Origin of the sequence: Streptococcus sp. HF-100, assembly GCF_015594635.1 — a bacterium.
Lineage (GTDB): Bacteria > Bacillota > Bacilli > Lactobacillales > Streptococcaceae > Streptococcus > Streptococcus vaginalis.
The window spans coordinates 1-56220 of sequence record NZ_JADNQV010000009.1 but is presented as its reverse complement, the minus strand read 5'-3'; the positions used below and the strand labels follow the sequence as shown (position 1 = coordinate 56220).

Below are 56220 nucleotides of genomic sequence, written 5' to 3'. Positions count from 1 at the left end.
GGAGAAATCAATCCCTGCAAAACATGGTACAAACCATGGTATTCTTGAATATTTTCCATAGCAGATACATCTCGGCTATCTTCTACAACCAAAATAGTAGATTGATCCCGTGTCTCATCGGTGCAGATAGCACAAGGATTATCATCCGTTAGATTACCACAAATAGAACAATAGGTCAGCTCACGTTTCGCTGCAAGCAAATTTTTAGCAAATTCATTGACATCATCATCACTCATACCAATGGTATAAAACGCCAAACGCGTTGCTGTTTTTATGCCAATTCCTGGTAATTTTGAAAAGCTATCAATCAATTTTGCAATCGGTGTTGGATAAAGCATAGTATCCTTTCTAATTCATTGGATGCTGTTGATGATACAAGTTAATAATATCACGAGTTATACTATGGCTAACGGTTGACGATAAGTTTGTATTGTGCGGGAACACAACTGCCACTGCAATCTGCGGGTTGTTACTTGGCGCATAAGCCACTACATTCGTATTAATGGCTTCCTTTCCACCTGCAAAGGTTTCTGCCGTCCCTGTTTTGGCGCTAATCGGCACTGCTTCACCTTGTGACAAAGTACGCCCTGTAGTAAATCCGCTTGTACCATGAACTACCTGATAAAAACCTTGTCGAATCAAATCCATATTCTCTTTTGAAATATCAACTTTATTCAGCTCTTTGGTTGACTTGGATTCAATCAGCTTTCCAAGCCCGCCCGTCTCATTGTTGTCATAAATTCCTTCTACTAAGTGTGGTGCAATACGAGTACCGCCATTAGCTACCGTTGCAGCATATTGCGCCAACTGCATTGGAGTATAGTTATCAAACTGCCCAAAAGCATTGGTTAAGTAGTTCGCAAACGTATAATTCTTAGGTGTGTAGCCTTCTGATTCACTTGGCAAATCAATTCCTGTAGATGCTCCCAAGCCATATTGAGCAAAAGCTTTACGCAATTTGTCCATAGAGGAGTTCAAATTCGTCAAATCAATTGCCATATTGGGCGTATAAGGCGTTCCCATCATATTTAAAGCTAGCTGAACCATATAAGTATTGGATGAATATTCTAGTGCCTCTAAAGCCGTAATTTGGCGAGCCCCATATTGTGTGAACCAAGAAGTGATGGCAGAGGAGCCTCCAAAAGAAATCGGTTGATCTGTCAGAACTTGGTTACCTGTGATAGCTCCAGATTCCCAGCCAGCTGTTAAAGTAGCTCCTTTCACCACAGAACCCGGCACAAAGTTGTTCATAATCGTTCCAAGAGAGTCTGTTGTTAGTTCTCCTGTATTGGTATCGTGCTTCAGACCAGCCATGGCTAAAATAGCTCCCGTTTTAGGATTCATCGCAACAGCATATACGCCTTCAGAATATGTCGCATTTCCGCTCGCTAATTCCGCACTAAAATACTTTCTCAAAATATCTTCTACACCGTTCTGAAAAGCTAAATCTGTTGTTAATTTTAGATTATTTCCCTTACTACCATTGAAAATATTTTTCACGCTTTCCATATTTCCATTTTTATCAAGATTGATTTCTTTGACTGCGCGTTTTCCTTGAAGTGTAGACTCATATTGTTTTTCCAAATAACTCGTCCCAACACGATCATTAAGAGAATAGCCTTTTTTCAAATAAGCATTCACTTCTTCTGCGGGTAGCCCTGCCTTTTCACTTGAAACGCTTCCGATGATAGAAGCCAAAGAAGTATCCAACACTTTCCTGTCCCAGCTGGTGGTAATACTGATACCAGACAGTTCTTTCGAGCTAGAGGCGATTGTCGCAATCTGATCAGCTGATAAATTATCCGTACGAATATTTCCCGTTTCAAAATTAGAAATAGCATTCATCTGACTAAACAAATAAATAGCTTTTTTATCTTCATCTGAGTAGTTTAACTTTGCTACATCAACATTCTTAACGGCATTATTATAAATCTGAGACTCTGCCAAACGATTTCCATCTGTACCATATTTTTTATTTTTAGGTAGCTGATTAACGACCTTCTTATAAACCTCGCTGTCTGCCAAATAATAATCTACTTGTTGACGCTCAGTAACATCTGCGCTGGAAATAGAAACCAATGGAAGCAATTTTTGAGCAATTTCTTTAATCTCTGCAGCCGTCATTTTGTTGCTACGTGTGAAAGAGACAACTTGTTTGGTTGTATTTTCCACCAAAGGTTTCCCACTCGCATCATAAATCTGACCCCGAACCGAACTGGTTGTCACTTTAGTCTTGCTAGCTGTCGCTAATTTTTTTGTATAAAAATCTCTATGGACAACCTGCATATAGCCCAAACGCACAATTAAACTCATAAACAGTAAAATCACAATTCCAAATAATAAATTCAAGCGTCGTGGGATTGAATGGCTATTAAATGTTCTTTTTTTCTTAGACATGGTATCTCTCATTCTAGTCAAAATGCTATCTTTTATTGTACCATAAATCCACCTAAATGAAGTCGTGGAAAATGGAAAACATTGATAAAAAACACAGCTAAAAAATGAAAGCTTTGCATGATATTAAAAAGCCCTGCTTACGCAGAGCCTCTTAATATTATATTGGACTTATTTCCCAAGATAGTATTCTTTCACTAGATTCAATTTTTCATCAAATTCAAATACAAGTGGTGGGAAGTTAGGAATTTCCACATTCATGATTTCGTCATCTGACAATTTTTTGATGTGTTTTACAAGGGCACGAATAGAATTACCATGTGCACCTACGAATACATTTTTACCGTCTTTCAAAGCTGGAGCGATTTTATCTTCCCAGAATGGAAGAGCGCGTTCCAAGGTTACTTTCAAGTTTTCTGCATCTGGAATAACTGAGTCATCAAGATTTGCATAACGACGATCAGTGTGTGCTGAATATTGATCATCTTTTGCCATAGCTGGTGGCAATACATCATAAGAACGACGCCAAATATGAACTTGTTCGTCACCCCATTTTTCAGCTGCTTCAGCTTTGTTTTGACCTGTCAAACCACCATAGTGACGTTCATTCAAACGCCATGACTTTTCAACTGGCACCCAAAGTTGACCTGCCGCTTCAAGGGCAAGATTTGTTGTTTTGATAGCGCGTGTCAAAACAGATGTGTAAGCTTGGTCAAACTCAATACCAGCTTCTTTAATCAATTTACCAGCATCAATAGCTTGTTGCGTCCCTTTTTCAGACAAATCAACATCAGCCCAACCTGTAAAGAGGTTTGCTTTGTTCCATTCAGACTCACCGTGGCGAGCAAAAACTAATTTTACCATTAGAAATTCTCCTTTGATTTTTGAAAACTGTCTCACAGTCACTACTATATTTTACAAAATTTTTTCAAAAAAATCCAGTATCAATAGGAGAATATTTGATTTTTGATAATTTACTTTATTCAAGCAATGTACATCAATTCCTTAACTATTTTTCGAGCACTCAGGGCAAATTCCGTACATCAAAACTTGTGTCTTTGTAATTTTATAACCTGTTTGTTCTTCAGCTTCGCGCTTCAAATCAGGAATATCCACATCTTCAAAGTCTGCAATTCGACCACATTTCTCACAGACAACATTCAGATGTTCATGCCCCATAAAATCAAAATAGGTTGTCTTATCATGGCTAATTTTAATTTCTTCTACAAAGCCCTCTTCCACCAAAACTTTGAGATTGTTATAAACTGTTGCCAAACTCATATTAGGAAAGTCTGGAAGTAAATCATGATAAATTGCTTCCGCACTTGGATGTTCATGCGTCCGAATCATATAGGCAATGACTGCCTTTCTAGTCTCTGTAATACGCACTCCTTTTGTTTTTAAGCGTTGAATAACGTTTTCATAATCACCTTGAACTGTGGTTTCTAAATAAGGATGTGAGTTCATTTCCTACCTGCTCATGATTTTTTCCTTTATTATATCACGAAAATAGGAAAATGCGTATTTAGAATGATTGCAAATAAACGCAAATGATAAAGTTAGTCTCCTTGTCTGCCCTTTTACAAGAAAAAACCTATTGCTCAACGCCGAAACGTTGAAACAATAGGTTTTTTAAAATTGCATTATTTAACAGCGTCTTTAAGAGCTTTACCTGCTTTAAATGCTGGTACTTTAGAAGCTGCAATTGTGATTTCTGCACCAGTTTGTGGGTTGCGGCCTTTACGAGCTGCACGTTCACGAACTTCAAAGTTACCAAAACCAATCAATTGAACTTTTTCACCAGCTGCAAGGTATTCAGTTACTGCTGCAAATACCGCATCAACTGCTGCTGCTGAATCTTTCTTAGTCAATTCTGTAGCTTCTGCTACTTTTGCAATCAAATCTTGTTTGTTAGCCATTTAACAAATCCTCCAAAAAATTTTATGAGTTAGTAGTCACTAACTCTAACAAGTATTATCATATCTAAAAAATGTTATTAGGTCAAGCACAAAACGAACTTTTTTCAATTTTTCCAAAGATATCAAACTTATTCATAGCGAACGAGGATTGCCCACGCATTTTCACCTGTATGTGTTTGAATAATAGAACCAGTCTCCAAAACAGAAATCGTTTTTTCCACACACGGTTGCAAAATCTGTTTCATTTCGTTCGCCAATTCGGCAGTTCCTGCATACGAAATTCCAATCTCTGCTACTTTTTTATCTTTTAAGCTTTCAACTAAATCATTAACCCATTTTTTGAAGGTTTTTACACCACGCCCCTTAACAATCGGTTGTAATTCATGGTTTTTCATTTGCATAACTACTCGAATATTAAGCAACGAACTGAGAAGCCCAGTCACACGACCAATACGACCACCTTTTACAAGATTTTCAAGCGTTGACACACCGATATACAATTCTGTTTTTTCACGTACTTCTTCGATTCTTGCTAAAATAGCATCAAAGTCTGCACCTTCTTTTGCTAGTTTTGCAGCTTCAACCACTTGAAACTTCAAAGCTTGATCCGTAAAAGAGCTATCAATCACTGTTACATCTACATTTGCCAAGGTTGCCCCTTGTCGTGCAGCTTCGACCGTTCCAGACAAAGCATGCGACATATGGATAGAAATGATTTTATCGGCAGTTTCTCCGAGTGTTTCAAAGATTTCTGCAAAAACACCAACTGGTGGTTGACTGGTTTTCGGTAGATTTTTGCTTGACTGCATCAAACGAAGAAACTCTCCTTCTTTTAAGTCAGCGTCTGAATAAACAACACCGTCTACCATTACAGACAAAGGGACGATTGTAATCTCTAAATCCTCTACAACTTGCGGTTCAATCGTAATAGATGAATCCGTTACAATTTTGATTTTTGTCATGGTTTTCCTACTTTTATAAATTTTATCTATTTAATTTATTATATCAAAAAAATAACTTTTTGTGGAATAATTTTTCTGGATAAAATGTGTAAAAGGTGTGTAGAGCTTTCTATTTTTCTAAATAAACAGAATTATTAAATTTTCAGAAAATAATTGACACTCTTTTATTTTTTTGTTAGCCTAGTGATGTATCTTATTGAAGCTGTTGCTTTGAAGAAAGGGTTGATAAATGAAACAGACAAAATTTTTAGGAATTCTTTGTCTCGCTCTGGTTATGATTTCAATTACAGTTGATTCTAGTCACTTTTCGTGGTGGCAGCTGCTACATGGAGATAAGCAGACCGGGCTGCTATTTTGGGAGTCACGCTTGCCAAGGACAATTAGCATTCTCCTAGCAGGGTCTAGTATGAGTATTGCCGGACTTCTTATGCAGACTATTACACAAAATCATTTTGCTGCTCCTAGTACAGTTGGAACGGTCGAGGCTGCGAAATTTGGTATGTTGCTTAGTTTATTTTTCTTTCCGTCAGCCACATTAGCGCAAAAAATGCTATTTGCTTTTGTATCTGCTATTTTTTTTACGATTATTTTTATTAGATTTATCAGAAAATTCTCATTTAAAGAAAAATGGTTGTTACCGCTTGTCGGAATTATTTATAGTGGGGTAATTAGTGCAGCCGGAGAAATCATTGCTTATCGTTTTGATCTTGTCCAAAGCATGACTTCATGGACACAAGGCTCTTTTTCCATGATTCAGAAACATCAATATGAATGGTTATTTTTAGGTTTGATTATCTTGATTGCAGTATGGAAGCTATCAGCCACGTTTACCATTATGAATCTAGGGGAAGACGCCAGTCATAATCTAGGCATTTCCTTTTACCAAATGGAGGGAATGACGTTGTTTCTCATTGCATTGACGACAAGTGTGACGATGATTACAGTCGGCTCTCTTCCATTTATCGGAATCATTGTTCCAAACATCATTCGGAAATTTTATGGTGACCATATCACGCGCATTAAGGGACTGACCGCATTAACTGGTGCCTGTCTCATCTTGGTCTGTGATATTGTAGCTCGTCTAGTCATTCGCCCTTACGAAGTTTCCGTCAGCTTGATTTTAGGAATTTTAGGTAGTTTGGCTTTCGTATATCTTTTATGGCGAGGTGCTGCTCATGAATAAAATGAAGAGTCAAACAAGAAATCGCTTACTTTTATTGCTTTTGGTAGCTAGCTTGAGTGGCTTGTTATATCTCATGCCAATGGACTATCCTTTACCAGGTTTTATTATGAAATTGCGCTCGCAAAAGTTACTAGCCTATCTCTTAGTCGCCATAGCTGGAGGTCTTGCTACAATCAGCTTTCAAACAATCACAGAGAATCGTTTTTTAACACCAAGCATTCTTGGAATGGAATCTCTCTATGTCTTTATGCAGACGATTTATCTTTTCTTTGCTAGCAAATTCATCGGCAATACTGGTCATCCTTTGCTTGAGTTTATCTTAGTCTTACTCATACAGTGTGGCTTCTTTTTCTGCCTGCAACCTGCATTAAAAAAGTTACTTCAGCAAGGATTTGTATTTATTTTATTGATTTGCATGGCACTAGGGACGCTCTTTAGAAGCGCCAGTACATTCTTGCAGGTACTAATGGATCCTAATGAATATGATAAACTGCAAACAAAACTATTTCCTTCCTTTCAACGAATAAATATGGATATTCTATCTGTCGCTGCAATTATCATTGGACTAGCAGGTTTGTATTTGTTAAAGAAGAACGCTATTTTGAATGTCTTTCATTTGGATAAAAAGACAACAACTATTTTAGGTGTAGAAGTTGAAAAAGAGCAAAAAAAGATACTATGGGCAATTGTTTTGCTGACTTCAACGACAACTGCTCTCGTTGGACCTATGATGTTCTTCGGCTTTATGATGTCCAATTTAGCCTATCTGTTAATCAAAGAATACCAACACAAATGGTTATTCTCAGTAGCAATTTTACTCGGTTTTCTTTCTCTAACTACTGGGCAAATGCTGGTAGAGCGTGTCTTTCAGCTCCAAATCAATGTCAGCATGGTCATTGAGCTTGTCGGAGGGTTATTCTTCTTTTATCTTTTAGCTAAGGAGGCAAAACGCTAGAATGCAATTAAAAAACGTTGGCAAATCATTTGGAAATCAAGCAATTTTAGAAGATATTCAACTGAATATTTCACCGAGCAAATTCACCGCCTTTATTGGACCAAATGGTGCTGGAAAATCAACGCTGCTTTCCATTATGAGCCGTTTGCTCAAGAAAGATCACGGTTTTCTCAGTATCAAGGGAAAAGAAATTGAAGCTTGGAACTCAAAAGAGCTCGCCAAAGAATTAACCATTTTAAAACAGAAAATCAATTATCAATCTAAATTAACGGTTGAAGAATTGGTTTCCTTCGGTCGCTTTCCTTATAGTCAGGATCGTTTGACAAAAGAAGATTTCAAAAAAGTAGAGCAAGCACTTGAATATCTGGACATTCTTGATTTAAGAAACCGTTTTATTGATACACTCTCCGGAGGTCAATTGCAGCGCGTTTTTATCGCTATGGTGCTCACTCAAGACACTGATTTTATCCTTTTGGACGAGCCACTAAACAATCTAGATATTAAGCAAAGTATTTCTATGATGAAAATCTTGCGTTCTCTCGTTGATGACTTAGGAAAAACGATTATCATTGTCATTCATGACATCAATATTGCCAGTCAGTATGTTGATGAAATTGTCGCCTTTAAAGACGGAAAAGTCTTTTATCAAGGTACAACCAATCAGGTCATGAGAAAAGAAATTTTAGATCCATTGTATGAAATGGACATTACCCTTGGGGAAATCAATGGTAAAAAAGTTTGTATTTACCTATAAATATTAATTTTGGAGGAATTTTAATGAAAAAGAATACAAAAACACTACTTCTATCTCTCTTCGCAGCTGTTGCAGTTGTGCTACTCGCTGCTTGCAGCGACAATAAACAGTCCAATTCAAAAACGACAAACTCTTCATCTGCTTCTAGTGAAGTCACTATCAAAACAGCAAATGGAGATGTGAAAGTCCCTACCAACCCTAAAAAAATTGTAACACTGGATTTAGGTGCAGCTGATACCATTCGTGCTTTAGGAAAAGAAAGCAGCATTGTCGGTATGCCAAAGAAAACTCTGCCTGCTTACTTAAAAAATTTACCAAGTAGCATTAAAAATGTAGGTAGCATGAAAGAACCGAATATGGAAGCTATCGCAGCTTTAAAACCAGACTTGATTATTGCTTCTGGTCGTACAGCTCAATATGTCAAGAAACTCAAGGAAATTGCCCCTACTGTATTATTCCAAACAGACAACAAAGACTACTGGGGTTCTACCAAGAAAAACATCCTTTCTTTAGCAAGTATCTTTGGAGAAGACGGAACCAAAAAAGCTAAAAGTGAATTAGCTACATTAGACAAGGAAATTCAAACCGTTGTTGCTGCCAATGAAAAGTCAAATAAAAATGCTCTTGCGATGATGTTAAATGAAGGTGCAATATCTGCTTTCGGAGCTAAATCACGTTTTGCTTTCCTTTACAGTACTTTGAAATTCAAACCAACAGATGCTAAAATCAAAGAATCAAGACATGGACAAGAAGTCAGCTTTGAAAGTATCAAACAAATCAATCCAGATATTATCTTTGTTCTGAACCGCACTCTTGCTATCGGTGGGGACAATTCGGCCAATAAAGACTTACTGAATAACTCACTGATCCAAGAAACAAATGCTGCTAAAAACAAAACTATTGTAAACTTGACATCCGACCTCTGGTACCTAAGCGGAGGCGGACTCGAATCCACAAAATTGATGATTGAAGATGTAAAAAATGTAGCTGGGAAATAATATAAAAGAGCTGGAGAAAACCTTAAATGAATTTTCTCCAGCTCTTTTATCATCCTCAACTTCTAATTATCCTCTACCGCGAAACCATCATTTGTGATGAAATGATGTTCTAAAATTCCCTCATTTCCAAATAAAACTCCGTGGAGAACACCGCCATAGACAGCACCGCCATCCATGCCAATTTTTTGATCCTGCGTTTGCCAAAGGTGACTTGTCCCAGGCATCTCAGAAAAAAGATAAAAAGTCGGAGTATGCCCAAATACAATTATCTTTCCTGTTTGATTAAGACCTTGATGAAAGGGCTCACGTATCCAAACCTTTTGATAATCGCTTGTTTCATGCCAATCTTTTAAAGTTAAGTCAACTCCAGCGTGTACAAAAATATAGTTATCTGTTTCAACAAAGAAAGGCATCTGACGAATAAAAGACACGAGGTCTGGCGCCTCTTCCGACACGCGCTTCGCGTCTTCAACTCCATCAACAGGAGTATCTAAAGGTCGCCCCAAAATGGAATTGATTGTTGTGTCACCGCCATTGCGATGATAGTGATCATAGCCTCTCTTGGGATTATCCAACCAGGTTAGAAACATGTATTCGTGATTCCCAGAAATACAAATCGCTCCTTGCTTGTCGACAAAACTTTTCACACACTCTAAAACCGCTCGGCTGTCCTCGCCGCGGTCAATCAAATCTCCCAAAAAGATGAGTTGGCTTTCTCCATCCCATTTTTTGAGTAATTCTTTTAGCATTTTTGCTTTTCCATGTACGTCACCAATTACAAAATAATTTGTCATGATTACCTCCTGATAACAACTCATTTAGCACAAGCCAAAGAGTATTTCATTTTTTCAAGAGCTCTCTAGCCTGCGTGAGGGCTGCTTGGGTCACATTTTCACCCGCCAACATTTTGGCAATTTCTTCGACACGCTCCTCATCTGATAACAAGCGAACAATCGAAACGGTCGAATGTTCATCAGATATTTTCTCAATGAAAAATTGATAATCTGCAATGGCAATCACTTGTGGTAGGTGCGAGATGGCAAGAACTTGTCCATTGGAGCCAATTTTATGAATCTTTTGAGCAATAGCTTGTGCAACACGTCCCGATACACCTGTATCTACTTCATCAAAGACAATGCTGGTCTTGCCTTCCTTGCGAGAAAAAGCAGACTTGATTGCCAACATTAAACGAGACAATTCACCACCTGAAGCAACCTTAACGAGCGGTTTGTAATCTTCACCGGGATTAGTCGAAATATAAAATTCAACGTGTTCATTCCCATCGCGGCTAAATTTTCCCTTGGTAAATTGAACTCGAAAATTCGCCTTTCCCATATAGAGGTCTTGCAGTTCTTGCTGAATCTCTGCTTCTAACTGCTGGGCTAATTCGTGCCGAGCCTGACTAAGACTGCTTGCTAGAGAAACCAAGTCTTTTTCTAGCTTTTTCAGCTCTTTGTTCAAATCATCTGATGAAAGATTTTTCCCAGTAAGTAGAGCATATTCTTTAGAAATCTGCTCAAAATAAGCTAGGACATCATCTACTTGACCGCCGTATTTGCGAGTAATACTATAGATTAAATCTAGGCGACTTTCTACTTCTAAGAGACGGCCACCATCAAAATCCAAGTCTTCTAGAATATCCTCCAAACGCTTTGTCACATCTTCCAACACATAGTAAGATTCAGAAAGGTTGGTCGCAATTTCTTTGTAAGTGGCGTCATAGTCTTCAATAGCTTCCATGTCATTCATGGCAGAACGAACATTCGCTAAACTAGAAAATTCTTCATCATCCAGCATGGCATAAGCATTGGTCAAAGTGTCCGCAATCTGCTTATGATTGAGCAACTTATCACGTTCTTGATTTAAAGCTAAATCTTCACCTGCTTTTAAATTAGCTGCTTCAATCTCTGCAATTTGATATTCCAGCATGTCAATCCGCGCTTTGTTTTCTTCTTGATTCTTTTGAATCGTCAAAACCTGCTTGCGCAACTGACGATACTGATCAAAGGTTTGTTGATAATCAGCTTTGAGCTTGAAAAATGCGTCAGCTCCAAACTCGTCCAACATGGCAATATGCAACTGCGGTCGCATGAGTTCTTCTTGGTCGTGTTGACCGTGAATATCCACCAAATGCTGTCCAACAGCTCGCAAGACAGACAAATTAACCATTTGACCATTAATACGACTGACACTACGTCCATTTTGAAAAATTTCCCGCCGAATAATCAACTCCTCTGTCATATCAAGCCCTTGCTGCTCAAAAATTTCAACCAAAGCCTTACTCTGCTCAATTGCAAAAAGCCCTTCAATCTCTGCTTTTGATGCACCGTGACGAATCACATCTGTTGTCGCGCGGCTTCCTAGCATCATGTTCATAGCATCAATAATAATAGACTTTCCAGCCCCTGTTTCACCCGTCAAAACGGTCATGCCTTGCTCAAAATTGAGGGAAATCTCTTCAATAATTGCAAAATTTTTAATGGAAATTTCAAGTAACATAGGCTATCTACCAATTTCTGATTTGTTCCAATACCTGATGAGCCATTTCTTCACTACGGAAAATAAGGAGAATCGTGTCATCATCGGCTAAAATACTAAAAATGTCCTTAGAAAAATCTTCTACAATTTGTCGCTTCACAAAAGCTGTGCTTCCAGGGACAAGATTGAGATTGATCATATTTCCCAATAGCTCAAACTTTAAGATATTATTGTCTGCTAACTTCAAACTCGTACTAGCTGATTTCGGTAGTTCATAAATATAAGTGTTATTTTTCAGCGGAATTTTGACAATGCCCAATTCTTTAATATCACGCGAAACAGTTGCCTGTGTTGCTGTAATTCCTGATTTCTTCAGATATTCTACAATTGCTTCTTGTGTCCCAACTTCATAGTCCGACACAAAATGTCTAATTTTTTCTAATCTTTCCTTTTTATTCATCTTTAAATTCCTTATGTGCTGTCTCTACAACCGTTGTAATCATTGCTTTTACTAGGTTTTCAGGATGAGGATTTTTTTCCAAATAGGCTAAAAATTCCACATTCCCATGCCCACCTTGAATAGGGGAGAAATCCAGATCTTGGACAGAAAATCCTGCTTCAACCATAAAGTCCGTTACTTTTTCTAAAACTGCTTGATGCACTTTTTTATCTTTCACAATCCCATTTTTACCAATCTGCTCTCTACCTGCTTCAAACTGAGGTTTGATGAGTGCCACAGCGTTCCCATTTTCAGCCAAAATCTTATACAGAGCTGGCAAAATGAGTCGCAGCGAGATAAAGCTGACATCAATGGAGGCAAAGCGAGGTGTCTCCTCAAAATCAGCCGCCTCTGCATAGCGAAAATTGAATTGCTCCATGCTGATGACGCGTTCATCTTGGCGCAATTTCCAAGCCAATTGATTGGTGCCGACATCTACCGCATAGACCTGTCGTGCCCCGTTTTGTAGCATGACGTCCGTAAAACCGCCCGTTGATGCCCCAATGTCCAACGTGACCTGATTTTCAACTGAAATTTCAAAAATCTGCAAAGCCTTTTCTAATTTTAAACCACCACGGCTAACATATTTGAGCTTTTCACCTTTGAGTTTTAACTCAATGCCTTCATCAATTTTTTCGCCAGGTTTATCAAAACGCTCACCATTCGCAACAGCAACAACTAAGCCCGCCATCACACCGCGCTTGGCCTGTTCTCTTGTTTCAAAAAGCCCTTGCTTATAAGCTAGAACATCTACTCTTTCTTTCGTCATTGAGTTTTAAACTTTCTATTATCTTTCTGATAGCCGCGCCTGAAAAAGCAAGCTCTGCTTCTACTTCTGCCAATAAATATTCTGTTTCCTCTAGCTGTTCTTCAAAGAATCGCTTTGCTCCATTCAAGCCCAAAATAGCTGGATAGGTGGCCTTTTCTGCTGCCACATCTTTCTGCGGTGTCTTGCCCAAGTCTTCAAAGTTTGCTGTGATATCTAAAATATCATCTCGCACCTGAAAAGCTAGTCCTAGCAGCTGACCTATTACTTTCAATTTTTCCTGCTGTGGCTGTGCCACTTCCGCAATCAAACCCGCAGCAATAAAAGGATAGGTCAGGAGTTTGCCAGTCTTATTGGCATGAATGGTCTGCAGCTCTGCTAAACTGATGTCCTTTCCTTCGCCCTGCATATCAAGGACTTGACCCCCGACCATACCAAAAGTTCCAGCCGCTAACGACAATTCTGCGATTAAGTTTGCCTTGATTTGACTAGGCAGTGCCGCTTCTGCTATCAAGGCATAAGAATCCAAAAAGAGAGAATCTCCTGCTAAAATAGCCATTGCTTCGCCAAATTTCTTGTGGCTGGTCAAGCGACCACGACGATAATCATCATCGTCCATAGCCGGCAAATCATCATGAATCAAGCTGCCTGTATGAATCATTTCAAGCGCTGCTGCCACTTGGAAATGTGCTTCTGTCAGTTCCAGTCCTAGACCTTCTAATAATTCTAAAAGTAAAAGAGGACGAATTCGCTTACCGCCTGCATTAACAGAATAGAGGATTGCTTCTATCAAATCAGCAGACACCACTTTTTGAGCATAAAATCCCTCGATAGTCTGTCCAATTCTAGCTAATTTTTCGTCTTGTTTCATTCCATTTCCGTTTCTGTGCCATCAGCCTGCATAACCTTTACCAGCGTTTTTTCTGCCTGATCTAGTGTTTTTTGCAATTCTTTTGAAAGCTGCATCCCCTTTTGAAACTCAGAAATCGCTTCTTCCAAAGCCACATCTCCGTTTTCTAACTTCTGTACGATAACTTCTAAGTCTGCTAAATTTTCTTCAAATTTCTTTTCTTTCGACATCTTTTACCTCAACTTCTATCTGACCATCTCGCATCAAAATGGTTAATTGATCTTTCTTATTGACTTTCTCAATAGATTCTAACACCTGTTCATCTTTTTTGACAATAGCATAACCCCGAGCCACAATTCGGCTAGTATCCAGCATGAGCAAAGCGTCAGACAGACGCTTGACTTCAGCCACTTTATGGTCATAAACAACTGCCATATTGCTACGCAGAAGCCGTTCCAACTGAGCTACACGCTCTTGATAAATCTGAACCTGCCTTAAGGGAGCCAGAGCCTCCAAACGATGTTGTAAAAGCCTTGCTCGCTGCACTTCCTCGTTATAATATTCGCGAATTTTTTGCTTGATCCGTAAATTAAGTTGATCTAATTTTTGCAGGTAGCTATCATATAGTCGTTCTGGTTGGCGAAAAATGACAGACTGACTCAGCTTAGCTAATCGCTCACGATTGTAAGTAAGACGATTAGACATGGCAGCTGCTAACCGATTTTGTTGCTGCTGCAAGTGTGCTAGGAGATCCAGCTTCGTTACAGGTGTTGCTAATTCAGCAGCCGCCGTCGGCGTTGCAGCGCGTCTATCTGCAACAAAATCTGCCAAGGTCGTATCCGTTTCATGCCCTACACTCGAAATGATCGGAATGTGCGATTCAAAAATTGCACGGACAACCACTTCTTCGTTAAATGCCCAAAGGTCTTCAATCGAGCCACCTCCTCGACCGATAATAAGGACATCTAAATCATTTCGCTCATTAGCACGACGAATATTTTCTGCTACTTCAGCAAACGCTCCTTCGCCTTGCACCTTCGTCGGATAAAGAATTATCTCAACTCCCGGAAAACGACGACTAACAGTTGTGATAATATCGCGAATCACTGCTCCACTAGGACTGGTCACTACTCCAATTTTCTTTGGAAATTGCGGTAAAGCTTGCTTAAAGCGCTCCTCAAAAAGCCCTTCCTCGCTTAGCTTTTTCTTGAGCTGCTCAAACTGAATCGCCAAAGCTCCGATACCGTCTGGCTCCGCTTTTTCAATGATAATGGAATAAGATCCACTCGGTTCATAGAGTTGAACACGACCGATGACATTAATCTTCATGCCCTCTTCCAAGTCAAAACCCAACTTCTTATAAACACCACCCCAAATTGTTGCCTGAATGACTGCTTTTTCATCTTTGAGAGAGAAATATTGGTGATTAGGCCGCCTACGAAAATTAGAAACTTGCCCCGTCAGATAAACTCGTTCTAAATAAGGATCTTTATCGAACTTTAATTTTAAGTATTTGGTCAAGATTGACACGGATAAATACTCAGTCATTCCTCTCCTTTCATTTCCTGTAATGCTTCTTTATTCATAATTTTTATTATACCAAACAATCTATAAAAAATCATTTCCAGCCCTCAACGAAAAAGGAAAGACTAGTTTCCCATATCTTAAGCAGAACCTAGCCCAACAAACTTGCTAAAATATACAAAAAATAGATATGTGCAGGATAGAAAATGTAGAAAAACAACTTCATACCACGACCCTTTTCATCATTATAAAAATATATTGGAATAACCGCAAAAACCATCATCCATTGTACAGACGTTGGATCTGTTGGATACACGAATAAAGAGACTAGTGTTAATACCGCCATTTATGCTATGCGGTGTCTGCGGAAGAGATAAAAGAGAAGACCAAGGTAAACCATGACATCCCTTCCTTCAACCACGAGAATGTTCGGAATGGCCATGATAAAAAAAGCAATAATTCGAACCATCAGAGGTGATATATTTTCACTGGCTAGATAACCCAATAGAAACAAAGCTGGCAGAGCCAGAAGAATCGGTAAATGAAAAAGGCCCAATCCTTTCCAGAATGAATAAAGTTTCTTTTCTTTCATACCCTCAACCATCAAATCCCAAGCACAGCTAGATATGCCCACTAAGAAAAAGGCGCCAAAAGCATTATTCGCCAGCCCAACTTGACCATTAGTGAAAAAGTAACTGACAATCATGTCCCCAATAATCATAAACCATGTCATAAAGAGCAACCGTTTCAAATAAGCTTTTCGATTATGCGTATAATAAAAACTATCAGCTACCAGAAACATAAAAAGAGGAAAAACGATGCGCCCGAGCATTGTTAGCCACATCGGGGCGCCAAAAGCACCAAACATTTCGTGAATATGATCTAAAAACATAAGAAAAATGGCTAAAAATTTCAAGTTCGTTGCATTTGATACTTTCTTTAAAGATTGTAACATCATAAATTCTTCATTTCATTTTTTTCAACAAGCATTATCTTATCGAAAATTTCCCATTTTTTCCATTACATAAACTTACATTTTCAGAAAGAAAAGTGACATTTTTGTAAGACAAAAAAATAAGGTCAAGATAAAAATCTCAACCTCATTAGATGCAATGAATTTTCATAAGATAGTGGATATTGAAAAAGTTTATTCTCCATTTCAACTTGTAGCTAAACCTCATGAGCTAAATATTACTTTTATAAATAGCTAAGAAAATCTAAACTTTCTAAGTTTTTAAATATTTTTGCAGGCTTTTTCATTATAATATATTTCATTTTTAGTTAACTTCTTCATCCACTTAGGGATTTCTTTACTGATTTCTGTTGGCAAGACTACATAGTTTTCTTTGCTTAACTCCTCCGCAATGGCTGAATGCAGATAGACTGCTGCTGCTACACGTTCCAGTAAAGAACTAGTCTTGAACTGCCCTGCAAAACCCGCAATCATGCCTGCCAGAGTATCTCCCATGCCACCCGTTGCTTGATAAGGACCACCAATAGTCAGTTGAAAATGGTTTCCATTTCCACTTTGAAAAATAGTCGTTCCGTGCTTCTTTTGAACAACGATAGTTCCAGCAGGGAAGGAATTAACAGCTTCTTGGCTTTTTTCAACCATTTGCTCAGCTATCTTTAGTCCGCTCAACCGCTCCCACTCTTTTTGATGTGGGGTAAAAATCGTCTGTGCTTTTGGAAATGGCAGAGTTTCTTTGCTGTAAAGTGAAATAGCTCCACCGTCCATGATGAAGATTTGATGTTCACTGACAAGTTCCACTACCAGCTGCAAAACGGCTTTTTCAAGTTTACTTTCAGCTAAACCTGATCCAATCAATACTACATCTGCTTTTTGGACTTGCTCGGTCAATAGCTTTTTATCTTGTACATCAAAAGCCATTGCTTCTGGTAAATGAGCGTGGAGAGCTGCGATATTTTCCCTATCCGTCGCCACCGTCACTAGACCAGCTCCGCTATGAACTGCAGCTAAGGCTGCCATGATAATCGCTCCACCAAAAGGATATGTCCCGCCAATTAACAACAAGCGACCGTAATCTCCCTTGTGACTATGGAGTGCACGTGGCTGAACGACCTTTTCCAATAATGTACAATTGACCACTTCCATTATTTTCTCCTTTTGCATACTGCGATTCCCCTTGTCTACCTCTATTTTATATAAAGGTAAAAAGGCCTGTCTAGGACATTTTTGTCTCAGACTCGTTTGCTTTGAGTGGCTTTTATTACGCTGATGATATCAGCTTTTACAAATCTACTCAACCTTGCAGGGTAGGGCAACAAATTTGATTTCTTACGAAATACCATTTTTATACGTAGTTTTCACGATTACACTCTTTCTGTGGGGGAGTTCGTAGTAATTCATAGCTGTCTGTCCCACTCCCGTGACATTCTTATTTTTTCAAACTCCGTTTACACGCTCGATAGGTTTGCTCCATGAGCATGGTAATGGTCATCGGACCAACCCCTCTTGGTACAGGAGTAATGAGACTTGCGATTTCAGATACTTCATCAAATTTCACATCGCCAATCAATTTACCATTTTTATCACGATTCATACCAACATCAATCACGACTGCGCCTTCTTTGACAAAATCTTTAGTCACAAAATGTCCGCGACCAATAGCTACAACTAAAATATCAGCTTTTTTTGTAATTTCTGACAAGTGATGTGTCCGTGAATGCGTCAGAGTTACTGTTGCATTTTTAGCAAGTAAAAGCTGTGCCATGGGCTTTCCGACAATGTTACTCCGTCCAATGACAACAGCACGTTTACCTTCTAATTCTACACCGTACTCATGAAACATTTCCATAATTCCAGCAGGTGTGGAGGGAATCATGACAGGATGACCACTCCAAAGGCGTCCCATATTCATTGGGTGAAAGCCGTCCACATCTTTATCAGGGTCAATTGCTAACAACACTGCCTCTTCATCAATATGCTTTGGCAGTGGCAACTGAACTAAAATCCCGTGCCAAGCTGAATCTTGATTGTATTGGTCTATCAAAGCAAGCAATTCTTCTTGACTAGTTGTTTCTGGCAGACGCACCACTTCGCTTCGCAGTCCTGCAGCCAAAGCTGACCGTTCTTTATTTCGCACATAAATCTGACTGGCTGGGTTATTCCCCACTAAAATCACTACAAGTCCTGGAATCGATCCTGTTTCGTCTTTTAATTTTCTAACCTTTTCTGCTAACTGTATTTGCAATTTTTCTGCCAAAGCCTTGCCATCAATTATCTTTGTCATATCTATCTCATTTCTAATTTCTTCATTCTATTATAACATATAACAAAAAAATGACTGCTTTTTCTTATAAAACATTATCAATCAAAAGATCGTAGAATTCCTTTCTTCTTTCAGTTTTTAATATTTTATAAAAAATTACAGAAAAAACAGAAAAAAATCAGCCAAAAAACTTAAAATTACCTTAAACCTTAAAACTATTTTAAGGTAACTGCTTTAACATAGAACACGGTACCGATTTAGTTTAAAAATATATAGAAGGGAAGAAAATTATGCAAATAGCCAAGCAGGCTTTGAATTACATCAGTAGAAAAAGAGTTAAAACTCTTCTTGTATTTCTGATACTTACTCTCATTTCAACTGCCTTAACTAGTAGCTTTTCTATTATGGGAACGACTAATAATATCGAAAAGAAAATCTATGACGCATCAAATACTGGCTTTACAATAACTAGCAAAACACTTGAACGACCACTTTCACTAAAAACAGCAGAAAAATTACTTGAGAATAAAGAAATTTCAAAATTCAACTTCAAATACGATGCTTTAGCAAGTTTGACAGATAAAACTGTTGTTAAGAAAAAACAAGGTGTCACAAGAGACAATCAAAACCCTGTCCTCAACAATCTGGTTGCTGCATTAGGAACAAGTGATTCTACTCTAGAAACAACCTTTGCAAGTGGTGTTTTCAAACTTGAACAAGGAAAGCCAATTCGTAAAGGCGATAAATCCAAGATTCTCATCCATGAAAAATTAGCTAAAAAGAACCATTTAAAGGTTGGAGATAAACTAAAACTAAAGGGAGCTTCCTTAAAGGATGAGGATGCTAAACAACTCCATGAAGTAGAGTTTGAAATTGCTGGTATCTTCTCTGGAAAAAAAGAAGAGAAACAAACAGGTTTAAGCTCAGATGCGACAGAAAATACTGTCTATATGGACTATGAATCGAGCCAACACTTACAAGGCTACAAACCAGCTGATTATAAATTATCTGCAGCCGTTTATTTCGTATCAAATCCAAATCAAATTGATAAAGTCATCAATACAGTCAAAAAGTCAAAAATTGATTGGAAGCAAACTGATCTTGTTAAAAACTCTAAAGCTTTTGAAGCAGTTTCTTCTTCTGTTACCAGTTTCAAACAGATTATTAATGTTTTAACTTTCAGTATCATTATTGGAAGTATCATCGTTCTTTCCTTGATTCTCATGTTCTGGTTGAGAGAAAGGATTTATGAAATCGGAGTACTATTATCTCTTGGTATTTCAAAAGCGATGATTATCTCTCAATTCATACTAGAACTGGTTATCATATCAGTATTTAGTATGGCACTAGCTTCTATTAGTGGCTCTTATATTTCCACTATGGTATTCAAAGGGTTTATAAAAGGCGGTCAACAACAAGATAGCTCATCCGCTATTTTTGAAAATATCGTTCCGCACTTACATACCTCTACTATTCTGATGACTTATGGAATACTGCTCATCATTATTTTACTTGCAGTAGTAGGTTCATCTTCTATTATCCTACATAAAAAACCAAAAGATATTTTAACCGATATAAGTTAAGGAGACAAAACATGACAATTTTAAAAATGGATTCAGTTAGTTACCAATACAATAGCCTACAAGAAAATGTATTGAATCAGATCACAGCTTCATTTGAAGAAGGAAAATTTTATGCTATTATAGGGAAATCTGGTGCAGGAAAATCAACCTTGCTTTCCCTTCTTGCAGGACTTGATACTCCTACAAAAGGAAAAATCCTCTTTGAAGATCAAGACATCGCTCAAAAAGGCTATAACCATCACAGACGGAAACAAATCTCCCTGGTTTTCCAAAATTATAATTTAATCGATTACTTAACTCCGATGGAGAATGTTCGACTCGTAAATTCTCAAGCAAGTAAAGATAGCTTACTACAACTTGGACTCAACGAAAAAGAAATCCATCGTAACGTATTACGATTATCAGGTGGCCAGCAGCAACGGGTTGCTATTGCACGCGCTCTTGCATCTACAGCACCAATTATCTTAGCAGATGAACCAACTGGGAACTTAGATGAAGGTACTGCCATGGACATCATTGAAGTCCTAATTAAATCAGCTAAACAAAAAAATAAATGTGTGATTGTGGTGACACACAGCAAAGAGTTAGCTAATAAAGCAGACGTCGTCTTAGAGTTAAGCAATAAGAACTTAGTCGAAGTCACTAAGAATTATAAATAAGACCTCCAAGGAGAAGAAATGATATGTTAACGATAAAGAACGCCCTTGCCTATGTATGGCGCAAAAAAATAAAAACACTGATTATCTTTTTAATCCTGTTAGCCATCTCTACTTTAACACTTGGCAGTATTGCTGTTAAAAATGCAACAGACGCTGCTTCAAAAGAGACTTTCAAAAATATCACTAGCAGTTTCTCAATGCAGATTAACCGCGAAGTGAACCAAGGTACCCCTCGCGGAGCAGGAAATCTTAAAGGCGAAGATATCGAAGCTGTGGAAAAAGTTAAAGGTATCTCTGGCTACATCAAACGAATGAATGTTGTCGCTGACTTAATTGATCACCAATTGGTTGAATCTGGAGAAACCGACTTTGAAAGCGAAGATAGAAAACAAAAATTCGGCCGTGCCATTATGGCAACAGGTATCAACGATTCATCTAAAGATGATAAATTTACCGCAGAAACCTTCAAACTAGTTGAAGGTAGACATATCAACAAAAATGACAAAAATGTTGCTTTAATTCATAAAGATTTTGCAGAAAAGAACAAACTTAAAGTCGGCGATACGATTAATATAAAATCGAATACTTATGACTATGATAACGTTCGCAAAGCTAATAAAACGACTAAAGTGACAGTTATCGGAATTTTTGACGGGAAAAATAAAGGAGGCGTTTCTAGTCCTCAAGAATTGTATGAAAATACCTTTATCACAGACTTAGAAACGACTAAAACTTTACAAGGTTCAACAGATAAAAACGCTATTTATCAAGATGCTACTTTCTTTGTAAATGGTAGCCAAGATATTGATAAAGTGATGGCGAAAGTAAAAGAAATATCATCTATTGATTGGGAAGCCTACACCCTTGTTAAGAGCACAAGCAACTTCCCAGCACTTCAATCTTCTATTAACGGTATTTACGGCGTTACTGGAAACCTCTTAATCGGAACTCTAATCTTTGGAGCGATTGTTCTTACGCTAGTCTTGTTCTTATGGATCAATGGTCGTAGAAAAGAAATGGGAATCATGCTTTCAATGGGAATTAGCAAAACAAAGATTTTCTTCCAATTTATCACAGAAGTTCTCTTTGTAAGTATATTTAGCTTCATTGGTGCTTACTTTGCAGGTAGTGCTGTCAGCAAGGTGATGGGAAATAGCATTTTAAAACAAGTTACCAGTGGTATTGCTGAAAAACTAGCTCGAGAAGGTAAGAGCGCCAATCTTGGAGGCGGGGCTGAAGTGGATGGCTTTAACAAGACCCTCACTAGCCTCAATGTACATGTATCTCCTGATGATATGACCAAGGTGGTCATCTTTGGACTTGCGATTATCATCGTTTCCGTCCTCATTGCTTCAATCACGCTCCTTAGTAAGCAACCAAAAGACTTACTAATGGGAGATAACAGCAAATAAGATATCAATGAGTTCAGACAAAATCGGTCCGTCAGCTAAGTTGACGGACCGATTTATTTTATAGACAGCTAGACTGACTCTCGGATGAAATGACGTGAGGTTCGCTTTGTCGACTTGGTCGATAAAATGAACCGCTTTGGATTGGCTCTGTCGACCCAGTCGAAAAGATAAATGACTTTTAGTTTACCACGTCGACCCGGTGGACGAGATAAACTACTTTTGGTTTGCTCCGTCAGCCCAGCGGACAAGGTGAAACTCTTTTGATTTACTCTGTCAGCCCGGCGGACGAGGTGAAGCTCTTTTGGTTTGCTCCGTCAGCCCGGCGGACGAGGTGAAACTCTTTTGATTTACTCTGTCAGCCCGGCGGACGAGGTGAAGCTCTTTTGGTTTGCTCCGTCAGCCCGGCGGACGAGGTGAAACTCTTTTGATTTACTCTGTCAGCCCGGCGGACGAAATGAAACTATTTTGGTTTGCTCTGTCAGCCCGGCGGACGAAATGAAGCACGTTGGATGTGGCTCACTTGCCTATTGTTGCCCTCTTTTTTGCTGCCAGTCCTACTGATTGTTTACTGATTTTTACAGTTCTTTTGATGTGCTTTCAGCTTCTTCATGGCCCAGTCGTAGTGACTCGATGTGCAGCTGACAAAGTAGGAGCCAAGGGTACTCCCACCAACCCATTTATAAACGCTCTTTGAAAACAGCTCTTCATTTGTAAAGGTTTCAGCCAGGGTTAGCACTTTTTCCTGTGATTGATGAAGCAACTTGATTGCTTTTTCTAGCGGTGTCTGTTGATGTTTTTGCCAAAATGCCACATTCATCTCACCATAGCTTCTCCAATTATAAGGTGCTGGCAAAAACGATTTTTCGACACCATTTTGATTGGAATGCACCCAATCCAAAAGCAATTGTTGCCACTCATAAAGATGAATGAGAACATCTCTGAGGTTTTTATCCCTCTTCCAATGCGCCTCTTTCTTTTTTTCATCTTTTGAAAAATCAAATGGAGTCTTTAACTCTTCTTCTGTTAATTGGGAAATCAATGACTGCAGCTTTGCATATTGCTGCGTCGCTGCACTGATCAACTCAGTCTTGCTAGTAGGTCTTACCATGTTGTGTTCTCCTTTTTTAATAAATCATACAACAAATAACCTGACAACCTCTGTCATATTTTTAGTTTTCTCTTTATTTTTGTCTCATTTTTTCTTTGATTTCACATTGACAGTCACAATCACCACAGTTCCCCTTTCCCTTAATGATGTGGTGCAGCGCTGCGCCAGCTAAAACTAAAATAATGATAAATACAATAATCGTGGACATAATTTCTCCTATACTATTTGATGTGTCAGACTATCTAAAGTGATAACTTCTATTTTTTCTTTCCGTGGTTTTCTAAAGATGAAATAGAGACCAACTGCTACAACGAATAAAGCAAAAATAGTCCCAAAAGATATTCCTTTTCCATATAGCAACGCTTGACCAAACTGATAAATCACAAGACTAACATTATAAGCCAATAGCGTTTGGAAAGATATGGCAATCCACGTCCACTTTGCATTGCCCATTTCCCGATGAATCGCACCAATCGCTGCAAAACAAGGAGCACAGAGCAGATTAAAGACAAGGAATGAGTAAGCGGAAAGTGCCGTATAATGCTGTTGAAGATTGGTCCACAACTCTTTGGTAGTCTCTGTCGCATCTGTCACTTTATACAAAATCCCAAAAGTGGAAATCACCGTTTCCTTCGCCAATAAGCCGGTAATAGCCGCAACCGTTGCTCGCCAATTGCCAAAGCCAAGAGGGCTAAAGATCCAAGCTAGCCCCTTTCCTAATGCCGCTAAGATACTATCTTCCGTCTCAACCGCCTGCAAGCCAAAGTTATAGGAACTAGCAAACCAAATGAAAATATTGGTCACAAAGATAATCGTTCCAGCACGCTTAATGAAGCTCAAAGCCTTCTGCCCTGCATAGCGCAAAACCGTTTTGACTTGTGGCAGGTGGTAACTCGGCAACTCCATGATAAAGGGCGCTACTGCTCCACCGAGACTCGCTGTCTTTTTCAAAGCAATCCCTGATAAGACAATCGCTCCCATTCCGACAAAATAAGCACTTGGTGCAATCCAAGGATTGCCGGGGAAGAAAGCTCCCGCAATCAAGGAAATAATCGGCAACTTGGCAGAACAAGGCATAAAGGTTGTTGTCATAATGGTAATTCTACGGTCACGTTCATTTTCAATGGTTCTACTCGCCATGACACCAGGAACGCCACACCCCGTCGAAATCAACATGGGGATAAAGGATTTTCCAGATAAACCAAACCGCCGAAAGATTCGATCCATTACAAAGGCAATTCGGCTCATATAGCCGATGTCTTCCAAGATACCCAAACAGATAAATAAGACAAAAATCTGAGGCACAAAGCCTAGCACAGCTCCGCAGCCTGCGATAATCCCATCAATGATTAAAGATTGAAGCCAGTCGGCTACAGCTAATTGCTCTAGCAATGATTTAACACCATTTGGTATCCATTCTCCAAAGAGGACATCGTTTGTCCAATCCGTTCCCATCGTTCCAATCGTTTGAATGGAGAGAAAATAGACCAGCCACATAACAACTGCAAAAATTGGCAAGGCTAAATAACGATTGGTCACAATACGGTCAATCTTATCCGACAAACTCAATTGATTGACATCAGCTTGCAGCGCCATTTTGACTGCTGACTCAATAAACTCATAGCGCGCATTAACAACAATGGTTTCTGCGTCTTCAGTGTAGATTTCCTCCGTAATCCTAATCGCATCTTCAATCTCCGCTTTTTGGAAATCAGACAACACCAACTGTTCGGATAATTCTTTATCGCGTTCAAAAAGCTTAATGGCATAAAAACGAGCCTGTTTTTGAGGTACAGCATCTCCTAAAATACGGATAATTTCTGACAAAGCCGCTTCAAAATGATTGTCGTAAGCTGGATATAAAGCCTCTTCTACCTGATTCATCACTCGCATGACCTGCTGCATGACTTGGTCAATCCCTGTCTTTTTCAAAGCACTGGTCGCTACGACCGGCACTCCTAGCTGGTAGCTTAATTTTTCTGTATCAATCCATTTTCCTTGTTTTTCAACGACATCGCTCATATTTAAAGCCAGCACAACTGGAATTCCCGTCTCAATCAATTGCAAACTCAAGTACAGATTCCGCTCTAAATTGGTCGCGTCAACCACATCCAAAATAGCATCCGCATTGCCACTCAAAAGATAATTTCTACTGACCATTTCCTCAGAAGTATAAGGAGACAACGAGTAAATTCCCGGTAGGTCTTGGATAATGATTTCTTTATTTTTGCGAAATAACCCACTTTTCTTTTCAACAGTCACTCCGGGCCAATTTCCCACATGCTGGCTACTACCGGTTAGAATGTTAAATAAACTGGTCTTTCCACTATTCGGATTTCCCGCAAGCGCTAATTCTTTCATCCTTTTGCTCCCTTTTCGCTTTTCACAACACTAACCAGACTCGCTTCTGACTTTCTCAACGTCAAATCGTAACCTCTCAACTTAATTTCTAATGGATCACCTAATGGTGCGACTTTCTGCAACTGAACTTTTGTGTTTTTCGTCAAACCCATGTCCATCAACCGTCGTTTTAAAGCACCATCTGCATGAATTGCTTCGATGTATGCCGAATCTCCAACAGCTAACTCAGATAAAGGAAGAGCTGAGCGGTTGCTATCTTTCAGAACAACGTCCAACTTTTCCAAAATGGAATTGTCCAAAGCAATCCTCGCAGCTCGAACTAAGAGAATGGCTGTATCATTCGTTTTGGAAATCACTTGGATCAAACTTCCTGTCTTAATCCCTAGATCAGCTAAATGACGGACACTCGCTTCCTCTAGATCGATTCCGACAATTTCATATTCTGTTATTAATTTTATTTGAGATAAATCCATACTCTCTCCTTTTCATTTTGTCAAGAAATATGCTTACTACCATCATTAGTATACCACTTTTTTCTAAGAATTTCTGACAATTCTAAGATAGATAAGCAAAAATTATTGCAAAATAAATATCCCCTAAGCAGGTGCCTAGAGGATATCTTATTAGAGACTAGCAAATTAATACAACAATTCATAAATTTCTATAGCAATCAAATCAATGCTGTCAAATGTGTAAGTTTCACGCGCTGCAACATCGCGAAGAGTGAATACTGAGCCATTTTCTTCGTCATAGCTATAAGTTACTTCTGCTACAACAACCCCGTCACGTTCAAAATTACGTTTCAAATTGCCGCCATCTTTTGTCATAGCATCTAAACGATTGATAATTCTTACTAAATGTGATTCCATTTTCCTTCTCCTATTCATTTATACGTTACTATTTTACCACAAATGAAAGATGAAATACCAGCAAAAGACCCATTTTTGGTAAATTTAACACAAAATGAAATGCTCAAATATAAAATTCTATCTTTTAACACTTTATTCTTGCAATGTTTTAGAATACTGCTATAATGAAAATAAGAAATTTGACTATTATTGACCAATTGATTTCCGTCAAGCAAATTTTAAAAGAAAGAGGTAGCACATGCTTTGTCAAAATTGTAAAATAAACGAATCAACTATTCACCTTTACACAAATGTGAATGGAAAACAACACCAAGTTGACCTCTGTCAAAATTGTTATCAAATCATGAAAACAGACCCAAATAATGCCTTATTTCGTGGCATGACCAATATGAACAATCAAAATAATTTAGACCCTTTTGATGATTTCTTTAGCAATCTAGGGAATTTTCAAAATCATCAAGAACCGCAGACCCCTCCTACTCAATCAGGTGGCGGATACGGTAACGGAGGCTATGGTTCCAATCAAGGTGGCAGCACGCGCCAACAAGTACCACAACAACCCAAAGACCTCCTAGAAGAATTTGGTATCAATGTAACTGAATTTGCTCGGCGGGGCGAGATTGACCCTGTAATTGGTCGTGACGAAGAAATTGTGCGCGTCATTGAAATCCTCAATCGTAGAACGAAGAACAATCCTGTCCTCATCGGAGAGCCCGGTGTCGGTAAAACAGCAGTTGTCGAAGGCTTGGCTCAGAAAATTGTAGACGGTGATGTGCCACATAAACTCCAAGGCAAAGAAGTCATTCGTTTAGATGTCGTTAGTTTGGTTCAAGGAACTGGTATCCGTGGTCAATTTGAAGAACGAATGCAAAAACTCATGAACGAAATTCGCTCTCGACAAGATGTTATATTATTCATTGATGAAATTCACGAAATTGTTGGAGCTGGTTCTGCTGGCGATGGAAATATGGATGCTGGAAACATCCTAAAACCAGCACTTGCTCGCGGTGAACTCCAATTAGTCGGTGCCACAACTCTTAATGAATACCGGATTATCGAAAAAGATGCTGCACTGGAACGCCGTATGCAGCCTGTAAAAGTTGATGAACCAACAGTTGAAGAAACGATCACTATCCTCAAAGGTATTCAAAAGAAATACGAAGACTATCACCACGTCAAATACACAGACGATGCCATTGAAGCAGCAGCTGTCTTGTCCAATCGTTATATCCAAGATCGCTTCTTGCCTGATAAGGCCATTGACTTGCTAGACGAAGCAGGCTCTAAGATGAATCTGACACTTAACTTTGTCGATCCAAAAATCATTGATCAACGATTGGTAGAAGCTGAAAACCTCAAGGCACAAGCTACTCGTGATGAAGATTTTGAAAAAGCTGCTTATTTCCGTGACCAAATTGCCAAATACAAAGAAATGCAGCAAAATAAAATGGCTGATCAAGATACGCCTCTTATCAGTGAAAAAACCATTGAACATATCATTGAGCAAAAGACAAATATTCCAGTTGGCGACTTGAAAGAAAAGGAACAATCACAATTGATTAGTCTGGCTGATGATTTGAAAGCTCATGTCATTGGTCAAGATGATGCTGTTGATAAAATTGCGAAGGCCATTCGCCGTAATCGAGTTGGACTAGGTACACCAGACCGACCAATTGGTTCTTTCCTTTTTGTTGGGCCAACCGGTGTCGGTAAAACAGAACTTTCTAAGCAATTAGCGATTGAACTCTTTGGCTCAGCTGACAGCATGATTCGTTTTGATATGAGTGAGTATATGGAAAAACATAGCGTAGCAAAACTCGTCGGAGCGCCTCCAGGTTACGTTGGCTACGAAGAAGCTGGACAATTAACAGAACGTGTACGTCGTAATCCTTATTCTCTCATTTTACTTGATGAAATAGAAAAAGCTCACCCAGATGTTATGCACATGTTCCTGCAAGTTCTTGACGATGGACGTCTGACAGACGGACAAGGTCGGACAGTCAGTTTCAAAGATACAATTATCATCATGACTTCAAACGCCGGTACTGGCAAAGTTGAAGCAAATGTTGGCTTTGGAGCTGCTCGAGAAGGCCGAACAAATTCTGTCTTAGGTGAGTTAGGTAACTTCTTTAGTCCAGAATTTATGAACCGTTTCGATGGTATCATTGAATTCCAATCTCTAAGCAAAGAAAATCTCCTAAAAATCGTAGATTTGATGCTCGAAGATGTAAATAATCGCTTAGCTGTAAATGATATTCACCTAGATGTGACAGATAAAGTCAAGGAAAAATTAGTTGACTTGGGTTACGATCCGAAAATGGGAGCTCGTCCTCTGCGTCGGACAATCCAAGATCACATCGAAGACGCCATTACAGACTACTACCTTGAACACCCAAGTGAAAAAGAACTCAAGGCTATCATGACAAGCAACAGCAAGATTGTCATCAAATCAGCTTCAGCTAAAAAATCTGAAAACGAAGCTGACAAAGAAATCCAAACACCAGCAGATGACAATTAATTAGACATGAAAGTCGCTCCTTAGAAGTCTAGGGAGTGACTTTTTAGTTACTGAACACTGTATCTTAAAATTGTCTTTAGTTTCTCTGGAGCGGTGCGATTTTTATTGTTCAAATAAATTTCACGATGATATGCTGTGCAGCGTTTTAACCCATTTTCTTGACAGAAAGCATCCATTTTCGCGAAGGTTTGTGGTTCATCGTCAAATGGTCCTACATGAAGCATGGCAACGCTGCTTCCTTCGCTTATTCGTTCAAAGCGAATCTCATTATAAAACGGATTTGGTTTTTTCACTTTTACTTTTTCGAGAGCTGTTTCAACCATTTCATTTGTAATAAACTCTGGCTGAGCAATCATAATCGTATAAACCAAGTCGTCTTTTACCAAAGTCTCTGCTTCTGTTTGCTGCCAAATCCCTTCCAAAGGGTAAACGGTAAAATCAATAAATTCCTGATGATGAGCAGTTTTTTTATACTCCATTTTAATCGCATAAGCGAGGGAATAAAGAGCAGAAACCCTTTCTGAAAAGTCAGCTTTATTTGGATTTCCTTGACCATTTAACATGATAAATGACTGCACAGGGTGTTCAATGACCACAGGAGTTTTTGGACCTTGATAAAGTTTTTTATCTAATTTTCTCCATTCATATTTCATTTGTTTGCTCCTTTCATTTTTCTATCATGAGTATAACAGAAGAAACTTGTCGTCTGGTGTCAACTTTTATATAAAAGTAAAATTTGTTTGAAGATTTTTCTTCTGTTTTCCCATATTTTTTATAATAGATATTCTGTTTTTTCAAAAGAATCAGAAAATTTCAATTTTTCTATTGTTTTTTTGAAATAAGATGTTATAATAGACAACAAGAAAAATAAAAAAGGAGTTACGTTATGTTGATTATAGCTATGATTATCATTATTTATAGTATCTTATCAAGGCGTAGCTACCGTTTTAAAATGGGATAATCATCTCCATTTTTACATGACTCCGCCTTATTCTCATTTGGGATAGGGCGGATTTTATTTTTCAAAAATAAAGGAGTTTTTTATGACAAAAGAAAACACAACCGCATCACTTACCCCTAAATCATTCTTGCATAAAGTTCTAAACGGAACCGCAATTGGTGTTATCGTAGCCTTGCTGCCTAACTGTATCTTTGCCATTATTTTCTCTTTAGACTTTCTCAAAAATAATACTTTCTTTGCAACTTGGAATGTGGCTAACGTTCTTTTCCAAGCCACTTTATCTGCCGTAATTGGAACGCTGGTTGCCTTGGAATTTAATTTAAAAGGAATGAAAGCTGCGCTTCTGACAGCCATTGCTTTTGTTAGTTCTGGTGCTTCTAGCAAACTAGCTGGAGCAACGGAGTTATTAGGATATGTTCAAAAGCAAAAAGCCCCTGCTGAAATTACCGCAACTGCAAACAAAATGGTTACTGGATTCTACACGACCGGTACAGGGGACATTATCAATGTCATGCTAATTTGTGCCCTTAGCGTTCTCGTATTGCTCTGGCTAGAAGGAAAATTTGAATCCTTTAATTTCGTTCTTCTGCCAATCGTTGGATCGTTTCTTGCGACTGTGGGGCTATTTACACTTCCTTATATCAAAATGATTTCTAGCTTAATTGGGCAAGGAATCATCTACTTTACGGATCTTCAGCCTTACTTAATGAGTGTTCTCATCTGTGTTACTTTTGCTATCTTAATCGTGGCTCCAATCTCAACTGTTGCAATCGGTCTTGCCATTGGACTAAATGGACTCGCTGCTGGTGCTTCTGCTATGGGAGTCGGAACAACTTGTATCGTCCTTGTTGTTCATTCATTCTTCGTCAATAAACCTGGTGTAACTGCTGCTGTCGCCCTTGGTTCAATGAAAATGATGATGACCAATGTCTTTGAACATCCAATCTCTTATGTTCCTATCATTGCAACTTCTGCTGTAACTGGACTATTGGTTCCCCTCTTCACCATTATCGGGACGCCTGCATCAGCAGGTTTTGGACTCGTTGGTCTGACAGGACTCTTCGCTTCTGTTACAGGCGGACTTTCCATGGGACTGGCAATCTTAGCTTGGCTTGTCATCCCAACAGTCGTTGCCATTCTTTTCCGTCTTCTCTTTGAAAAAGTGCTCAATTTATACACAGCAGATATTTTCAAATTTGAACCTTAAAATGCTTGAAAGTCTTGACAGCACTTGATTTCTGCATTATGATATTAGTAGCATATAAGAAAGAGTGGAAACCATATGACAGTCGCAACTTTTGGAGAAAAGCAAGAAGGTGTTCAATATGTGAATCGCTATGGCGTTTATGCAGTTATTCCAGATGAAAAGCAAGAAAAGATAATTTTAGTGCAAGCCCCCAACGGTGCTTGGTTCTTGCCCGGAGGCGAGATTGAGCAAGACGAAGATCACTTGACTGCTTTAAAACGTGAACTGATTGAAGAGCTTGGTTTTACTGCTCAAATCGGTCAATATTACGGACAAGCAGATGAATATTTTTATTCTCGCCACCGCGATACCTATTTTTATAACCCCGCTTACATTTATGAAGTAAGCCAGTACGAGCAATCGCAAGCACCTTTAGAAGATTTTAATCAGCTCGCCTGGTTTCCAATCGAAGAAGCTATTTCCAAATTAAAACGCGGCAGTCATAAATGGGGAATTGAAATGTGGAAAAAGAATCATAAAGTATGAGAAATTGTTCACATTTCTTATGAAAAAGTGCTATAATAGGAATAGAATATAGGAGGAAGTCAGATGAAGCTTATTAATACGACAAACAGCCATGCACGCCTTGTACAAAGTCAATTAGAAAGTACAGATGCTACACTAGTTGAGACTTTTTCCGCTGGAAATACAGACGTCGTCTTTACGCAAGCACCTTTTCATTATGAAATTCTGATTTCAAATAAACACCGCGCCATTCGCGAACAAGAAGTTGAAAAAATTCGAGAATTTTTTCTGAAACGAAAAATTGATACAAAATCGATTGATGCCTCTCGAATTAAGACACTCTATTCAACAAACCTCATTGAAATATCCATCCCAACTAAATAAGCCCGTCAAGGCTTATTTTTTTGTTTAAAAAAGAGTGAATTTGCAACTAAGTGCTCAATCCACTCCCGTTTTATTTCTGTCTGACATAGTTCATCATGTCATATGGTAATGTATTGGCGGTTTCTTTGAGAGAATAATTTTCTAAATTATTGACATTTTGACGGAGAAATTTTGCATAACTAGCTGAAATCAGCTTTTCGTGTTCATATTCAAAAATAATCTTCCGCTCCAAATAATAGCCTCGTAGCATTTCCTTAATATTATTCGGTTTGATACGCGTGATAACCCGTTCAATAAAAGCACTGCTTTCAATAATTGCCGTCTCACGAATACGCGAATCTTGCAAGAAATTGATAAGCGCAGTATTATAAACACCCTTCAGATTTTCTAAACTCCCGATAATTACTTCTGTATTGGCTAGATACAGTTCGGCAATCTCTTCTCTTTCAGCCTTACTAGGCTTTGCTCTATCTTGATTGAGCCAATTACGAAAAGTAGAGCCAAATGTAACAATCTCATGCAGCAATAAGCGAGTCATTCTGAAAAAGCTAATCAAAAAATAAGTGAAGCGCGAAGCAAGATTGCGGTTGATTCTTTGCTCCATATTCCATAAATAACGTTGGTAAATAGAGTAGGCATAATTGCTCATTTTTCTTTCTTCATAGGCTTGTTCCAAACCGTCACTTTCAATACTCAGCATCAGCAATTGCAAATCTGTCAAATCTTTTTGAACAGATTTTCCTTCTTGCTCCAGGATAAGATGCTCGATTCGTCCATGATAATTATCAATAGCCGCATAAAGCGGAGCTTTGACTTTGGTATGCTTCAAATCTTCTTCTAATTCTTGGACAACGTCATTTAAAATAGCAATATGCATGAGGTAGTCGGATGATTCTTCCTTATTTTCTGATAAACGAGGCAACACTACCAGTCCTGTCAAAAAACTAAGCAATGTAACTCCAGCCACCAAGAAAAGCAAGAGAGGATATTCCTGCTCTAAAGCTGTTGGAATCAAGAGAATAGTTGCAATGGATACTGTTCCTTTTACGCCTGAAAAAGTTAACAGAGCAATGTCTCTCCAATATTTCGACATTCTCTTTTTCAAACGCAGGCTTCTCCAGAAATAAAAGCCATAAATCATGACAAAACGAATGGCAAATAGCACAATCGTCAGCAAAAGAATCGTTAGAAGGAGCCAGAGATTATCATAAACCGGACTTTTCAAAATGGGTTCAGCTATCGTTTCTAACTCAATCCCTAAAATGACAAAGACCGATCCATTCAGCATAAATGTGACAGTTTGCCAAATCGTATCTGTCACGGTATCAACTTGAGCTTCTAATAAAGTAATCCTTTTAAAACGACTAGCCTTAAAAATCCCTGCCACGACCACTGCAATAATTCCTGATACATGGAGTTCTTCGGCCAAAAAGAATGTCAGCAACGGTAAACTTAATTCTAACAACAGTTCTCCTGCTGTGTTTGAGGCTCGCACCGTATACAGCAGCTTTTGCAACTGACGATTTAAAAAAGCAGTCAAACCACCCACGATAAAACCGCCAATGATTGAAAGGATAAGTGAGATGCTGGCTTCTTGAGCTGAAAATTTCCCTGTTGTCCAAGCCGTCAGGGCAAATTGAAAGGCAACTAAACCACTCGCATCATTTAGCAAGCCCTCCCCTTTCAAAATATTTTCTACACGTTTTGGAAAGGTAAAGCGCTCAGATAAGGACGCAAAAGCCACCAAATCAGTCGGACCCAAGGCGGCTCCAACCGCGATACAAGCTGCAAGAGGAAGGTACACCCATAGCCAATGCGATAAAAAACCAAGACTCAAAGTTGATAGAAAAATAACTGGAAAAATCAGATAAACAACAATCTTCCAGTGCTTAAGAATACTGGTGATATCGCTTTCTTCTGCTTCTCGAAACAGTAGCGGTCCAATGATTAAAGCTAGAAACAGCTCTGTCTCTAAATGAAACGTTCCAACTGGAATGAAAAATCCCAAGCCAATCCCTAATAGAATTTGTATGAGTGGCGTTGGCAAGCTTGGAAATAGCTTGTTGGTGGCATTTGAAACAATCAGAACAGATAAAAAGATAATAATATAAAGGAGTAAGTCCACATTTTCCTCCTTTATTTTTGTTTACAGCATTTTTCAAAAAGCATCTTCTGCTCGGAGATTTTTTGCTCTATTTTCGATAAATCGCGATGCTCAATCATTTTTTGACAGCGCTCCATTTCAAGATTGACTAATTTTTTCTTAATTCGAAGCATTTTTTTGCTCATCTGCGCATCATTTACTTGCTTTGCTAAGATTTCTCCATTGGTTGAATCTAAATATTGACTGCGTAAGCAGTTCAATTTTTCATGTAGATATTGCTTATCCATTGTTCTCTCCACTTAGGTCATTTTTAATTTCTCAATCATCACTAAAAAGGGAGGCTGATTGATTTGGTTGATTGTTTTATAAAGGGCGACAGTAAATTCCTGCTGCGGCAATTGACTGACAAAGTCTAAAACTGCATCTCGCTCCACATCACCGCCTGCATGCCCATAATAAATCATGACTGCAATCCGACCGCCAATTACTAAACGCTGACATAATTTTTCCAAAGCCTGAATAGTTGTATGTGGCTGCGTAATCACTGTTTTATCTGCCGACGGAAGATAGCCTAGATTAAAAATAGCTGCTTTAATACTTTCAACATATTGATCCACATTTTCGTGACCTGTCAAAAGCAGTTCAACATTGTCCAATTTAGCTTCTGCCAAGCGCTTGGTGGTTTGTTCAATAGCTTGCTCTTGAATATCAAAAGCATAGACTTTTTTAGCTAATCGTGCCAAGAAAAGTGTGTCGTGCCCATTCCCCATAGTGGCATCAACGACGATGTCTTCATCAGTCACTACTTCCTCTAAAAAAGCATGTGCCATTTGTAATGGTCTTAACATATAAATCTTTGCTCCTTTGCTTTACACCCTTGAACACTGCTACGACGGTTCATTTCTTGCTCAATCGCATTGAGCACTTCCCATTTATTGAGGCTCCACATGGGCCCAATTAACATGTCCCGTGGTGCATCACCTGTAATCCGATGAATGACGATATGCTTAGGGATTATTTCTAATTGATCACAGACAATAGAAACATACTCATCTTGGCTAAGTAGCTGCAAGCGTCCTTCATGATAATCTCGTTGCATCCGTGTGTTGGTCATTAAATGCAAAAGATGTAATTTAATCCCTTGAATGTCATTGTCTGTCACACAGCGGCGAACATTTTCTATCATCATTTCATGAGTTTCACCAGGCAAGCCATTGATTAAGTGGGAGACAATCTCGATTTTTGGAAATTTCCGCAAGCGTTGAACCGTTTCAACATATAATTCATAGGAATGTGCGCGGTTAATCAATTGCGAAGTAGCTTCATAAGTCGTCTGCAAGCCTAGTTCCACCGTCACATGCATGCGTTCAGACAATTCTGCTAAATAGTCAATCGTTTCATCAGGTAGGCAATCTGGTCTGGTACCGATATTGATACCTACAACCCCTGGCTCATTGATGGCCTGTTCATAACGCTCACGAATAACTTCTACCTTATCGTGGGTATTGGTGAAATTTTGAAAATAAACTAGATATTTTTTGACTTCAGGCCACTTTCGATGCATGAAGGCAATTTCTTTATAAAATTGTTCACGAATCGGTGCTTCAGGAGCTACAATCGCATCACCAGAACCTGACACCGTACAAAAAGTACAGCCACCATGAGCAACCGTTCCATCTCGATTGGGACAATCAAAGCCCGCATCAATCGGAACTTTAAAAGTCTTCTCTCCAAATAGTTTTCGATAATAAGCATTCAAAGAATTATAAGGTTTCATAACTTTCATTGTACCACAAAATAAAACAGAACTCGCGCTCGGAGTTCCATTTACACTTTACTAATATCCGTTGGCCTCCATTGGTGTTTTTTTAAATCCACACAGCCATTCGTTTTAAAAGTCACTCCTTCGACCCAAAGGAGATGTCTCTGCTCCTCCCACGCTGGCGCTAAGCGTCCTGCGGAATTAACCACACGATGGCAAGGATACTTCCCATAAAGTCCAGCCTGAGACAGGACGCGACCTACCAAACGAGCATTTCTTTCTCGCCCAATCAACTGCGCAATTTGCCCATATGTCGCTACGCTCCCTAAGGGAATACAGGACACAACTGATAAAATTTGATGTACTAACTTGTCATTTAACACTTTTCGCATCATCTTTTTCCTTGTAGCAATGCTATTTTTGTTTTCCTTTGAAACGCCATTGAAAACGCAACTTATCATAATAAGGAAATTCAACATGCAAAATTCCTAGACCTAAGAGAAAGCTTCCCAACACATCTGTCGGATAATGTACTCCCAGATACACACGTGACGTCATAATGATAAAAATCATCACAATCATCAAACTTTGCAAGATACGCTTCGTCTGCACTGATTTTATTCGTTGACTAACGATAATCAACAGCGTACCAAAGATTAGTGTAGAAGCCAAGGCATGTCCACTCGGAAAAGAAAATCCACCTTCTTCTACTAAATGTTGAATAGCAGGACGCGAATGTTGATAGATATTTTTCAAAAAAGCAACTAAAAGCCCCGTCAAGGCAAGATTCCCAATTAAAAGAATCGCCTCACTCCACCATTTCTTATAAAGGAAAAAACCAGCCAAAACTGCGACCCAGGTCATAATAACGGGCGTATTAATCAGACTCGTTACGCTAGAAAAGAAAAATGTCAAAGTATGTGGCAAATCTCCACGCAAAATTGTCTGAATTGGCCAATCAAAGCCTTTTAAATAATTAGGATGAAACTTGACAACATATCCTAAAATCACAAAAAGTAAAAGGGCAAAAGAGCCCTTGGTTAAAAACGTTTGTTTATTTTTCATACTTGATTAAAATTGGTTTCAAAAGCAGATAAATCAGCCAGAAGGCAACTGCAAAAACCACACCTTCTAATAGATTAAATGGAATGACCATTGCAAATAGATAGTTTGCCACGCCCAGAATCTTTGAAATATCAAAATTAGCAAATGTTGCATAGAGTGGAATAGCATAGGCATAGTTGAGAATCAGCATTGCCAAGGTCAATCCGAGCGTCCCCACCACAGAAGCGATTAGAAAACGAACGGTTGTCTGCTCTTTTTTCCAAATCAAAGCAAAAGCAATTACGAAAACAGCAACCGCAATGATATTCATCGGCAAGCCAATATAAGTATTGACGCCTTGATTGTTCAGCAGCAGTTTGAGCACCGAACGAACCAATAAAATGCTCAAAGCACCACCTAAATCCAGCACCACTAATCCCAGTAAGATTGGTAAAATACTGAAATCTAGCTTTAAAAAGCTAGCCCCCGGTAAAATCGGGAAATCAAAGAACATCAGCAAAAATGAAATTGCTGAAAGAATGGCAACAACAGCCATTTTGCGTGTATGTGTCATAACAGGTTCCTCCAATTTATAAAAATTAGAGAAGCTGGAAGGCTTGCTGAAGAACGATTTCTCTAAATCAACGGAACCTTTGAAATAGTATAAGAAAATCTCCTTAAATAAAATTTAAAAGCTGTACTTTTAGACCTTCTTCATTGCCTTTCGTCTTCTCCCATCCAGACTATACTGTCGGTTGTGGAATTGCACCACATCAGCTTACGCTCGCGGACTTAAAACAGCTATCCAGTTGGCAAAGATTTTGTTTTTAAATGAAGTGGCGTTTCAAAGGTACACAAAGAAACTACAACGCTATATAAAAACAAAAGATTGTCAACGGCTGCAAATTACCGCCGGTCGGGAATTTCACCCTGCCCTGAAGACCCTTTAATCATAACAAAAAAAGCCTGCTAGAGCAAGCATTTTATCCGATGTCGTCCATTCTTTTAAGAAATCCTATTTTAATTTGTCATGTGCATAGTGATGTACTAGCTCCAAACCTGCAAAATTCTGTTGCCGCAGGGCTTCATACACCAGCATACAGACTGTATTTGACAAATTCAGACTTCTGACATGTTCATCATTCATCGGAATCCGCAAGGCTTTTTCAGAATGAGCACGCATAAAATCTTCTGGCAAGCCCTTATCCTCACGCCCAAACATGAAATAGTGATTTCCAGCAGTTGCAAAATTTTCTTCCGCATAAACCTTCTCCGCAAACTTAGAAATCAAATACAATTGTCCGTCCATTTTACTCATGAACTCTTCTAAATTGTCATAATAAGTAATGTCCAGCTTATCCCAATAATCCAAGCCAGCTCGTTTCATCTTACGGTCATCAATCGGAAATCCCATTGGTAAAATGATATGAAGAGGTGAATTGGTTGCCGCACAAGTCCGTGCGATATTTCCTGTATTTTGAGGAATTTGTGGTTCAAAAAGAACAATGTGGTTTTGAAATGTTGTCATATGTTATAGCCTTCTCATCTATCTTAGTGAACTGTAATTGCTATCAAGCAAAAAAATAGCCACACTGCCCGGAGTCAAGCTCAGCAGACAGCGTGGTTTAAGGCTCATTAACTTACATCACAACAGGTTTGAGGTAAATCAATGAGGGTACTTTCTTAGTATATCACTTTCTTAGCACATGTCAACAAAAAATGCTCAAAAACTTGAATTTTTTGTAAAATTTTGTAAAGAATTTAAAAATGATGAAATGTTTTATTAAGCCTTTTAAGTATTGAGATTAGAAAATAAAAATTAAATAGTTTTTAGAAAATACTTTGAACTCTAGTATATTCATGCTATAATAATCTTGTCGTAAGAAATAATATATAAAGGAGATTATTATGGCAAAAAAACTAAGGATAAACAAAAAAATGTTTATGCAAAAAAGAAACCCATCTACAAGCGTTGGTGGTTCATTGTGTTAATGGTGATGATAGTCGCATCAGCCCTATCACGACTAGGAATTCTTCCATCAAGTCAGCCTGGAAAATCCGTTGAAAATAGTAGTACATCCACTCAATCTAGTACTGCATCTTCATCCTTAGAAGTAACTGCTTCTCAAGAAAAAACGGAAGAGAATGCCAAGACAGACAATGGTCAAGCATTTTCTCCACAAGACGTCTCAGATGAAACAATTGAATCTATTAAAACTTATGAAGATTATCTAACAATGTTCGAGAAGATTATCGAAGACTATTATGCACAATATGAGGCAGCTGTACAAGGAACTGCACTATACGATCAGGCTACATTTGAAGAACTGAAAAAAGCGCAAGTTCAAGCATTTGAAGCTCAGAAAAAGCAATATGGTCCTTTGAAGAAGGCTCCAATTGTTGGAAAATCTGATTTAGTAAAATATTTGAAAGAATATCGCGACTCACTCAAAGATTACGTTAAGCAAATTTCAAGTTCTATCCAGTAAGTATATATATATAAATAATTTCTTTCATAGTAAAGAAGTTATTTTTTATTATCTTTGTAAAATCAAAAAATATAAATGTCCCATATACAAAATAATAGAAAATATAGAAAAGCGAAATTTAACTATAAAAACAAGGGGTTGCTATCGTCCTTACCGCCTGAGGTAAACTTCACATACAATCTTTCCTTTCTCACCAAAAAATAGATGAAATTTTAGTAAAAAAAGGGTATGATAGAGGGGTATACTTGGGAGGTATAACATGAAAATTATTGTCGTTGGTGGCGGTAAAGTAGGCTCTGCACTTTGTCGTTCACTTGTGGCTGAAAAACACGATGTGATTCTCATTGAGCAAAACGAAGCCGTACTGAATCGCATCACCAAGCGTTATGATATTATGGGCATTGTTGGTAACGGTGCCAATTTTAAAATTTTAGAACAAGCTGATGTCGGACATTGTGACATTTTTATTGCCATGACGGAGCAAGATGAAGTCAATATGATTTCAGCTGTATTAGCTAAAAAAATGGGGGCAAAAGAAACGATTGTTCGTGCTCGTAACCCAGAATATTCAAATTCTTATTTTAAAGAAAAAAATATTCTTGGTTTTTCGCTCATTGTTAATCCTGAGCTACTAGCAGCCCGGTACATTGCAAATATCATCGAATTTCCTAACGCGCTTTCTGTGGAGCATTTTTCAAATGGACGTGTCAGTTTAATGGCCTTCAAAGTCAAACAAAATAGCAACCTCTGCCAGATGACTTTATCTCAATTCCGAAAAAAATTTGGAAATGTTCTGATTTGTGCCATCGAACGCGATAACCAATTGTTCATTCCAGACGGTGAAATCACCATTTTGCAGAATGATACTATCTATGTCACTGGAAACCGAGTTGAGGTTATTCTTTTCCATAATTTCGTTCGACCAAAAGTCATAAAAAGTCTGATGCTCATTGGAGCTGGGAAAATTGCTTATTACCTACTCAATATCCTAAAAAATAGCAAAATAAAACTGAAGGTGATTGAAATCAATCCGAGACATGCTGAATGGTTTAGTCAAGAATTTCCACATTTACATATTGTTCAAGGAGACGGTACCGCAAAAGACATTTTACTAGAAGAAAGTGCTCAGCACTATGACGCTGTTGCCACTTTGACTGGTGTCGATGAGGAAAATATCATTTCATCTATGTTCCTTGAAAGCATGGGTATTCAAAAAAATATCACGAAAGTCAATCGGACTAGCTTGCTTGAAATCATTGACAGTCAGGAATTTTCAAGCATTGTAACACCAAAGAGAATCGCTGTTGACACGATTATGCACTTTGTCCGCGGACGTGTGAATGCCCAATATTCTGATTTACAAGCCATGCACCACCTTGCCAATGGACAAATCGAAACCCTGCAATTTCAAATAAAGGAAGAAAATAAAATGACTGGAAGACCACTTTCCAGCCTCAAACTGAAAAAAGGTGTCTTGATTGCTGCCATTATCCGAAATGGAAAACCTATTTTCCCAACGGGGGAAGACCACATTCAAATAGGCGACCAAATCATCGTCACGACACTAATCCAAAATATCACGCAAATATATGATTTGTTAGAGAGGTAAGCCATGAATAGAAGTATGATTCGTTTCCTCCTCTCAAAATTGTTAATCATTGAAGCAGGACTGCTACTGATTCCCCTCATTGTAGCATTTATCTATCATGAACCCAATCAAAACCTGCTCTCAATTAGCGCTACAATTGGCATTCTCTTGGCAGTCGGACTTTTAGGCAGTTCTTTTAAGCCCAAAAATCATCATATTTATGCCAAAGAAGGGGTTTTAATTGTCGCCTTATGCTGGATACTTTGGTCCTTCTTTGGGGCGCTTCCTTTTGTTTTTTCAGGACAAATTCCTCATCTCATCGACGCTTTCTTTGAGATCAGTTCAGGCTTTACAACAACTGGAGCTTCTATCTTACCAGACGTCTCTGTTTTGTCACATTCCTTACTCTTTTGGCGTAGTTTTACCCACTTAATCGGAGGTATGGGAGTACTTGTCTTTGCTCTTGCTATTATGGAAAATAATAAAAATGGTCATTTGGAAGTAATGCGAGCAGAAGTCCCTGGTCCTGTTTTTGGTAAAGTTGTCTCTAAATTAAAGGATACTGCACAAATTCTCTATTTGCTGTATTTAGCACTTTTTGCTATTTTTGTAGTGATTTATTATCTGGCAGGCATGCCTCTATTTGATAGCTTTATCATTGCCATGGGAACAGCGGGAACAGGAGGCTTTAGTGTCTACAATGACGGAATTGCTCACTATAACAGCTCTCTCATTACGTATCTAGTCAGTTTTGGAGTACTTATCTTTGGAGTGAATTTCAATCTCTATTACTTTTTACTATTGAGGAAATTTAAAGCATCCTTTGGCGATGAAGAATTGCGAACTTATCTCATTATTGTAGCATCTGCAACGATTTTCATCTGCCTTAATGTCTTTCATATCTATCAAGACCTCTCTCAAACTTTGGAGATTTCATTTTTTCAAGTCTCTAATATTATTACTACAACCGGCTTTGGTTTTGGAGACATCACGGCTTGGCCACTCTTTTCTCAGTTCATCCTCCTCATTCTCATGTGTATAGGAGGTTCTGCTGGTTCAACCGCCGGCGGTTTAAAGGTAGTTCGTTGCTTAATGCTAGTTCGCATTGCTAAAAATCAAGTATTGTCCACCCTCTCACCAAAGCGGGTATTGACTCTGCACGTCAATCATAGTGTAATTGACAAAGACACTCAGCATAAAATTTTAAAATATCTCGTTTTGTATACGATGATTATCATCTTTCTCATTTTTATCGTTAGTTTAGACAATAATAACTTGATGACAGTCGTCAGTGCCGTTCTTAGCTGTTTCAACAACATTGGGCCAATGTTAGGAACAACTGATAGCTTTGCCATCTTTGGTCCTATTTCCAAACTCCTACTCTCTCTTACCATGATTGCAGGGCGTTTAGAGATTTACCCAATGATCCTGCTCTTTATGCCACAGACATGGTCCAAACGATAGCATATCACCTGAAAATCGCTGGTCATAAAACTAATATCTCAGACTGTAGACAAACCACCATTTTGGTAGGTTTGTCTTTTGTTTTCTAGAGGAAATGCTCCTTTGGATTGTTTTTTTATTTTCTTTTATCAACTAAGTCATAAATAAAATCCGTAAGAAACCTGAATTTCCTACGGCTTCGTTTGCCTATTCTTTTATAAATACAAAATTTTGGTGAATTAAAAATTTCATAATATTAAAATTCAAGAGCAAATATTTTGACAGGGTTAAATTCTGGGTGATAAAATAGTTCAAAATAAAAACGTTTTCAAATAAGAAATAATTTTATTCTGTAGCTTCACCAGCTCTGTTTATTAACCTACAAATGATTAAGGAGTACAGAACAATGCCTTTAGAAATAATTACTAAAGAAGCATTTAAGCAACATTATCAAAAAGCGAAACGAAAATCCTTTATCCAATCCGTAGAAATGTCTATTTTATTGAAAAAAGAGGATATAATGTTGAGTTCATTGGCTTCTTTGATAACAATCAATTACAAGTATCAGCATTATTATTTAGTACAAAAATGGCAGGTGGTCCATACCTAGAAATCAACTCTGGACCCGTTGTCACTAATTATAAGTTCTTGCCTAAATTTTATGAAGAGTTAAAAATCTATGCAAAACAATTAAATGCTATGGAGCTGGTTGTGAAACCCTATGATATTTATCAAGTCTTCAATAGTAAAGGCGATCCCATTAGTACAGAAAAGAAGGAACTTGTATCTATGCTCACCAACCTGAATTACCAATTTGATGGCTTGCAAAAGGACTATCCTGGAGGTGAAGGTGATTGGCATTTTGTAAAAGACCTAGATGACTTAACAGAAGAAACATTACTAAAGTCTTTTACTAAACACGGAAAATCATTAGTCAAAAAGGCTAAAACATTTGGTATAGAACTGCATAAACTTAAACGTAATGAGCTTTATAAATTTAAGCAGATTACTTCATCAACTTCTGAACGTCGCAACTATAATGATAAGACTTTAGATTATTATGAAAAATTTTATGATAGCTTTGGAAGCAATGCAGAATTTATTATAGCGAGCATAAATTTCAAAAATTATCTGGATCATTTACAAAATAATCAGGATGAATTATCTAAAAAGATTAAATTACTACAAGATTATCTTGAAGAAAACAACCATTCCTCTGAAAAAAAACTGAATCAATTTCGAGAACTATCTAGTCAATTTGAAACGTTTGAAATACTAAAAAACGAAGTATACCAACTATTAAAAAAGTATGGAGACAAAAGTACAATATTAGCTGGCAGTCTTTTTGTATACACTCCCCAAGAAACGGTCTATCTCTTTTCTGGATCCTATCCTGAATTTAACAAATTCTACGCACCCGCTCTTTTACAAGATTATGTAATGCGAGAATCAATCAAGCGAGGTATTCCCTATTACAACCTTTTGGGTATTACTGGTCATTTTGATGGTTCTGACAGTGTATTTCGTTTTAAACAAAATTTCAATGGTTATGTCCTGAGAAAAATGGGAACTTTTAGATATTATCCTTCCCCGTTTAAACATATAACTATTCAAATAATTAAAAAAATTTTAAATAGATAAATCCTAAAATACCTTCCATGGTTTTGCTACACTTGCTTAAAAAACCATGCAAACCAATATAAAATCTTCATTAGGTGTGTAATCCTAGTGAGATCTTTGTGATTAGTAATTTGTTGTGTTCATCTCAAAAAGCAACAATAACTCTTACTCATTCTCCGCTGAGATTGGTTTACTATCTACTTCTTATCAGATAAGCTATGATGATTCTATTTAAACACAAAAAAGAATGTTAGAGACAAACTAACATTCCATAATTTTTCACTCTGATTATATTATAGAGAAAGCATTTTTGCACTATTTTAAAGTTTACCGTATAGGAACTAAATGAAACAACAATTTAGTGCGTAGTCTCATCTTCGAAACATACTACATGTTATCTTTCACTACGACTGCTACCATTCTAGCTTTGGCACGCACCTGACCCGCTACTGTCATCTCCATTGCCACAATGGCTTTTCTTTGGCCTAGTTCTTCAAGTCGAGAGATGACCGTAATTTCCTCATCAATGGGCGTTGGACTTTTATAATCTATTTCCAAGCGAGCTGTGATAAATCGTCCAATGACCGTTTCTTCTGTCAAATCTAAGCCCTTATTTTGATGAGCAAACCAGGCTGCTGAAGCGGTGCCATGACAGTCAAAAATCATGGCAATCATACCGCCAAATAGATTAGCTGGAACACCACCGGTATACTGTTGAGCTGGTGTTATCTTGCTAATGCAGCTAGTTCCGTTTAGACTAGGGTAAGTTTTCAAATGCAAGCCTGACTCATTCTTAGGACCGCATCCCCAACAATGCTGGAATTGCTCACCATAAGTATCTTGAATAGCAATATTTCTTGTTTCCAAAACCATTTGTTCTCCTTTTCAAAATTAAATTTACAAGCGCTTTCATGATTATTATATCAGTCTTTAAATGAAGAGTAAATACGAAGTAGATTCAAGATATTTTAATCGTTCGTCTAAGCTGACTTTATAGAAAAGATAGTTAGATTTCACACAGCGAATGCCTTTAAAACTTTTCAATTTTCATTGAGTATGAGATGAACCGGCAACAAAAGGCCAGCAAGAAATATAAAAAACGAGCAACTTTGATTTTCTGTTAGTTAGAATGTCAAAATTATTCGTTTTTCTTATTTGTACTATTAAGTTATAGTATTTTATAAAGAATCTCTGGTTGACCTCTTTATAGAGGATGCGTCTCAACCTTTTTCTTTGTCTTCTGCATAATTGCGCTTCAAACTAAAAACATCTGGTACAGGATCATCTCCTCCTTCTGCCCAAGGATGACAACGCAAAATACGTGCAATTCCCATTAAGACACCTTTAGCACCGTGCTTTTCAATCGCTTGAATCATGTAATTTGAGCAAGTCGGCTGATAGCGACAAGAGGGTGGAAAGGCTGGCGAGATAAACTTTTGATAAAAACGCACTGGTTCGATAAAGATTTTTTTCATCATTTTTTCTTCGTCACAGCTAGGTTATGTAACTGGCTGACCTCTTTTTTATTGAGACGGCGAGCTTCACCCGGACGAAGACCAGTTAAATTCAAATGACCAAATTGCGTACGAGAAAGTTTATCTACTTGCAAACCAACAGCTTCAAACATCTTTTTCACTTGGTGATTTCGTCCTTCATGAATGGTCAACTGAACAACCGAACGATTCTTAACCGGGTCTACTTTCAGAATTTCGTAAACCGCTGGTTTGGTTTTTTTGCCATCAACTTCCACACCTTTGGTCAAGGGACGGAGAACTTCTTTATCAGCCACCCCCTTGACACGAGCTACATAGACCTTATCAATTTCATTTCGCGGATGAATCATCTCATCTGTAAAATCGCCATCATTTGTCAAAATCAAAGCACCTGACGTATCCCAATCAAGTCGACCAACTGGATAGATTCTCTCTGTGACATTTGGCAACAAATCAACTACCGTTGGACGACCTTTGTCATCTGTCACGCTAGAAATGACACCGCGAGGCTTGTTTAAGAGATAGTACACTTTTTCTTCATTGTAAATTGGCTGACCACTGACCTCAACACGATCACCTGACTTAATCGTCGTCGCCAACTCACGAACAACTTGTCCATTCACAGTGACAAGCCCTTGTTTTATCAACTCTTCTGCCTTTCTACGGCTCGCAATCCCAGCATGGGCAATATATTTATTGATTCTCATCCTCTATCCTTTCAGTAAATAGCTGACTTTCTTCTGCCATTAACTCTGTCTCTTCTACTATTGGCAATTCTTCTAAGCTATTAATTCCCATATAATCCAAAAAATAATCCGTTGTCACATAAAGATTTGGGCGCCCTAGCACTTCTTTTTTTCCATTTTCACGAATCAAGTCAAATATCTGCAACTTTGAAATCGCACCACTAGAATTGACCCCACGAATCTCATCCACTTCCATTCTCGTAATAGGCTGCTTATAAGCAATAATGGACAAAGTTTCCAAGGCAGCTCTTGATAAACTTTGATTGATAGGGGCTTTTGAATATTCCCGCAACAATTCAGCAAAATCTTGCTTGGTAACAATTTTATAAGTATTCGACGTCTCTAACAAGGCAAGACTTGAATCTTCATCTTTTTGATACTTTTCTGCCAATTTCTCCAAACTCTGTGTCACTCCCGTAGGAGGCAGAGAGAGGAGTTCTGCCAGTTGACGGACACGCAAGCCGTCCTCGCCCGCCACAAAGAGCAGGGCTTCAATCTCTGCTAACTTACTCATTTCTTTTTCCTATTAGATAAATATTCCCAAAACTTTCTTCTTGTATCACTTGAATTTCCTGAACTTTTACTAGTTCCAATGTCGCTAAAAATAAGGTAATCACTTCATTCATATCCTTTGTTTCTGAAAAAATGGCTTGCAGAGCAATTTTTTCTTGAGAATAACAGCGCTCACGTATCACATCCATCATGTCTTCGATTTTATATTCATCTTTGACAATCGTTGTATGACTTTGAGCAAATTCTTCTCTTTTTTGCGTTATCAATTTAGAAAAAGCCAAAAATAAATCAATCGTTGTCTTATCATGGAGCAATGTTGCATCTTCATACACCAATTCAATTTTAGGTTTGGAATAATAAAGAGCTCGTTCTTCATGTTGCTCCGCCATTTTCTCACCTAACAATTTGAATTTCCGATATTCCTCAATTTGAGAAAGCAAATCTTGCTCCAAATCTTCTTCAGTTTCTAAGCTATCAGCTACTTTAGGTAAGAGTTTTCGGCTTTTAATCAACATGAGCTGACTTGCCATTACCATGTATTCACCCGTCACTTCTAACTTCATAGCTTGAAGCGTCGCTACGTAAGCCAGATATTGCTCAATAACCTCTGTAATCGGCACATCATAGATATCCATTTGGTATCTTGACACCAAATGAAGCAATAAGTCCAATGGGCCTTCAAAATCTTTAATTTTTATGTCCATTATCTGTATTTTTCCAACGTCATCATTGTTTTCAAGCCTAAATTGCGCGCAATTTCATATATTTCTACGCCTTTTTCTCGCTGGCGTAAAATATATTGCTCCCGCAAACTCTGAGCTGATAAAGTAGCTTGATTTTTTTCAATCAAAAAAGCCTCTAATTGACGAAAGCCCCATTGCCGCGAATAGCTTTTTCCATTCTTTTCTAACAAGTAAGTTCCTTCCAGAGTTGTTTCCAATTCTCCAATCAATTGGTCTGGAATGGGCACAATGCGCTTTTGACCTGCTTTCTCAATGCGAATAATCTGAAAATCCAGATTGACATCTGCTACTTTCAACTGCAAAATTTCGCTTGGTAAAAGCCCCATTTCTAAAATGAGAAGCGCAATCAAGCGACCGTTGTATTGATTTGTATCTGCATAAAAATCAGACAAATCCAAAATTTCCGCATCGTGTTCTTTCGGGATTCCCACTTTTGGCAACTCCAAACGATAAAAGTCTGAAATCAATCGTTGCTTATATAAATAATGCAAAAATTGATTGACAGCAGATAATTTTCGTTTCTGAACAGAAGGTTTAAAGTCAGCGATAGAAGCTTGGTAAATCCGCAGATTGGTCTCTGTAATTTTTGCATGGGTCACATCTACGAATTGCTCCAAATCATAAAAATAAGCTGTTCTTGAATTCTCAGATAAATTTTTTCCTTCTAAAAAGGTGGTTATTTCTTCTTTCATTTTGGATGAATCTCGTATTCATTCGCAAAACTATGCAAAAGAGCATTAACTGCTTTTAGGATAGATTTACGTGTAATAATTCCTTGAAATGTATTGTCCCGATCAACAACTGGCAAGAAGGACTCATCTACTAACTTATGCAGCACTTCTGTCAATGTAAAAGCTGGACCAACTGTCAAATCATCTTTTTTTGCCATGTGCACAATATCGGTTGTCATAAACTCCTCATCAGGAATTTCGTGCTGCATCTGATAAGACAAGATATCTGTCAGCGAAATGGTGCCAACAAACTTTTTCTGATCTGTCACCACGGGTACTCGTGAGTAGGTCATCTGACTTAACAACAAAATAGCATGATCAGCATTGTGAGTATCAATCAAAACAGCCAAGTTTTCTGCCGGTGTTAAAAAAGTATCTTCTTGCTGTAAGAGAAAATTTTCAAATTCTTTGGCAATCATCGAGTAAACTCCTTTGATAGGCGAGAATACAGTTCGTGTTGACGCGTATAATAGTCCACTTGAAATGCATCATCACTAATCTCTACCTTAGCATAAAGTCGCTCATTGATAACACCGCGCGGTTGGCTGATAGAACCTGGATTTAAAAAGAGTGTTTTTCCTTCCATCCACGCATCTGGAATATGTAAATGCCCATACAAACAAATATCTGCATTTACCTCTTGTGCCCAGAGATCCAATTTTTGAAAACCAAAATTGATCTGTTGAAGATGTCCGTGAGTTTGCGCAATAATGGTGCCGTTTAAGTCTGTCACTAAGCGATTTGGATAACCATCATAGAAATCCATGTTCCCAGCTACAACGTAAATCCCTTGCCATACTTCATCATCACTTGGCAATTCAGAATCACCATTATGAAAAATAGCATCTACTTTCCCAAGATAACGTGCCTTTATCTCTTCTACAATAGCTCGATCGCCATGAGAATCACTCATTACGATGATGGTTTGTTTTGCCATGCTGGAAATACCTCCACTAATTTTTGAACTGCTTGAGCTCGATGTGATTGAGCATTCTTTTCTTCCATTGTTAATTCAGCAGATGTTTTGCCTGTCTCCCCTACTAAAAATAGCGGATCATAGCCAAATCCATTTTCACCTTTCGGCTCAAAATTGATATAGCCTGGCCAGTCAGCCTCTACGACCAGACTTTCTTTGTCAGGACTTGCCACTACCAGAGTGGTATGAAACTGTGCAGAGCGATCTTTCAAGTCGAAAACCATTGCTAATTCATGTAGCAATTTTGCATTGTTTTCTAAGTCTGTTGCATCATTTCCAGCAAAGCGAGCAGACCAAACTCCAGGAAGACCACCTAGTGCATCCACTTTTAAGCCTGAGTCATCCGCCAATACCATTTTGCCAGTCAGCTTAGAAATGGTCTCCGCTTTCAAACGAGCATTTTCTTCAAAAGTCATTCCAGTTTCTGCTACCTCTGGCAAATCAGGATAGTCATTCAGGTTTTCAATTTTGTAGCCTAATTTTTCAAATATTTTACGAAATTCAGCAGTTTTTCCTTCATTGCGAGTAGCGACTAAAATCGTATCTCCGACTGTCAAACCTGACAAGTCTTTCTGAGAAAAGAAATCATTCAGCTGAATCCCATTTTTAGGCAAATGCACTAAAACTAACTGTTCCTTTTCCGTAATTAGAATAGCACCTTTATGAAATTGTGCCTGAAACTGTGAATCTTGGTTCTCGTTAATCATTTGCAAGACAAATTGAACAAAAGACATCATGGAGTTATATTGAATCACTGCAACAGAAAAAGACTGCTCTTCAACTACTAATTGACAGAGTTCTTCTTCCATACGACTGAGTTCTTCCGAATCAACATCCTTAAAATGGAAAGTTTCGCCACGAGAAGACCATTCTCCAACATACCAATCTTGAGTATCTTTATACTCATAAATTTTGCTACTCATAAGGTCACATGCTCCACATTTATTTCTTTGTTTAACCACGTTTCTGCAATTTCAGCAAAACTTTTTGCATTTGCTGTTGTAAAAAAGCGGTGTTGAGGAAGTTCTCCTTCTCTGCTGTGATTGATTTCAAAATAATTGAGCAAAACAGAAATGTCCCGCACGCATTCTGCTCCACTATCAATCAGTTTCACTGTTGATCCCATTACATTTTGAATGATTGGTTTTAGCAAAGGATAATGCGTACAGCCTAGCACTAAAGTATCTACCTTGCCTTTTAACGGCATCAAGCTCTCATAGACCACTTTTTTCGTAATGCTAGACGACAGCTCGTTAGACTCTACCAGTGGGACAAACTTGGGACAAGAAAGACTTGTCACCTCCACTTCCGGTAAGAGACGCTCGATTTTTTGCCGATAAATATCTGATTGAATCGTCATTGGCGTTCCAATAATGCCAATCGTCCCATGTTGAGAGGCTTTAATTGCTGCACTAGCTCCCGGTAAAATCACTCCCAAAACTGGAATATCCAATTTTTCTTTGATTTCTTCCCAAACCACAGCAGTAGCTGTATTGCAGGCGAGAACAATCATTTTGACATTTTGGGTTAAAAGGAATTGTACCAATTGCCATGTGTATTCCCGAATTTGCTCTGCAGGTCGGGGACCATAAGGAGCACGTGCAGAATCGCCAATATAAATGACTTCCTCATGTGGAAGTTGCCGCATCAGCTCACGAACAACTGTCAAACCGCCCACGCCTGAGTCTAAAAAACCAATTGGTCGATTATCCATAAGTTCTTCTTTCTAAAGAAGGGACTGGGTGCAAGTCCCAAATCCCCATTCATTTATCTCTTTAAAAATCAAATTTTATACTGTTTTAACAGCTTATTTTTTCTTTTTAGCATTTTCAAGTGCTGCTTTTTGTTGATTTTTAATTTGACGATACACTTGTTGTACCTTTGCTTCATTTGGCTTTTGTCCATTTGCAGATAGCATCGTACGAACCGCATCAATATTCAAACGTGGATTGTCTGCAAATTCTTTTTCAATTTGTTTGCGAACTAGATACATTCCAGCGAGCATGCCACCAAAAAAAGCCACAATAATCAACAAAATAGCTAATAGTAAATTCATAAATATGTAATCCTCTTTTCCCTTTTTACATCTTCTTATTATATCAAAAATTGTCTATTTTTCAAAATCAAAGCCATACAAAGTTGCGAAGTAATCCTCTGGTATTTCAGCACGCCGAATCATTCGTACACCGCCGTCTTCTTCCAGTAAAATTTCAGCTGAACGAAGTTTAGCATTGTACTGATGGCCCATTGAAAAACCATGTGCTCCTGTATCGTGAATCACTAAGGTATCCCCAATATTAGTAATCGGCAGTTCGCGCTGAATGGCAAATTTATCATTATTTTCACAAAGACTGCCGACCACATCCACTATTTCTGTCGGTCCGTCTGGGTGATCCATATTTGTAATATGATGATAAGCGCCATACATAGCAGGACGCAGCAGGTTCACTGCTGAAGCATCTACACCAATGTAAGTGCGATAAGTCTTCTTTTTATGCAATACTTTCGTCACCAATAACCCATGAGTGGCCAGCATAAAACGTCCCAGTTCCGTAAAAATTTTAACCTTTCCTAAACCTGCAGGTATTAAAATTTCCTCATAAACTCGGCGAACTCCTTGCCCAATCGCTAAAATGTCATTTGCTTTTTCTTCTGGACGATAAGGAACGCCTACTCCGCCTGAAAGATTGATAAAATCCAAGTCCACATTGGTCTCAGCTACGACCTCAACGGCTAATTCAAATAGCTGACGGGCTAATTCAGGATAATAATGATTCGTAACAGTATTAGAAGCTAATAAGGCATGAATCCCAAATTTTTTAACGCCCAAATTTTTTAAATCTTTAAATGCTTGGATGAGTTGTTCTTTGGTCATCCCGAATTTGGCTTCTTCTGGAGAATCCATAATATCTGTTCCCAACTCAAATACACCGCCTGGGTTATAGCGGCAAGAAATGATTTCTGGAATGCTCGCCACTTCCTGTAAAAATGCAACATCTTCATAAGCATCAAGATTGATAGTAGCTCCCAATTCACGCGCAAATTGCATTTCTTTTGCAGGTGTGTCATTGGACGAAAACATCATGTCATTTCCTGAAAAACCTACTTTTTGGCTCATCAAAAGTTCTACATAGCTGGCACAATCTACTCCACAACCTTCTTCTTTCAAGATTTTCAAAATAGTCGGATTCGGAGTTGCTTTCACTGCAAAATACTCTTTAAATCCTTGATTCCAAGAAAAGGCTTTCTGAAGCGCACGAGCTGTCTCACGAATTCCTTTCTCATCATATAAATGAAATGGAGTTGGAAATTGAGCAGTGATTTCAGCTAACTTTTCGCGACTAAGAAATGGTTCTTTCATAGCTAGTCTCATACTTTCTTTTCATTTGCTTTATTATATCATAAAAAAAGAAGCTGAAACCAGTCCAACTTCTAATTCTTACTTTTAATTATCTCTTCCAAAGATACGAAGAATGCTGAGGAACAGATTGATAAAATCAAGGTAAAGGCTTAAGGCGAGTGAAACTGCCCAACCAGCCGCTACATTTCCGCCTGATTGCTCATAGACATATCGGATTCTTTGATTATCCCAAGCAATCAATCCAGAGAAGATAATCACACTAATAATGCTAATGATGAAATCTAGTCCAGAACTTCTAAGGAAAATATTCACCAAACTAGCGATGATAACTCCAATTAGACCTGCAATAAAGGCTCTGCCCAGACCAGACAAATCCTTCTTAGTAAATTTACCAATCAGTGCCATCGCAAAAAACATTGCAGAAGAAGTAACAAAGGCTGCTAAAACCGTTGCTTGTGTGTAAAGAGCCAACACTAAACTAATCGTAAAACCATTTAAAGCCGAATAAACTAGAAAAGTTGGCAACGCAGCTGGATTGTTTTTAGCAGACATCCCTGAAGCCACCCAGACAAGAACCAACTCAGCAAAAATTGCCAAATAAAAAATCCAACTATTCGCCATTATTACTGAATAAATCACATCTTGAAATATTGTTAACATCAAAGCCGAGACAAGGGCAGAAATGCCAATCCCCATACCGACTAATGAATAAACTTTAGCGTAAAAACTATTGATACCACTATTTTCTTGAATAACTGTATTGTTCATAAGCTCTCTCCTTTATTATGATATGCTACGATTTTAACATTTTTCGATGGAAAAGTCTTCTTTTAGCCATTCTTTTCCGAACTGGCGCCATGGCTTCCTTGATTGCCCAGTATTTATCCACCATAGTGACAATATAGCCTTCTTTATACCGTGGCGGCGCCAATGTTGCTCCCCACATGTGTTTGATAATGATGTCTTCTTCTACTTTATTTAAATTGGTTACTTTCCGTGCATTTCGTACTGCTAAACGAGGGTGTACCCAAGCATGGCTTTTATTAAATTTCGTTTCCCGCCAATCATAGTAAAACATGTCGTGCAGAAGTCCGCCACGTGCGGTACTTTTTGCATCCCAACCTAATTTTTTAGCAATTTTATAGCTCGTATAACTAACATGAATCGAATGTTCTAAACGATTGGAATAAATATGGTGTGTTATGGTTTTTAATTTCTGGACGCGTGGTTGAGCAATCAATTGTCCAACATGCTCCATATACTCTTTGTCTTCTTTATAAAGCATAGAACCACCTCCATGTGCTTCTAATTATAAATATATTTCTAAATTTTAGCTTAAAGCAAAGATGAGAATGCCTGCTGCCACGGCGACATTTAAACTCTCAGCTCGTCCTTTCATCGAAATATGAATGAGGTAATCAGCTGCTTCTGCCATTTCAGAACTAATCCCCTGACCTTCATTTCCCAACACAAGAGCAAAATTCGACAGTGGTGCTAACTTCCGATAATCCATCGAATCTTTTGAAAGCGTTGTTGCCAATATCGGCAATTGTGCCTGTTTAGCAAGGTCAAGAAAATCTGCTGTTTTTACTCGGTAAACAGGCAAATGAAAATGGCTGCCTTGCATGGAACGCAGAGTTTTCAGATTGTAAATATCTGCTGAATGCTGCGAAATAAACACCCCATCATAGCCAGCCGCATCAGCTGTTCGGATAATCGTGCCCACATTCCCCGGATCTTGCACATCTTCTAAAAAAAGATATTTCCCTTTGAGAACTGAAGGAATCGTCGCTTCCTCAAAAGCAAGCTCTGCTACAATACCCTGCGGTGTTTTGGAATCAGCCAAATCCGCCAAAATTTCTGCCGTCACTACATGAACTTGAGGAAAATCCTGCACTCTGTCGACAAATTCTTCTAAAACAAAGATATGCCGAATTTTAGCTTGTGCATTGACTGCTTCTTCAAATAAATGCCAGCCTTCAATCAAATAAGAATCTTTTCGATATTTTTTTTGAAGTAATTTTTTAGTATTTTTTACCACATTATTAGCTTTTGAGGTTATAATATTCATAGAACTATTATATCACAAAAAGGAGGCTCACATGCAAAAAGTAAGAATGATTGCGCAAGGTCGTGTGCAAGGTGTCGGCTTTCGTTGGGGTGTTTACACACTTGCCAAAGAAATCGGTGGTATCACCGGTCGTGTCTGGAATAATGAAGACGGAACTGTAGAGATTTTAGCACAAGCGAAGAATTCTGCCCTCATGGCAAAATTTATCCAAGAAATCCGCAAAGGACCAACGCCATTTTCAAAAGTCAGCTATTTAGATGTCACAATGGCTAATTTTGATTCCTATTCAGATTTTAAAATTGCAAATTAGGTCTCAAGAACTATTGTATATTTAGGAAAAAAACAGTAGAATAGAAAGGTATTATTTTTTAGAAAAAGGAAACAAACACGTGAAAAAATTAAATCGTATTTTATTCTCAGGGTTAGGGCTGTCTATGCTTCTGCTACTCTCAGGATGTGTACAAGTCAAAAATGGTAAGCCTGCTGGATTTGTCTGGGATATTATCGGAAGACCAATGAGCCTTGCCATTCAGTATTTTGCTAATAATATGGGGCTTGGTTTTGGTGTTGCCATCATCATTGTTACTTTGATTGTCCGCTTGATTATCCTTCCGCTTGGACTTTATCAGTCTTGGAAATCAACTTACCAATCAGAAAAGATGAATTATTTGAAGCCTATTTTTGAACCTATCCAAGAACGCATGAAGAACGCTGAAACACAAGAAGAAAAACTGGCTGCTCAGCAAGCTCTCATGGCTGCTCAAAAAGAAAATGGTGTCAATATGCTCGGAGGTATCGGATGTCTTCCTCTCCTGATTCAATTACCATTTTTCTCTGCCCTTTATTTCTCTGCTCAATACACTGAAGGAGTAGCTAAGAGTGTCTTCCTAGGAATTCCACTCGGAAAAGCCAGCATTCTTCTCACCATTATTGTCGGAATTTTGTATTTCATTCAATCTGCTTTGACCCTTGTGGGCGTTGATGAGGTTCAAAAAGAGCAAATGAAGAAAATGATGTACATGAGCCCGCTCATGATTGTCATCTTCTCGTTCACAGCTCCAGCAGGTGTTACACTTTACTGGGTAGTCGGTGGTTTCATCATGATTATCCAACAATTGATTATCAATCATTACATCCGTCCTCAACTCAGAAAACGCGTAGCTGAAGAATATAAAAATAATCCGCCTAAAGCCATTAAAAATTCTGGTCGTAAAAAAGATGTAACACCTCAAGCACAGGCCGTTATTGAAAATAGAAAACAAAATAAAAAGAAAAATCGTAACGCTGGAAAACAACGTTCAAGATAAGCAAAAAAGCTGGAACAATCATGTACTGCCCCCAAAAAGTTAGACAAAAAATATTAGTGAAAGGATTTAGTTCTGTACTGCACAGGACTAAGTCCTTTTAGTTTTGTTTTAATCCGTTTATTGTTGTAATAAACAATATAAGTTGCAA

General features: G+C 38.3%; 62 protein-coding genes, 2 pseudogenes and 1 riboswitch (1 of these 65 only partly in view). Of the genes and pseudogenes, 17 read left to right on the top strand and 47 right to left on the bottom strand.

What is annotated here, in order from left to right:
• The 6 genes from recR to IYQ23_RS08525 all read right to left on the bottom strand — a co-directional run.
• A protein-coding gene (gene recR, locus IYQ23_RS08550) for a recombination mediator RecR (RefSeq protein WP_003023742.1) crosses the window boundary here: on the bottom strand, positions 1-338 show its 5' portion. The gene continues 259 nt to the left of window position 1, outside the view; only the first 338 of its 597 coding nucleotides appear in the window; the start codon lies at positions 336-338; its stop codon lies beyond the left edge, outside the window.
• A 10-nt stretch (positions 339-348) separates the two neighbouring features.
• Positions 349-2409 carry a penicillin-binding protein PBP2B gene (gene pbp2b / locus IYQ23_RS08545; RefSeq protein WP_195674667.1) on the bottom strand — a complete coding sequence of 687 codons (2061 nt, stop codon included), beginning with the start codon at positions 2407-2409 and terminating at the stop codon, positions 349-351.
• A 156-nt stretch (positions 2410-2565) separates the two neighbouring features.
• The gene (locus IYQ23_RS08540; protein WP_003023729.1) at positions 2566-3258 is read right to left on the bottom strand and encodes a phosphoglycerate mutase; all 693 of its coding nucleotides are present in this window, start codon (positions 3256-3258) and stop codon (positions 2566-2568) included.
• 141 nt (positions 3259-3399) lie between these two features.
• The gene (locus tag IYQ23_RS08535; RefSeq protein WP_003041524.1) at positions 3400-3861 is read right to left on the bottom strand and encodes a Fur family transcriptional regulator; all 462 of its coding nucleotides are present in this window, start codon (positions 3859-3861) and stop codon (positions 3400-3402) included.
• A 176-nt stretch (positions 3862-4037) separates the two neighbouring features.
• Entirely contained in the window at positions 4038-4313 is a 276-nt protein-coding gene (locus IYQ23_RS08530; RefSeq protein ID WP_003023726.1) for an HU family DNA-binding protein, read from the bottom strand.
• A gap of 128 nt (positions 4314-4441) precedes the next feature.
• Positions 4442-5275: a DegV family protein gene (locus tag IYQ23_RS08525; protein ID WP_003023725.1), complete on the bottom strand. Its 834-nt coding sequence runs from the start codon at positions 5273-5275 to the stop codon at positions 4442-4444.
• A 229-nt stretch (positions 5276-5504) separates the two neighbouring features.
• Here IYQ23_RS08525 and IYQ23_RS08520 point away from each other — a divergent pair, with 229 nt between their 5' ends.
• From IYQ23_RS08520 to IYQ23_RS08505, 4 genes are read left to right on the top strand one after another with little or no spacing between them, the layout of a single operon-like run.
• Positions 5505-6458, top strand: coding sequence for an ABC transporter permease (locus tag IYQ23_RS08520; protein WP_195674650.1), 954 nt, complete (start codon positions 5505-5507; stop codon positions 6456-6458).
• Entirely contained in the window at positions 6451-7413 is a 963-nt protein-coding gene (locus tag IYQ23_RS08515) for an iron chelate uptake ABC transporter family permease subunit (protein WP_195674649.1), read from the top strand. Before IYQ23_RS08520 ends, IYQ23_RS08515 begins: the two co-directional genes overlap by 8 nt.
• A 1-nt stretch (position 7414) precedes the next feature.
• Positions 7415-8167 (top strand): ABC transporter ATP-binding protein, encoded by a 753-nt coding sequence (locus IYQ23_RS08510; protein ID WP_003023720.1) that lies wholly within the window; start codon positions 7415-7417, stop codon positions 8165-8167.
• Between the two features lie 23 nt (positions 8168-8190).
• Positions 8191-9165 carry a siderophore ABC transporter substrate-binding protein gene (locus tag IYQ23_RS08505; protein ID WP_003023719.1) on the top strand — a complete coding sequence of 325 codons (975 nt, stop codon included), beginning with the start codon at positions 8191-8193 and terminating at the stop codon, positions 9163-9165.
• A gap of 62 nt (positions 9166-9227) precedes the next feature.
• Here IYQ23_RS08505 and IYQ23_RS08500 read toward each other — a convergent pair whose 3' ends face one another.
• The 11 genes and pseudogenes from IYQ23_RS08500 to IYQ23_RS08450 form a co-directional block, all read right to left on the bottom strand.
• The gene (locus IYQ23_RS08500) at positions 9228-9959 is read right to left on the bottom strand and encodes a metallophosphoesterase (RefSeq protein WP_003031430.1); all 732 of its coding nucleotides are present in this window, start codon (positions 9957-9959) and stop codon (positions 9228-9230) included.
• A 46-nt stretch (positions 9960-10005) separates the two neighbouring features.
• Positions 10006-11664: a DNA repair protein RecN gene (gene recN, locus IYQ23_RS08495; protein ID WP_195674648.1), complete on the bottom strand. Its 1659-nt coding sequence runs from the start codon at positions 11662-11664 to the stop codon at positions 10006-10008.
• Positions 11665-11671: 7 nt separating this feature from the next.
• Complete coding sequence (locus IYQ23_RS08490) at positions 11672-12103, bottom strand: arginine repressor (RefSeq protein WP_003031395.1); 432 nt, start codon at positions 12101-12103, stop codon at positions 11672-11674.
• Complete coding sequence (locus IYQ23_RS08485; protein ID WP_003036049.1) at positions 12096-12911, bottom strand: TlyA family RNA methyltransferase; 816 nt, start codon at positions 12909-12911, stop codon at positions 12096-12098. The genes IYQ23_RS08490 and IYQ23_RS08485 overlap by 8 nt, the downstream gene beginning before the upstream one ends.
• Positions 12877-13779 carry a polyprenyl synthetase family protein gene (locus IYQ23_RS08480; RefSeq protein WP_195674647.1) on the bottom strand — a complete coding sequence of 301 codons (903 nt, stop codon included), beginning with the start codon at positions 13777-13779 and terminating at the stop codon, positions 12877-12879. Before IYQ23_RS08480 ends, IYQ23_RS08485 begins: the two co-directional genes overlap by 35 nt.
• Complete coding sequence (locus IYQ23_RS08475) at positions 13776-13988, bottom strand: exodeoxyribonuclease VII small subunit (RefSeq protein WP_003030175.1); 213 nt, start codon at positions 13986-13988, stop codon at positions 13776-13778. Before IYQ23_RS08475 ends, IYQ23_RS08480 begins: the two co-directional genes overlap by 4 nt.
• Positions 13966-15306 (bottom strand): exodeoxyribonuclease VII large subunit, encoded by a 1341-nt coding sequence (gene xseA, locus IYQ23_RS08470; protein WP_195674646.1) that lies wholly within the window; start codon positions 15304-15306, stop codon positions 13966-13968. Before xseA ends, IYQ23_RS08475 begins: the two co-directional genes overlap by 23 nt.
• Before the next feature lie 127 nt (positions 15307-15433).
• Positions 15434-15589, bottom strand: a pseudogene (locus tag IYQ23_RS08465) (TraX family protein); the annotation flags it as partial.
• A gap of 39 nt (positions 15590-15628) precedes the next feature.
• Complete coding sequence (locus IYQ23_RS08460; RefSeq protein ID WP_195674644.1) at positions 15629-16240, bottom strand: TraX family protein; 612 nt, start codon at positions 16238-16240, stop codon at positions 15629-15631.
• Between the two features lie 276 nt (positions 16241-16516).
• On the bottom strand, positions 16517-17398 hold the full coding sequence (locus IYQ23_RS08455; protein WP_117644250.1) for an NAD(P)H-hydrate dehydratase: 882 nt from the start codon (positions 17396-17398) through the stop codon (positions 16517-16519).
• A gap of 283 nt (positions 17399-17681) precedes the next feature.
• Entirely contained in the window at positions 17682-18536 is an 855-nt protein-coding gene (locus IYQ23_RS08450; RefSeq protein ID WP_195674643.1) for a bifunctional methylenetetrahydrofolate dehydrogenase/methenyltetrahydrofolate cyclohydrolase, read from the bottom strand.
• A 269-nt stretch (positions 18537-18805) separates the two neighbouring features.
• Between IYQ23_RS08450 and IYQ23_RS08445 the strand changes: the two genes are divergently transcribed.
• The 3 genes from IYQ23_RS08445 to IYQ23_RS08435 are packed head-to-tail and all read left to right on the top strand — an operon-like array spanning position 18806 to position 22169.
• Positions 18806-20098 carry an ABC transporter permease gene (locus tag IYQ23_RS08445; protein ID WP_049477045.1) on the top strand — a complete coding sequence of 431 codons (1293 nt, stop codon included), beginning with the start codon at positions 18806-18808 and terminating at the stop codon, positions 20096-20098.
• A gap of 11 nt (positions 20099-20109) precedes the next feature.
• On the top strand, positions 20110-20757 hold the full coding sequence (locus tag IYQ23_RS08440; RefSeq protein ID WP_003071962.1) for an ABC transporter ATP-binding protein: 648 nt from the start codon (positions 20110-20112) through the stop codon (positions 20755-20757).
• A 23-nt stretch (positions 20758-20780) separates the two neighbouring features.
• Positions 20781-22169 carry an ABC transporter permease gene (locus IYQ23_RS08435; protein WP_003068202.1) on the top strand — a complete coding sequence of 463 codons (1389 nt, stop codon included), beginning with the start codon at positions 20781-20783 and terminating at the stop codon, positions 22167-22169.
• A 565-nt stretch (positions 22170-22734) separates the two neighbouring features.
• On the opposite strand, the gene IYQ23_RS08430 is transcribed toward IYQ23_RS08435, so the two are convergent.
• The 5 genes from IYQ23_RS08430 to IYQ23_RS08410 all read right to left on the bottom strand — a co-directional run bounded on the left by IYQ23_RS08430 (position 22735) and on the right by IYQ23_RS08410 (position 26507).
• Positions 22735-23277, bottom strand: a complete 543-nt coding sequence (locus tag IYQ23_RS08430; RefSeq protein ID WP_018543567.1) for a ClbS/DfsB family four-helix bundle protein — start codon at positions 23275-23277, stop codon at positions 22735-22737.
• A 73-nt stretch (positions 23278-23350) separates the two neighbouring features.
• Positions 23351-23485 (bottom strand): FeoB-associated Cys-rich membrane protein, encoded by a 135-nt coding sequence (locus IYQ23_RS08425; RefSeq protein ID WP_003031275.1) that lies wholly within the window; start codon positions 23483-23485, stop codon positions 23351-23353.
• Positions 23486-23493: 8 nt separating this feature from the next.
• On the bottom strand, positions 23494-25638 hold the full coding sequence (gene feoB, locus IYQ23_RS08420) for a ferrous iron transport protein B (protein ID WP_195674642.1): 2145 nt from the start codon (positions 25636-25638) through the stop codon (positions 23494-23496).
• On the bottom strand, positions 25635-26111 hold the full coding sequence (locus IYQ23_RS08415) for a FeoA family protein (protein ID WP_021001943.1): 477 nt from the start codon (positions 26109-26111) through the stop codon (positions 25635-25637). The genes feoB and IYQ23_RS08415 overlap by 4 nt, the downstream gene beginning before the upstream one ends.
• Before the next feature lie 165 nt (positions 26112-26276).
• Entirely contained in the window at positions 26277-26507 is a 231-nt protein-coding gene (locus IYQ23_RS08410) for a DUF1797 family protein (RefSeq protein WP_195674641.1), read from the bottom strand.
• Positions 26508-26745: 238 nt separating this feature from the next.
• Between IYQ23_RS08410 and IYQ23_RS08405 the strand changes: the two genes are divergently transcribed.
• Positions 26746-29025, top strand: coding sequence for an ATP-dependent Clp protease ATP-binding subunit (locus IYQ23_RS08405; protein ID WP_195674640.1), 2280 nt, complete (start codon positions 26746-26748; stop codon positions 29023-29025).
• Between the two features lie 47 nt (positions 29026-29072).
• On the opposite strand, the gene IYQ23_RS08400 is transcribed toward IYQ23_RS08405, so the two are convergent.
• Complete coding sequence (locus IYQ23_RS08400) at positions 29073-29678, bottom strand: GyrI-like domain-containing protein (RefSeq protein WP_106384277.1); 606 nt, start codon at positions 29676-29678, stop codon at positions 29073-29075.
• A gap of 390 nt (positions 29679-30068) precedes the next feature.
• On the opposite strand from IYQ23_RS08400, the gene IYQ23_RS08395 reads away from it, so the two are divergent.
• The 3 genes from IYQ23_RS08395 to IYQ23_RS08385 all read left to right on the top strand — a co-directional run bounded on the left by IYQ23_RS08395 (position 30069) and on the right by IYQ23_RS08385 (position 32081).
• On the top strand, positions 30069-31193 hold the full coding sequence (locus IYQ23_RS08395) for a PTS sugar transporter subunit IIC (RefSeq protein WP_195674639.1): 1125 nt from the start codon (positions 30069-30071) through the stop codon (positions 31191-31193).
• A gap of 75 nt (positions 31194-31268) precedes the next feature.
• A complete protein-coding gene (locus tag IYQ23_RS08390; protein WP_195674638.1) occupies positions 31269-31718 on the top strand; it encodes an NUDIX hydrolase in 450 nt (149 codons plus the stop codon).
• Positions 31719-31781: 63 nt separating this feature from the next.
• On the top strand, positions 31782-32081 hold the full coding sequence (locus IYQ23_RS08385; RefSeq protein WP_003023675.1) for a DUF1827 family protein: 300 nt from the start codon (positions 31782-31784) through the stop codon (positions 32079-32081).
• A gap of 70 nt (positions 32082-32151) precedes the next feature.
• Here the strand turns inward: IYQ23_RS08385 and IYQ23_RS08380 are convergent, their stop codons facing one another.
• From IYQ23_RS08380 to IYQ23_RS08345, 8 genes are all read right to left on the bottom strand, one after another.
• Positions 32152-34206, bottom strand: a complete 2055-nt coding sequence (locus tag IYQ23_RS08380; RefSeq protein WP_195674637.1) for a cation:proton antiporter — start codon at positions 34204-34206, stop codon at positions 32152-32154.
• Positions 34207-34217: 11 nt separating this feature from the next.
• A complete protein-coding gene (locus tag IYQ23_RS08375; protein ID WP_003023671.1) occupies positions 34218-34472 on the bottom strand; it encodes a hypothetical protein in 255 nt (84 codons plus the stop codon).
• 12 nt (positions 34473-34484) lie between these two features.
• Positions 34485-35033, bottom strand: coding sequence for a class I SAM-dependent methyltransferase (locus IYQ23_RS08370; protein WP_195674636.1), 549 nt, complete (start codon positions 35031-35033; stop codon positions 34485-34487).
• Positions 35027-35971, bottom strand: a complete 945-nt coding sequence (locus IYQ23_RS08365; protein ID WP_195674635.1) for a TIGR01212 family radical SAM protein — start codon at positions 35969-35971, stop codon at positions 35027-35029. Before IYQ23_RS08365 ends, IYQ23_RS08370 begins: the two co-directional genes overlap by 7 nt.
• 41 nt (positions 35972-36012) lie before the next feature.
• Entirely contained in the window at positions 36013-36339 is a 327-nt protein-coding gene (locus IYQ23_RS08360; protein WP_195674634.1) for an MGMT family protein, read from the bottom strand.
• A gap of 22 nt (positions 36340-36361) precedes the next feature.
• Positions 36362-37012 (bottom strand): phosphatase PAP2 family protein, encoded by a 651-nt coding sequence (locus IYQ23_RS08355; protein WP_106101019.1) that lies wholly within the window; start codon positions 37010-37012, stop codon positions 36362-36364.
• Complete coding sequence (locus IYQ23_RS08350; protein WP_003023663.1) at positions 37002-37565, bottom strand: ECF transporter S component; 564 nt, start codon at positions 37563-37565, stop codon at positions 37002-37004. Before IYQ23_RS08350 ends, IYQ23_RS08355 begins: the two co-directional genes overlap by 11 nt.
• Before the next feature lie 148 nt (positions 37566-37713).
• Positions 37714-37938, bottom strand: a riboswitch (FMN riboswitch).
• A 68-nt stretch (positions 37939-38006) separates the two neighbouring features.
• On the bottom strand, positions 38007-38519 hold the full coding sequence (locus tag IYQ23_RS08345; protein ID WP_021001954.1) for a tRNA (cytidine(34)-2'-O)-methyltransferase: 513 nt from the start codon (positions 38517-38519) through the stop codon (positions 38007-38009).
• A gap of 469 nt (positions 38520-38988) precedes the next feature.
• On the opposite strand from IYQ23_RS08345, the gene IYQ23_RS08340 reads away from it, so the two are divergent.
• The 4 genes and pseudogenes from IYQ23_RS08340 to IYQ23_RS08325 all read left to right on the top strand — a co-directional run bounded on the left by IYQ23_RS08340 (position 38989) and on the right by IYQ23_RS08325 (position 44152).
• The gene (locus IYQ23_RS08340; RefSeq protein WP_229311971.1) at positions 38989-39480 is read left to right on the top strand and encodes a hypothetical protein; all 492 of its coding nucleotides are present in this window, start codon (positions 38989-38991) and stop codon (positions 39478-39480) included.
• Positions 39481-39739: 259 nt separating this feature from the next.
• The gene (gene trkA, locus IYQ23_RS08335; RefSeq protein WP_195674633.1) at positions 39740-41089 is read left to right on the top strand and encodes a Trk system potassium transporter TrkA; all 1350 of its coding nucleotides are present in this window, start codon (positions 39740-39742) and stop codon (positions 41087-41089) included.
• A gap of 3 nt (positions 41090-41092) precedes the next feature.
• Positions 41093-42532, top strand: coding sequence for a TrkH family potassium uptake protein (locus IYQ23_RS08330; protein WP_195674632.1), 1440 nt, complete (start codon positions 41093-41095; stop codon positions 42530-42532).
• Positions 42533-42917: 385 nt separating this feature from the next.
• Positions 42918-44152 (top strand): annotated as a pseudogene (locus IYQ23_RS08325) (aminoacyltransferase).
• A gap of 366 nt (positions 44153-44518) precedes the next feature.
• Here IYQ23_RS08325 and IYQ23_RS08320 read toward each other — a convergent pair.
• From IYQ23_RS08320 to IYQ23_RS08250, 15 genes are all read right to left on the bottom strand, one after another.
• Positions 44519-45004, bottom strand: coding sequence for an acyl-CoA thioesterase (locus tag IYQ23_RS08320; RefSeq protein WP_117644234.1), 486 nt, complete (start codon positions 45002-45004; stop codon positions 44519-44521).
• A gap of 347 nt (positions 45005-45351) precedes the next feature.
• Positions 45352-45606: a membrane protein insertion efficiency factor YidD gene (gene yidD, locus IYQ23_RS08315; protein WP_003031659.1), complete on the bottom strand. Its 255-nt coding sequence runs from the start codon at positions 45604-45606 to the stop codon at positions 45352-45354.
• Positions 45606-46331 (bottom strand): pseudouridine synthase, encoded by a 726-nt coding sequence (locus IYQ23_RS08310; protein WP_003023648.1) that lies wholly within the window; start codon positions 46329-46331, stop codon positions 45606-45608. Before IYQ23_RS08310 ends, yidD begins: the two co-directional genes overlap by 1 nt.
• Complete coding sequence (scpB, locus tag IYQ23_RS08305) at positions 46318-46884, bottom strand: SMC-Scp complex subunit ScpB (protein WP_003023645.1); 567 nt, start codon at positions 46882-46884, stop codon at positions 46318-46320. The genes IYQ23_RS08310 and scpB overlap by 14 nt, the downstream gene beginning before the upstream one ends.
• On the bottom strand, positions 46877-47587 hold the full coding sequence (locus tag IYQ23_RS08300; RefSeq protein WP_003023644.1) for a segregation/condensation protein A: 711 nt from the start codon (positions 47585-47587) through the stop codon (positions 46877-46879). Before IYQ23_RS08300 ends, scpB begins: the two co-directional genes overlap by 8 nt.
• Positions 47587-48318 carry a site-specific tyrosine recombinase XerD gene (gene xerD / locus IYQ23_RS08295; protein WP_195674631.1) on the bottom strand — a complete coding sequence of 244 codons (732 nt, stop codon included), beginning with the start codon at positions 48316-48318 and terminating at the stop codon, positions 47587-47589. The genes IYQ23_RS08300 and xerD overlap by 1 nt, the downstream gene beginning before the upstream one ends.
• A complete protein-coding gene (gene cbpB / locus IYQ23_RS08290) occupies positions 48315-48776 on the bottom strand; it encodes a cyclic-di-AMP-binding protein CbpB (protein ID WP_195674630.1) in 462 nt (153 codons plus the stop codon). The genes xerD and cbpB overlap by 4 nt, the downstream gene beginning before the upstream one ends.
• Positions 48773-49294 carry a metallophosphoesterase gene (locus IYQ23_RS08285; protein WP_195674629.1) on the bottom strand — a complete coding sequence of 174 codons (522 nt, stop codon included), beginning with the start codon at positions 49292-49294 and terminating at the stop codon, positions 48773-48775. The genes cbpB and IYQ23_RS08285 overlap by 4 nt, the downstream gene beginning before the upstream one ends.
• Positions 49270-50256, bottom strand: coding sequence for a nucleoside-triphosphate diphosphatase (locus IYQ23_RS08280; protein ID WP_195674628.1), 987 nt, complete (start codon positions 50254-50256; stop codon positions 49270-49272). Before IYQ23_RS08280 ends, IYQ23_RS08285 begins: the two co-directional genes overlap by 25 nt.
• Positions 50253-51047 carry a glutamate racemase gene (gene racE, locus IYQ23_RS08275; protein WP_195674627.1) on the bottom strand — a complete coding sequence of 265 codons (795 nt, stop codon included), beginning with the start codon at positions 51045-51047 and terminating at the stop codon, positions 50253-50255. Before racE ends, IYQ23_RS08280 begins: the two co-directional genes overlap by 4 nt.
• 93 nt (positions 51048-51140) lie before the next feature.
• Positions 51141-51389 (bottom strand): YneF family protein, encoded by a 249-nt coding sequence (locus IYQ23_RS08270; RefSeq protein WP_003031614.1) that lies wholly within the window; start codon positions 51387-51389, stop codon positions 51141-51143.
• Positions 51390-51443: 54 nt separating this feature from the next.
• A complete protein-coding gene (locus IYQ23_RS08265; RefSeq protein WP_195674626.1) occupies positions 51444-52694 on the bottom strand; it encodes a diaminopimelate decarboxylase in 1251 nt (416 codons plus the stop codon).
• Positions 52695-52778: 84 nt separating this feature from the next.
• Positions 52779-53462, bottom strand: coding sequence for a Bax inhibitor-1/YccA family protein (locus IYQ23_RS08260; RefSeq protein ID WP_003029961.1), 684 nt, complete (start codon positions 53460-53462; stop codon positions 52779-52781).
• A gap of 25 nt (positions 53463-53487) precedes the next feature.
• Entirely contained in the window at positions 53488-53979 is a 492-nt protein-coding gene (locus IYQ23_RS08255; RefSeq protein ID WP_003029959.1) for an HDIG domain-containing metalloprotein, read from the bottom strand.
• 45 nt (positions 53980-54024) lie between these two features.
• Complete coding sequence (locus IYQ23_RS08250) at positions 54025-54765, bottom strand: TrmH family RNA methyltransferase (RefSeq protein ID WP_195674625.1); 741 nt, start codon at positions 54763-54765, stop codon at positions 54025-54027.
• A gap of 31 nt (positions 54766-54796) precedes the next feature.
• Between IYQ23_RS08250 and IYQ23_RS08245 the strand changes: the two genes are divergently transcribed.
• Positions 54797-55075 (top strand): acylphosphatase, encoded by a 279-nt coding sequence (locus IYQ23_RS08245; RefSeq protein WP_022526596.1) that lies wholly within the window; start codon positions 54797-54799, stop codon positions 55073-55075.
• A gap of 79 nt (positions 55076-55154) precedes the next feature.
• Complete coding sequence (gene yidC / locus IYQ23_RS08240) at positions 55155-56072, top strand: membrane protein insertase YidC (protein WP_022526595.1); 918 nt, start codon at positions 55155-55157, stop codon at positions 56070-56072.
• Positions 56073-56125: 53 nt separating this feature from the next.
• Here the strand turns inward: yidC and IYQ23_RS08235 are convergent.
• Positions 56126-56220 (bottom strand): IS3 family transposase (locus IYQ23_RS08235; protein ID WP_150861093.1); only part of this gene is annotated, 95 nt, incomplete at its 5' end.

What these genes read in the sequence shown, in the direction of transcription:
- IYQ23_RS08480 (WP_195674647.1), bottom strand. Translation starts at nt 13,779, where the DNA reads ATGAAACAAGACGAAAAATTAGCTAGAATTGGACAGACTATCGAGGGA.
- pbp2b (WP_195674667.1), bottom strand. Translation starts at nt 2,409, where the DNA reads ATGAGAGATACCATGTCTAAGAAAAAAAGAACATTTAATAGCCATTCA.
- IYQ23_RS08460 (WP_195674644.1), bottom strand. Translation starts at nt 16,240, where the DNA reads ATGATGTTACAATCTTTAAAGAAAGTATCAAATGCAACGAACTTGAAA.
- cbpB (WP_195674630.1), bottom strand. Translation starts at nt 48,776, where the DNA reads ATGATTGCCAAAGAATTTGAAAATTTTCTCTTACAGCAAGAAGATACT.
- IYQ23_RS08485 (WP_003036049.1), bottom strand. Translation starts at nt 12,911, where the DNA reads ATGACGAAAGAAAGAGTAGATGTTCTAGCTTATAAGCAAGGGCTTTTT.
- IYQ23_RS08505 (WP_003023719.1), top strand. Translation starts at nt 8,191, where the DNA reads ATGAAAAAGAATACAAAAACACTACTTCTATCTCTCTTCGCAGCTGTT.
- IYQ23_RS08450 (WP_195674643.1), bottom strand. Translation starts at nt 18,536, where the DNA reads ATGACAAAGATAATTGATGGCAAGGCTTTGGCAGAAAAATTGCAAATA.
- IYQ23_RS08255 (WP_003029959.1), bottom strand. Translation starts at nt 53,979, where the DNA reads ATGCTTTATAAAGAAGACAAAGAGTATATGGAGCATGTTGGACAATTG.
- IYQ23_RS08415 (WP_021001943.1), bottom strand. Translation starts at nt 26,111, where the DNA reads ATGGATTTATCTCAAATAAAATTAATAACAGAATATGAAATTGTCGGA.
- IYQ23_RS08360 (WP_195674634.1), bottom strand. Translation starts at nt 36,339, where the DNA reads ATGCGAAAAGTGTTAAATGACAAGTTAGTACATCAAATTTTATCAGTT.
- IYQ23_RS08400 (WP_106384277.1), bottom strand. Translation starts at nt 29,678, where the DNA reads ATGAAATATGAATGGAGAAAATTAGATAAAAAACTTTATCAAGGTCCA.
- recN (WP_195674648.1), bottom strand. Translation starts at nt 11,664, where the DNA reads ATGTTACTTGAAATTTCCATTAAAAATTTTGCAATTATTGAAGAGATT.
- IYQ23_RS08300 (WP_003023644.1), bottom strand. Translation starts at nt 47,587, where the DNA reads ATGGACATAAAAATTAAAGATTTTGAAGGCCCATTGGACTTATTGCTT.
- IYQ23_RS08500 (WP_003031430.1), bottom strand. Translation starts at nt 9,959, where the DNA reads ATGACAAATTATTTTGTAATTGGTGACGTACATGGAAAAGCAAAAATG.
- xseA (WP_195674646.1), bottom strand. Translation starts at nt 15,306, where the DNA reads ATGACTGAGTATTTATCCGTGTCAATCTTGACCAAATACTTAAAATTA.
- IYQ23_RS08330 (WP_195674632.1), top strand. Translation starts at nt 41,093, where the DNA reads ATGAATAGAAGTATGATTCGTTTCCTCCTCTCAAAATTGTTAATCATT.
- IYQ23_RS08265 (WP_195674626.1), bottom strand. Translation starts at nt 52,694, where the DNA reads ATGAAAGAACCATTTCTTAGTCGCGAAAAGTTAGCTGAAATCACTGCT.
- IYQ23_RS08395 (WP_195674639.1), top strand. Translation starts at nt 30,069, where the DNA reads ATGACAAAAGAAAACACAACCGCATCACTTACCCCTAAATCATTCTTG.
- IYQ23_RS08455 (WP_117644250.1), bottom strand. Translation starts at nt 17,398, where the DNA reads ATGGAAGTGGTCAATTGTACATTATTGGAAAAGGTCGTTCAGCCACGT.
- IYQ23_RS08365 (WP_195674635.1), bottom strand. Translation starts at nt 35,971, where the DNA reads ATGAAAGTTATGAAACCTTATAATTCTTTGAATGCTTATTATCGAAAA.
- yidD (WP_003031659.1), bottom strand. Translation starts at nt 45,606, where the DNA reads ATGAAAAAAATCTTTATCGAACCAGTGCGTTTTTATCAAAAGTTTATC.
- IYQ23_RS08245 (WP_022526596.1), top strand. Translation starts at nt 54,797, where the DNA reads ATGCAAAAAGTAAGAATGATTGCGCAAGGTCGTGTGCAAGGTGTCGGC.
- IYQ23_RS08280 (WP_195674628.1), bottom strand. Translation starts at nt 50,256, where the DNA reads ATGAGTAGCAAAATTTATGAGTATAAAGATACTCAAGATTGGTATGTT.
- IYQ23_RS08405 (WP_195674640.1), top strand. Translation starts at nt 26,746, where the DNA reads ATGCTTTGTCAAAATTGTAAAATAAACGAATCAACTATTCACCTTTAC.
- IYQ23_RS08490 (WP_003031395.1), bottom strand. Translation starts at nt 12,103, where the DNA reads ATGAATAAAAAGGAAAGATTAGAAAAAATTAGACATTTTGTGTCGGAC.
- IYQ23_RS08250 (WP_195674625.1), bottom strand. Translation starts at nt 54,765, where the DNA reads ATGAATATTATAACCTCAAAAGCTAATAATGTGGTAAAAAATACTAAA.
- IYQ23_RS08355 (WP_106101019.1), bottom strand. Translation starts at nt 37,012, where the DNA reads ATGAAAAATAAACAAACGTTTTTAACCAAGGGCTCTTTTGCCCTTTTA.
- IYQ23_RS08440 (WP_003071962.1), top strand. Translation starts at nt 20,110, where the DNA reads ATGACAATTTTAAAAATGGATTCAGTTAGTTACCAATACAATAGCCTA.
- IYQ23_RS08515 (WP_195674649.1), top strand. Translation starts at nt 6,451, where the DNA reads ATGAATAAAATGAAGAGTCAAACAAGAAATCGCTTACTTTTATTGCTT.
- IYQ23_RS08320 (WP_117644234.1), bottom strand. Translation starts at nt 45,004, where the DNA reads ATGGTTTTGGAAACAAGAAATATTGCTATTCAAGATACTTATGGTGAG.
- IYQ23_RS08285 (WP_195674629.1), bottom strand. Translation starts at nt 49,294, where the DNA reads ATGGCAAAACAAACCATCATCGTAATGAGTGATTCTCATGGCGATCGA.
- IYQ23_RS08310 (WP_003023648.1), bottom strand. Translation starts at nt 46,331, where the DNA reads ATGAGAATCAATAAATATATTGCCCATGCTGGGATTGCGAGCCGTAGA.
- feoB (WP_195674642.1), bottom strand. Translation starts at nt 25,638, where the DNA reads ATGAAAGAATTAGCGCTTGCGGGAAATCCGAATAGTGGAAAGACCAGT.
- IYQ23_RS08525 (WP_003023725.1), bottom strand. Translation starts at nt 5,275, where the DNA reads ATGACAAAAATCAAAATTGTAACGGATTCATCTATTACGATTGAACCG.
- IYQ23_RS08430 (WP_018543567.1), bottom strand. Translation starts at nt 23,277, where the DNA reads ATGGTAAGACCTACTAGCAAGACTGAGTTGATCAGTGCAGCGACGCAG.
- IYQ23_RS08425 (WP_003031275.1), bottom strand. Translation starts at nt 23,485, where the DNA reads ATGTCCACGATTATTGTATTTATCATTATTTTAGTTTTAGCTGGCGCA.
- IYQ23_RS08445 (WP_049477045.1), top strand. Translation starts at nt 18,806, where the DNA reads ATGCAAATAGCCAAGCAGGCTTTGAATTACATCAGTAGAAAAAGAGTT.
- IYQ23_RS08375 (WP_003023671.1), bottom strand. Translation starts at nt 34,472, where the DNA reads ATGGATAAGCAATATCTACATGAAAAATTGAACTGCTTACGCAGTCAA.
- trkA (WP_195674633.1), top strand. Translation starts at nt 39,740, where the DNA reads ATGAAAATTATTGTCGTTGGTGGCGGTAAAGTAGGCTCTGCACTTTGT.
- IYQ23_RS08410 (WP_195674641.1), bottom strand. Translation starts at nt 26,507, where the DNA reads ATGGAATCACATTTAGTAAGAATTATCAATCGTTTAGATGCTATGACA.
- IYQ23_RS08520 (WP_195674650.1), top strand. Translation starts at nt 5,505, where the DNA reads ATGAAACAGACAAAATTTTTAGGAATTCTTTGTCTCGCTCTGGTTATG.
- IYQ23_RS08350 (WP_003023663.1), bottom strand. Translation starts at nt 37,565, where the DNA reads ATGACACATACACGCAAAATGGCTGTTGTTGCCATTCTTTCAGCAATT.
- IYQ23_RS08475 (WP_003030175.1), bottom strand. Translation starts at nt 13,988, where the DNA reads ATGTCGAAAGAAAAGAAATTTGAAGAAAATTTAGCAGACTTAGAAGTT.
- IYQ23_RS08535 (WP_003041524.1), bottom strand. Translation starts at nt 3,861, where the DNA reads ATGAACTCACATCCTTATTTAGAAACCACAGTTCAAGGTGATTATGAA.
- IYQ23_RS08540 (WP_003023729.1), bottom strand. Translation starts at nt 3,258, where the DNA reads ATGGTAAAATTAGTTTTTGCTCGCCACGGTGAGTCTGAATGGAACAAA.
- IYQ23_RS08530 (WP_003023726.1), bottom strand. Translation starts at nt 4,313, where the DNA reads ATGGCTAACAAACAAGATTTGATTGCAAAAGTAGCAGAAGCTACAGAA.
- IYQ23_RS08345 (WP_021001954.1), bottom strand. Translation starts at nt 38,519, where the DNA reads ATGACAACATTTCAAAACCACATTGTTCTTTTTGAACCACAAATTCCT.
- IYQ23_RS08370 (WP_195674636.1), bottom strand. Translation starts at nt 35,033, where the DNA reads ATGTTAAGACCATTACAAATGGCACATGCTTTTTTAGAGGAAGTAGTG.
- IYQ23_RS08435 (WP_003068202.1), top strand. Translation starts at nt 20,781, where the DNA reads ATGTTAACGATAAAGAACGCCCTTGCCTATGTATGGCGCAAAAAAATA.
- IYQ23_RS08390 (WP_195674638.1), top strand. Translation starts at nt 31,269, where the DNA reads ATGACAGTCGCAACTTTTGGAGAAAAGCAAGAAGGTGTTCAATATGTG.
- IYQ23_RS08385 (WP_003023675.1), top strand. Translation starts at nt 31,782, where the DNA reads ATGAAGCTTATTAATACGACAAACAGCCATGCACGCCTTGTACAAAGT.
- IYQ23_RS08260 (WP_003029961.1), bottom strand. Translation starts at nt 53,462, where the DNA reads ATGAACAATACAGTTATTCAAGAAAATAGTGGTATCAATAGTTTTTAC.
- scpB (WP_003023645.1), bottom strand. Translation starts at nt 46,884, where the DNA reads ATGAGTAAGTTAGCAGAGATTGAAGCCCTGCTCTTTGTGGCGGGCGAG.
- IYQ23_RS08510 (WP_003023720.1), top strand. Translation starts at nt 7,415, where the DNA reads ATGCAATTAAAAAACGTTGGCAAATCATTTGGAAATCAAGCAATTTTA.
- racE (WP_195674627.1), bottom strand. Translation starts at nt 51,047, where the DNA reads ATGGATAATCGACCAATTGGTTTTTTAGACTCAGGCGTGGGCGGTTTG.
- IYQ23_RS08340 (WP_229311971.1), top strand. Translation starts at nt 38,989, where the DNA reads ATGATAGTCGCATCAGCCCTATCACGACTAGGAATTCTTCCATCAAGT.
- IYQ23_RS08270 (WP_003031614.1), bottom strand. Translation starts at nt 51,389, where the DNA reads ATGAATTTACTATTAGCTATTTTGTTGATTATTGTGGCTTTTTTTGGT.
- xerD (WP_195674631.1), bottom strand. Translation starts at nt 48,318, where the DNA reads ATGAAAGAAGAAATAACCACCTTTTTAGAAGGAAAAAATTTATCTGAG.